Below are 54,905 nucleotides of genomic sequence, written 5' to 3' on the forward strand. Positions count from 1 at the left end.
GTTTAACGTGTAAGTTGAATCATAGCGCACGTTCTAGGACGGCGCAACAAAAAGCTTTTAAAATCAATCGCTTGTGCTTACCGGCTTAACGCCTACAATATGTATTGCCCGTCCTGTTGGCATCGACGTGCTGCCGGATTTCTTTGCGTTGTTGCACCGCGCGGGTCTTTCGGCCGGGCCATAGTCGGGGTGAGGCATCCTGATGCCAGCTAAGCTGGTCTAGTTTCCGTTTAGTCCGCTCTTCTATTTTTTTTTGAGACGAGCTTTCAAACTCAATCGCGAGCGCGTCCAAGGGCACGTGACGCTTTGGCGACCCTCCACGATTTAGGGTCTTACCCCATTGCTACTGATAATCCGAATTGATCGCAAGAGCGATCCTCGCCAGGATCGTGCCGTCATAGCCGCTTCGCGCGTGGTCGCTGTCCGTTCCCGTGAACGCTTCCTTCACCATGATCTTGCCCATGGCAGAGGCAACATGGGCGAACGTGGTTAAACGGATTCGCATAAGGTATGATCTGGTAGATTACGGACCCGCGGCAAGCCTCGTGCCAGCCTGTTTTCCGGGCAAATGCATAGCTCCTGCGAAGCGGCTCCAGCCATGTGCCGGACGCATTGGGGATTCGGTAACGCTCGCCCCGGTTGAGTTCGGTTGCGGCAAACCAGCGTTGTTCGCTTAAACGGAAGGAGTGGACACCTCTCGGTTTATCCGAAGTATCCTGGAATGTCGTTAAGGTTAATCGTAAAGGTTAACGACCCCAATTTCGACCTCCCGGGCGCCGAGTCAGAGATTTAGTCGGGACCTAGCGTCCAGAACGTCCAGTTTAGCCAAACCATACTGCGGCGAGCCCCAGGATTTTGATCAATCCCTGTCGCGCGTCTCGCGTGTCGCGTCTGTTTTCCTTATACCCGCTTCGCATATACGGACCTCACAGAACTCTCTGAGCCTCCTAAAGAGATCAGCTGAGACAGATGAGACACGCGACAAAGCTGGAATAAACCAAAACTATTTCGCTCCCGCGCTTGCGCTGTCGACCGCCCGGCTACCCCCAAGAGGCATGAAGCGAGCCATCCCTTTCAGCGGCGGTGCCAGGAGGCCGTAGCGAAAGAGCTGCCTCGCGCCGAAGCCATGCCGCGATCTACGCGGCGCGATCCGCTGAGCTGCGGAACCGGGGCGAGCGATTGAGCCGAGAGGCCGACGACTCCTATGCCAGAGCTGGAACGAGAAGATGTGGTCCAAGGGCGGGCCGGTCGATCCTAGCCCCTACATCACGCAGGCACTCAACGGCGGCTAGCCCATGCTGAGATCGAGCGTTCCAGATGCCGCCGCCGCGCACGATCGACCTCGCTGAGCTGAAGCGGCCGCCGGCGCCGGTATCACGCTCTGATCGGGTGGCCACACTCGTTGACCGATGTCCGGTGTTGACGGCTAAGCGGAAGTGTTCGCCTCAATGAGAGTATTTCTTGTTGTGACCCTCGACGGACATCGGTCCGGCATCCGCTCGGTTCAGGAAAGGTTTTAGGTTCCCAAATTGTTCGTATCCCCAGACCGGTACTGGCCTGTTTCCATCATCAGTGGCCTAGTTTGATTTTCGCAGTGACCAAATTTGCGAACTAAACCTATGAAATAGCAACTTAGGTGGCGTCATGACATTTTCGTCGCATGCCCGATTCCGTGCTCACCCGCGCCGAACTTGCCATCGAGGAAGCTCGCCAGCTCAGAGAGCAGAGGGAAGCCCTCGCGCGTGTTTCCGAGAATGTCCGAGTGGCTTGTCGGCTAGCCATCTTCGAAAGCGCCACTACGCGCGTGGAACTCCGAGCTTATCGGAGCGACAAGGAGTAGCCCGCTCGGTTGGCGGAATTGGAACGATCGCCGCAAGAGCAGCGTTGCAGCTTCATGCCGCGAGAGATTGCTATCACGCTATGGTCCTTAGCTGCCGCCTGCGTGGTGGCGTTTAGCTTTGCGGCTGTCCTCTCTCCTCACTAAGTGGATATGCAAAACAGCTAAGAGGCCGCCTGAGTTAGCGGCCTTTCGTTATGGCCACGCGCAAGGAAACGGCCCAAGCAACTCCGGGGCTGATTGCAGCCGCGATTTTCATTGCCGTCATGGTGGCGCTGGACGAGCATTATTCCCACGTGTTTACACCGATCGCACGCAAGCGATGCTGCGCGAAATCCAGCATCGTTCAGGCGGTAGTCTCGCTCGATGAAGCGGGAGGACTCGGCATGGGCAGCCCGTATTCCAGCGCTCTCTTCGCCGCCAACTTTCGGTAGGACTGAGCTTGCGCCAGCAACTGGTCTTTGAAGCGTGAATCAGGTTCATCTGCCGCCAGCGCTTCAAGCTGAACTGCACGCTCAAGATAGTCCGTCAACTGCTTCACTGGTCCCTACTTCCCGGGAAGGCCGTCCTTCTGTCACGCCACGCCGGGTTTGACAGCCTTCAAAAGGTTGCTCAACGGCGGCGGCGGGGCAGTGTTTGGCTTGGTCAACCAGTCGCTCATCTGGGCCGCCTTTTCCGCCTGATCCGCACGCTTCATTAGAAGCTCGCGTTCGGTGCCCGGAGCAAGCCGCTCTGCGGCTTCCCTAGACTTCGCCGCCTCTTCCATCAGGCGAGCCGTGAATGTCTTGGTATGCGTGACCTGACGGCGACGCTCGCTCATGTGTTACTCCCACCTTGCACCGCGAACTGGGCGCTAACGGACCTTGACATAAGAACGCAGAACGGGAACATAAGTTCCATCGCGGGAACACAGAAACGGGAAGGCAATCACGCTAGCGGATCGTGTCAGGTCCCTAGAAGTCGTAAGAGGTTTGCCGTGACTTCCGAACGGCGGTGACCACGACGTTCGGAAGATGGTCGCGGAGCGGCTTCTGAAAGCTGCGGAAGCGGGACAACATTCTCTTGGAGAGCTTCGGTCTATTGGCCTTCGGGCATTTGAAGAAGCATCCACATGGCCCAGGAGAAGCGCTCAGTAGTGAGACGGGCGTGCCGATGATACCCGCTTCCCGCCTAAGGGTGCGATGCAAGAGCCTCAAATCCGCTCCCTCTAGGATTGCCATCGCTGCGGTAGCAGGAAGGTTCGTGACCTCCATCCTTGATCCGACAACCGGCCGCACATTTCGAATCTCTGGTGGGGCGGTTGCAGGGGGCAGTCATGGTAATCAGAGGCATCTGAAGTAATGAAGTAGTTGGGTTACACTGCGCTCGGAGTGGCGGTATGGCGTCTGTGCTTCTGGTTGAGGATGAATCGCTGATCCGCATGATGATTGCGGATATGCTGGCGGAGCTAGGTCACAGCCTCGCTGGTGAGGCTAACGATTTGCAAAGCGGGCTTTTGCTTGCTTCTGCGCCCGGTGTTGATGCGGCCATTCTCGATATACAGCTTGGAAGAGATAGCTCTGAACCGATCGCAGTAGCGCTGCGAGGCAGGGGCATTCCTTTTGCCTTCGCGAGCGGATACGGCGCGGGCGGCGTACCCACGGGCTTCAAGGATCATCCGGTCCTTCAAAAACCCTTCCCAATGGACGAGCTCGAGCGCTGTTTAGCGACCCTGTTGCGCTAACAAATGCCGGTCGTTTGTTCCATGACGCGATGAAGGTCTTCTTCAGAGAACGGCTTCCTGAGCAAGGGGAAGCCATCACGCCTTCGTTCGCGGCCGGATAGCTGTAAAACTTTCAGCGTTGGGCGAACTCGCGTGGCACGTTCGGCCAGTTCATGGCCGTCCATACCCGGCATGTTGATGTCGGTGATCAAGATCGAAACGTCTTCGTTCGTGGCCAGTGTATCGAGAGCTTCGGGGCCGCTATGCGCGCAAACAACTTTGCAACCAAGCTCTTCGAGCATGGACGCGATCACGTCGAGCACGCCGGGATCGTCATCTACTACTAAAACTGTATGCGTCATGGCGGAACAACCTCGCCTGATTACCTATGCGAAGAGCTGAGGTTCCCCGCTGATGAGCCACAGGCAGCGCGGACAAGCCAACGTCCGGAAATTGAGATTAACCTGGATCAGCGAGTTTGCACGGGCAGCAGAAAAGCCGCAGCGGGCAGGAACGGCTCAGAATAGACCTCGTTGCCGGGCGTGGACGACGCATTGTCTTCCTCCCCTTTGACTAACCCGGTCAGCCACTGCTGACCGGGTTCTTCTTGCCCGGATGGCTGTACCCGACGGGAAACGTGGCAGCGACTGAAGGGCATTAGGGACCCGCTCACGATTTGTATGTTGGCGGCCTATGAAGACTGCATCACAATAGGTGCGCCTCTCGGCGGAATATGAGGAGGCAGCCGCGCAAGCCCCATTTTCCCGCCATCAGTTTGTCGTTCTGGCCAACAGCTATCTGACGCTTGCCCGCACTGCCGAATTTCTGAGCCGACATCAGCGCCTTACCAGCAGGCCAACACCGGCAAGAGAAATAAAAGGCCGTGGCGCGAACGCTGGCTTGCGTTCTGAGCGGAATGCCCATCGCAAGGCTTCATTGCAACTTTTTCCCGTCTTCCTTGTTGACGAGCTTGAGCGAGAGCGGACCGATGTCTCGGCCTCGTGTTCTCATCTTCTTGCAGGAGGCACTTTCATGAAGTGGGTTTGCTTGGCCGGCCTTGTGGCAGGCGCAATTGCTTTTAGTCCTGCTTCAGCGCTGCCCGTTGCCAAGCCGGACGCACTAGGCATGTCTCAGAATGCACCTATTGAGGTCAAGGGCGGCCACGGACATGGCGGTGGACACGGTTGGGGTCATCATCGCGGCGGCCGTGGTCATCATTACGGTTGGGGCAGAGGGCGAGGCCATCACTATGGCTGGCGACATCATCACCGCTGGTAAGCGCCACCTGTTTTCAATTTGTTAACCATAAGACGCCACCTTGCGACATGGACACCCTTGAGAATTCGCCCAGACCGAAGCCCGCTTGGACGAAGCATGAATTAGCTCGTCTAGTCCTGCTCGCCAGAGAAAGGGCCACCGCAGCCAAGGCGGCCAAGGTGCTAGGGCGCCGCGTTAGCTCGGTCCGTCGGCAAGCTCGAGAACAGGGCATACTACTTTACAAGAGCTAGGCCGGGTCAGCCCGAGTCGATGCAGCAATCCAGGGGTGCCCGATTAGGATCTTCCTGATGGAAAATGACACTGCTATTTTGGTAATCCAACGGAAGCTGGCGCACTGTCGCCAACTCACGAAAGAATTTCCCGATGGGCCAACCGCGAAGCACATCCGGGAGCTTGAGGAAGAACTGAAAGCCGAGCTGGCAGCCGAGCTACGCAGCCTCACGCGGCAGTAGGAGTTCTGGGTGCCGAGCGCCGCGCAGAAACTCGATGCACGTTCCTGCATTTGGCGCAACATGAAGAAATCGCAACACCGTTTGGTCTCGCGGCTCTCGTTGGGCCGCCTCAGTGGGCAGCATCTTTCTTCGCCCGTAAGTGACTTCCGCTTGTGGCCCGAAACAGAACCTAATCACTGTAGGTCTGACGTCGGCAGCTGGACCCATCAGGGACATCGCACTGGGCTACAGTCTTCAGCAGCAATCAAAGGTACGTAGCTTAAATTTCTGCACAATTGACCGCGTCATCGTCGCGTGACCAGCGTGGCGCCTACGCGGGTGAATATGAATCGATGGCGCACGTAGAGCGCGCGACCGCGCTATGTATAAAGCCCATGTTGAAGTCGATCACGGCCTGATAGGAATTGTGCGCCACCCTCTCGTATACGGGCCGCGTGTTACTATCGATGTACGTTCCGCTGTTACTCGAATGCTTGCACGTCACCACTATGTCTTTAACATCGACTGTACTGTAGTTCCGAATGACGAACGACGCCTTCATTATCGATCCGAACCCCTCCTTTTCCCAGGTCAGACTGTCGACTTTCAGCTTTGCCAGAACCTCTTTGTACGTAGGGGGTGCGGCCGGAGCGGGAGACTGGCTCGCGATCGCCTCAGCGGAACTCGCGGTGGCGCGAGCCGAATCCTTCGGGCCCTGGAACAGGGCGAAGCTAAAAACAAAGACGAACCCGACAAACCCATAAAATGCGAAGCTCTTTCCACGCGGCCGCTGGCTCTGGAACACGCACATGAGTAACCCAACGGCGATTCCGGCGAAACTCACGAGAGATAGCAGTCCTACAATCATATTCATGACGTGACGCTCGCCAATTCTAACTGCGCTTCCCGAACGACACTGCCCCGCCCGACGAGCGGCTTGGGTGCTCTGATCTGGTGGGAGTTTCTCCGAGTTTATTCTTGTACTGAGCAATCAACTCGTCAGCCTTCCCGAAATTTCCCTCGCCGAGGGTGCCCGCCGAACCAGCCGAAAACGCATGCCCAACAATCTGCTCGGTCACTACCTTTTGCCCTCGTGTGAAAAACACCAGGGCACCTAGAATGATGTCTCCAAACACCCAGAGGGTCAGCAGCGATGCGACACCAATCGCTGAACCAATCGCCCTGCCTGCTCGCTCTGCATTGGAGTGCACTTCGATGGTAGATACCGAATGGAGCCCGCCCACGATCCAAACCAGCATTACGACATTGAAGATGATGAACGCCCACTTAATGAGAGTCCCAAACGTCCCTCGCTGATACTTTTCCGTTTTCACGATGGTCGTCATCGCCTCGCTCCCTCGTTGCTACATCCTCTAGTAGCAAATGCGGCTTTCAGAAGCGTGAATTGATCGGCTCGACTCATTTGTAATTGGTTATCCGAGCTTTAGCTGAAGACGAAGCGCGCTTGCCGCGAGAGAGCGGCTCGATCGAGAGGCGCTCAAGAAAAGCTGCTAGATACTTTCGTCTCCGCACACTCCGTCCCGCCGGGCGCAATGCTCCGGCCGTCGTAAGTCTTGCGATGCGACTTCGTTTTCAGTGCGAACGCGCGGGTCAACTAGCAACTTACCCCGATGATTTTTGAACGGTAAACGCTAGTTGTTCTTTTCCGAAGTCGCTTTTATGATTCTGAGGTCATAACGCGAGCAGTACGAACACGGAAACAAAGCCATGCATTCCATTGCGAACAACGCCTCCGAACGTCTTGCCGTTTCACAAGCTGAGGCCGCTCGCATTCTTGGGGTGAACCGCAGAAAAATCGCAGCCGCGGTTCGCAGTGGCGCGCTCACGATCCGCAGGGTGCCTGACGGAATCGCGTCACGTATCGCTCTTGCTGACTTGCTCGATTGGTTTGGCAGCTGGGAGCGTAAACCAACCGGTCGTCCTAGGAAGAAGGAAAACACCAATGCCAGTTGAGTATGAGTATCGCGATGCCCACCTCGTCGCCGAAGAGCTGGGAGTGAAGGCCGGTTGCCAACCCTCCGCTGTCCGGGAAGGTATCGAGTTGTACGGTCCCCAATTCAAGAACATGGACGGAGAGCTGCTGTATCGCGGCTCCGATGCTCGATTTGAAGGGATGACGATAGAGGAGTTCTTCGCACCGGAACATCTAAAAGGAGTCAAACCACATTGGTTTTTCGCCGACAAGATCATCGATCTTGAAGAGGCCGCCTTCGGCGACAGTCCGACCCTTAAGGCACGCGGCGAATTGATGAAGGAGGTCGGCCCCGTGCTCTATGCCGAACTTCAAACGAGGTGGTCTGCTGACTTTTCATTGCGACCGGGTAAGCGTCCCTGTGCCGCGCCGAATGAAGACAAGGGATCGCGCTCGCCCGAAAGCAGAGCGACAAAGAGCAATCCATGGACCGCTTCCAACTGGAATATTACTCGTCAAGGCGAAGTGTTGAAAGCACTCGGCATCGAGAAGGCTCAAGGCATCGCAAAGGCGGCGGGCAGCTTCATCGGTGCAACGAAGCCCGCGCGATAAGCCTAGAGCGCGCCTGCCCTCCCATAAGGAAGTCACATGATGTTCAATATTTTTGATGCCAGCGGCCTGCGTGTCCGCCGCGATATCACCGCCGAGGAATTGGCGGCTCTTCCGGAAGCAGAGCAAGAGATCGCGCCCCGCTACATCGCAGCGGCGCTAGATGACGAAGAGGCCGCGGATGCGGTGCGTGAGGCCGAGCGCGTTCTGCGGCAGTGTCAGCGGGACGAAGACACGGCAATTCTCGCGGCCCAATCTGATCCTGTTCAGGATCGCATCGATGCCCTCAGGGCGGTCATCGCCGCGAACCAATAATCTGTGGCTCCCCATTGCTCCGGTCTTCAAGCAGCCGGTGCAAAACTTGAGGCGGTCGGGTTGAGTACTGCGTCTTGCATCCGGCCGCCTCATGTTCTCTCGAAGGAAATCTCATGTCCGTTCTCGATGTCTCCAAGCTCAACGATAAAAATCCGGCTCATTGGACCGATTCCGGCGAGCCCTCGCTCGCTGCGGTGAAGGCCATCGTCGGCAGAGCCGTGTCCCGTGACGAAGTCCGAGCCAGCGGTCGGATGCGCGGGCAAGGGGCCTCTGCCAAGCCTGTTGTCAATCATACGTTGGAGATCGCTAAGAAGGCGCTGGCAACTCAGGAAGCGATCAAGCGGCTCGCGGCTGCCAAGGCTTTGTCGAAAGAGACGAGTGCGGTGATGGCGGCCGTGCATGCCGAAATGATGCGCGCTTCGCCTCCTCCTTCAAGCGATGAAATCTATCGCGCGCACCTCGCCGCGCTCGCAAAGCACAAGCCGGCCGAGCCTGTTGAGGTGAAGGCCGCCAGCAAGCTCGACGCCATCATGCAAGCCGCGCCGCGTCGCGGTGCTCGGGATGTCACTGGCAACACGCGGCGGGTGTGGAGCATTCGGTGATGAAGCGCGAACCTGAATTGCTGCAAAAGCTTGTCGACGGAATTCAGGAGTACGGCACCATCAAGAATGCGTGCCGCGCGTGTGGCGTGAGCAAAGCTGCGTTCTTCAATTGGTGCAAGCAATCCGGGTCGGGCGGTGGCGAAGAGTTTATGGTGTCGGTCGGCGAGGAGCCGCTGTTATTCCACGAAGCCGTGAAGGTGGCTCAGCGACAAGTCTCATTCGAGATACTTGAGAATTTTCGTTATCGGCTGCTCCACGGAACGGACGAAGTAGCACGCTTCCAAGGCCGAACCGTTTGGCGCACAGACCCAAGGGTGGCCCACCTCTCGGATCAGGATTTGACCGATCTCGGCATCACGACACGATATCTCCGTGACGCCGATGGCGAGTTCATTCCGGAGACGATCCATCACGAGCCCAGCGTGCAAGGTGTACTCGCCTTTTTGGCCGCGGAGTTTCCTAAGCAGTGGGGTAACAAGAGCAGCGTGGAGATCAATCAGCGGTCGACCGGAGTCCAAGTGGTCTCGCACCGCTTCGCGTCGAAGCCATCTCTCCCGCCAGTGCAAGAGGTCGCGCGGGTTGCCGCGATCGATGCGCCAATCATCGATATCGAGCCGGATGACCTTGCTGACCTACTCGGCGAAGAGCCCGTTGGTGAGCAGGCACAGCCCGCGCTCGCGGCTAAGCCTATCGCTCCCGCGCCGAACGCCGAGCCTCAGCCGGTACAACCGGCGCAAGTCTCCGAACTAACCCGCGACCTCCTCGATCGGCTTGCGCGGCGCCCGGGTGCCGATCGCGCTGCGCCCGTCATGTCACCATCGGTTTTTCGCCCTGAGGCTGACGATCTCGATCCGCGACGGACGGGCGCCGGATCAGGTCCTCCGCCGGGCGCTATAAAGGTCGTGTGACGATGGACGTGTTCGAAGAACTAGCCGGCGGCGGCTCAGACGAAGCTCCGCTCGGTCAGGCTACGTCCGCGGCATCCGCCTCGGCGAGCGTCCTCGTGGTTCCGGAAAAGGCACCAAGCGGCCAAGCTTTGCACGTCGAGGAAATGGTTTTCTTGCGTACCGGTCGCATTCCTCAGGTGGTCTTCGAAAGCGTCGACCAGGACAGCAATGAAACCATCTTCGACAACGAGATGGAGTTCCGGCGCGCAATGGATTCGCTCTCGCCCGTGATCGTCGAGGCCGCGCTCGCCTGGAGCGGCGAAAGGGTTGGCCCCATCTATGCGGCGCACCGTGAGGAAATCGACGCGGCCAACGCGGGCCAGACGACACAATCACCCGGAGTGGGCGCCATAGCTCCTCGCGCGAAGATGCCCCACAGCACCGGCCGCGATCGGGGGCAGAAGAGATGAACGGAGCGCGACAATATTCCGAGGAGCAATCGGGTTTGCGATCCTACGGAGCCTCGCGCGGATTCTGGGGAGGATGAAGTTCTACGTAGGAGCCGCACGGTGCTACGGGAGAAACTCGTGGCAGCATGTCTCTTCATACCGGGGGCATTTGTCCCCCGCAGATGTCCTGAAAGTCGGCATCTTTCCTACTGGAGCGCGCTGGCGTTGCGCGCGTGCCGGCTGGATTCATCCGCGACGCATGCGGGGAACGTGAAGCCGCGCTACGTGAAAGCCTCTCCTCGACTCTGGAAACGCGTTTGAGGACCCATCCAGTATGAATAAGCTTTAATGTTAAATCCGCGGAGGCTCTGCCGCCCATAAAAACCGCTTACACTTCGCATTTTGGTATGCGAGGCAAGGGTTCTGGAAAACGAAAAGGCTGCCGGGCCTCGACAACCCGGCAGCCTTAGAAAGAGTGCGTAGCGACGTTACCAGCGTCCTCCGCGCGACACCGATAGGAGCAGTGTGCCGATGAAAAATCATATCCCAGACCCAGCGTCAATCACATCCCCAAAAGAAAGCGCGCTGCGCGAGATCATGCAGCGTGACCGTCGCGTATTGGACTGTCGCGCCCTGAAGGGGGACGAAGAACGACGCGCCAAAATCGCAGCCACTCTTAGAAGTCACACGTGCACGGAGCCCCCACGGCCGCAAGCCGGGAGCAACGCCCATGTATAGAGTATTACTCGACGACCGCAGTTGGGAACTACCTCGCGACTTCGATCCGCCTAAGCCGCTTCGTGCTGCCCAGATCGCGCGGCTCGGCGACGCTCTCGATGAACTTGAGGGCGCTCCGCCGTGGCGCCTGGCTCGAGGCGATGCAGAGATCGATTATCTCAATGCGGTTCGCGACCGCACGTGGGCCAAGATCAGGAAATTGGAGCGCTTGAAGCGTGTGTCGTCCTTTAAGGACGGCCAGCTCATGAAGGCAGAGGTTACGGATGCGCAATGCAGGCTCGACCGGGCGTGCACCGCCCGCGAAATCTGCGACGCACGAGCAGCGCTGGAACTGACCCGATGTAGATTTGAAATCTCGCAGCGGAAATATAGGCAGTCACGGCGACCGGCTTTCGCCGGCGAGCGCGCCGACAAGAACATCATCACGTTGCGCGGAATGGCTTTCCGTCGAGACAAATAGCGAGGCCCCTCATGAGTAAGCGTAACCAATCCCCACAGAAGCAAGCCGAAGTCGCGGCCATTGTCGGTACGGCCATTGTCACGGCGAGGGCGCCGGACCCCCACCTCGTCCTGATTGACCGGAAGGAAGTGAGCTGGCCGGAGGTCGTCAGGGGAGACACACCCCTGAAGGGCAGCATGATGAATGCGGTTAAAGCCATTGAGGAACTCGGCCTAGATTGCAAATTCGATATCTTCCATAACCGCAAGATCATCAATGGTTCAGTCCTGTCGGAATTTGCCGGCGATCTCTCCGACGAGGTTACGCGTAAGATTCGCGAGGTCTCTTGGATGAACTTTCGTTACGATCCCGGCATGGAAGCCACGTATCAAGCAGTCTTGCGCCACTGCGAGGAACACCGCTTCCACCCTATTCTCGACTATCTGACAAGCCTTCAATGGGACGGCAAGCCGCGCCTCGATACATGGCTGGTGCGGTATCTCGGCGCCAAAGATACCCCGCTCGCGCGAGCGCAAGGCGCTACTGTCCTGACTGCCGCTGTTGCCCGTATCAAGCAGCCCGGCTGCAAATTCGACCACGTCCTTGTGCTGGAGGGGCCGGAAGGAAAAGGCAAGTCAAGCGTTGTCCAGGTTCTCGCGAACGGTCGTCGTGGCTCAAACGAAAACTTTTCGGACTCCCCAATCCTCGCGGTCGATGAGCGGAAGCAGCAAGAATTAACGCGCGGCGTTTGGTTCTATGAGATGGCTGAACTTGCTGGCATGCGCAAAGCCGATCAATTCGCGATCAAGAATTTCATTACCAAGCAAGAGGATCGCGCTCGGCCTGCCTACGGCCGCTTCGAAGAAGTGCAGCCTCGATCATGCATCTTCATCGGCACGTTCAACACCGCCCCCGGCGGCGAGCTTATTGAGTATTTGAATGTCGGAGATCAACGCCGATGGTGGCCGGTTTCGATCGGCGACATCGACATCGAAGCACTTGAACGCGATCGGGATCAGTTGTTCGCTGAAGCCATGGCTTCCTATGATCTAGGGATGCCTCTCTATCTCGATCCCACGCTTGAAGCCGCTGCGCGGAATGAGGCCGCGCAGCGCGAGGTTGCTGACCCGCTTGCTGATGCGCTCTCTGACCTCGACGCCTCAGTGCTGAAGATGCTTCACACCAAGACTGCGCCGAATGGAGCCGGAGTTGCTGTTAGCGACCACAATGGAGGCAAGCTTTTGACGGTCGGCGATCATGCAACGCCATCCGCGCTCGTGACGGAGTCGGAGATTTGGATTTCAGCGAAGTTTGTGACTGCCTGCGTCCCGGCCAGCCGCCAGAACGATGCCAAGGGCATGGCTACGGCCCTGCGAAAGCAAGGTTGGTCCAAGGTGGAGGATCGCCGCGCCGGCTTCAAGAGCCGCGGTTACGTCCGCCGACGCGATGATCTTGAAGACCTCATCGGAGGATGATGGCAACGACGCTACGCTGGTCAGCGGCTGAGGCATCACGACCCCACCGCGGAACTTATGTTTTGCCGTTGCCGGCCTGCTCAACTTGTATTCCCAGTGTATTCCCAGGCAACTAAGGCGTTGGAGGCCCTTGGCCCTAGTTTCTGGGATTCGGCCGCTCAATCAATGAGATGAGTGGTGCCGCAAGAGGGATTCGAACCCCCGACCCCGTCATTACGAATGACGTGCTCTACCAACTGAGCTATTGCGGCGAACCCTGCCGGGGCCGCGCGAGGCCGGTCCCGTTACGCGCGCTCCTGATATCGGGCGGGGCCCGAATTGGCAAGGTGGAGCCGGCTTCGAAATGCCGCTCACCCGCCCCAGCGAGACCAGAATCCGCGCCAGCCGCCGGCCTGGGCCTTTGCATGGTCCCTGGGCGTGCCGATTTGTTCCGTAAATTCATCGCTCGGCCCCTCGTCGTCGATCCCGGGATCATCCGGGGCACGGACGATCGGGATGACGGCGGGGATAGGCGCTGGTGCAGGCTTGCCGAGGTCGGCGCGGGTCCTGAAGACCGGCGTTGCCGCCGCCGGCGATGATTCGGCGATCTCAGGGGCCGGCTTGACCGGCTCGGCTGGCGGGACCACCGGCTCTTCCTTGACGGTTTCCTTGGCGGCTTCCTCTAAGATCTCCTTGGCCTCGAGGGGCGGCGAATTATCCTGCGGGGCAGGCACCGGATTCGGCGCCGTTACGGCCGGTTCCGCCGGGCTTTCGCTCGGGACCGCCGTCACCCGCTTCGGCGGCGGGGCCGCCAGCATGGCTTCCTCGAAGGCTGAGGATTCGATCATGGCGCCCTTGTCGGAAGGAAGACTCGCGACCGGTGTTTGCCACTGGAACGCGTCGAGGCGGCCGGTGACCGGGGAGACCGGACGCCAGCGGTCGCTGACATAACCGTCCGCGGTCCAGGCCGGATCATGGCGGGCGCGCACCGCGCGCAAGGTCCAGGCGCGGGCCCGGCCGCCGTCACCATGCTCGGTACGTTCGATCTCGGCCATCAGCAGCGCCACGCGCTGGGTCGGATCGTTGACATAAGGCGACAGCACCGCGCGCGCACGGGCGAACTCGGATGCATCGATCGCGGCGCGCGCGATTGCCAGCTGGCCCTCGATATAACCAGCCTTGTCGGCAGGAATCTTGGCCACAAGCGTCTCGACCCGCTGCAAGCGCTGCCGCGCGGAATCCCCCAGCTTCACATGCGCATAGGCATCCGCGAGATCCGGATGCGGATTGGCGAGCCAGGCAGTTTCCACCAGCTTCATGGCGCGTCGCACCTGATGCGCCTCGCTCTCGAATTTTGCGGCGAGCACTGCGGCCGGAACCAGGGTCGGCGCGAGCTTGACCGCCTGCATCACGCTTTCGCGCGCGACGTCGCGGTCCATCGTTTCCAATTCCAGCGCGCGGGCGGCGAGCAGCACGCCGCGTTGGCGGCGATAGGCCTGCTTGTCGATCAGGCCCGCGGACAGATTCGAATCGAGGATCGCGAGCGCGCCGCTCCAGTCACCGCGCGCGCAGCGGAAGCCGAGCACCGCATGCGAAGCCCAGGTCGAGGACGGCGACAGCTTGATCGCTTCCTCGGCGATCATCACCGCACCGACCGCATCGTCGGCGCGCTGCGCCTCGATGAACAGGCCGCGCAGGCCGAGCAGGCGCGTGTCCTCGCGCTCGGCCATGACACGGAAGACGCGCTGGGCCTCGTCGCGATTGCCCTCGAGCTGCGCCGATTGCGCATGCAAGAGAAGCGCGAGCGGATCGTTTGCTGCCAGCCGCCGCGCGGTATCGGCGTGACGACGGGCAAGCGCGGTGTCGCCATGGCCGATCGCAAGCAGGCCGTGGGTGATGGCGTGGCGGCCGCGCGCGTGACGCTTGTCGTGACGGCGGCGGCGCAAACGCCCCGGAGCGCGCCAGGCCATCGTCAGCAGGCTCCAGACCAGCACGACCGCCGCGGCAAACAGGCCAAGCAAGAGCACGAATCTGGGAAGCGTCGTTGTGGCGCGGAAGGCGCCCGCGGTTAGGACCAGGTCGCCGGGCTGATCGGCAACCCAGGCCGCGCCGGCCGCCGCCAGCGCGATCAGGACGAGGAAGAGGACGATGCGAAGCATGACGATCCCTATACGCGCTGATTGTTGCGCGAACCTTTATTGACCAGGCTTGACGAGATCCGCCATGGCGCCGTCGGCGAATTTGCGTGAGGCGGCGAGCGCCGCATCACGGGCATCGGCCTTGTCGAGCCAGGCTTGTGCCGGTGCACGATCGGCCTCGGGCAGCGTCTTCAACTCGCGCCGTGCCTCGACGAAATCGTTGCGCAACGCAGCCGCCGTCACACGCGCGACGATGGCGCCGCGATCGTTGCCGACCCCGTCGGTACGCTCGATGCGGACGAGTTTTGACGCCCCCGCCTGAAGACGCTCGACGATTCCGGTGCCGCTGGCCGGGGCTTCCGCCGGCGGCGACAATTTTGGCACGATGTTGAGGAGCTCGCGACTCAACGCGACCGGCGTCGGAATGCCTGACGATGCAAAGGTGTCGAGCGGCTTCAGCATATCCGGCTTTGTTGCCAGCGACCGCGCTGCGGCGAGCTGAGATTCGTAAGCGTCGCCGTGGCGAACAGCGACGTCGAGCAGGGCCGCCGCCACCACGTGGCGCAGGGGCTTGTCGTCCATCGCCTTGGCGTCGGCGATCTTCTCGCTCTGCTGCGCAAGTTCGGCACGTTCGGTCTTGCTGGCGCGCTCGAGCTGCGCGAGGCGGTCGTTGAGAGCGGCAAGATCGGGCGCGGCGGCACTCGGCGCGGATTTCGCGTCGTTCATGGCACTCGCGGTCTTGTCGGACTGTGCGCGCAAATTGGCGATGTCGCCGCGCAGGCTCGTTGCGGATTTCTCCAGCGCGTCGATCCGCGCCACCATGGCCGGATCGGCGGCAGGCTTGCCCGCCTTGGCTTCGACTGCGGCCACGCGCCCGCTCAGCGCCTCGACGGTCGCGCCCGTCACTTGCGGAGCAGCCGGCGGCGCCTGCACCGCAGGCCAGCCCAGCATCCACCCGACGGCGATCACAATGGCGGCCGCGACGGCGCCGGAGAACGGAGCGATAACCCAGGGTGAAATTGACGGCGGCACCAGCGCGGACGCAACGGAAGACTCTTCCTCGGCAGGCTCGGGCTGTGGCTCGGCATCAGCTTCTTCGGACTTTGCCTCCTGAGACTTGCCCTCTTCAGATTTGGCCTGCTCATGCGCGGCCTGTTCGGTCGCTGCCTCAGCCTCCGGCCCGCCCGTCACCTCCTGCGGCAGGGTCGAGACTTCGGTTGCCTCGAGGTCGATGGTGGGCGGATTGCGCTTGGCACGGCCGGACTCGGGAGCCAATCCTGCGTCTTCAGGCTTGTCGTCGGCCATCGTGACGGTTCCTCACACTTACCTGCCCTGAACGAACGGATCCGATTGCGTCGGATTCGGCCCGACCTCTTACGCCAAACGGGTGCGCAAAGCACGCTCCAAGGTGTCGAATAAGGCATTTTCGTCCGGCGTCGCGGCCACCAGAACCTGCGCGGCACCGGCCTCGCGCAGAACGCCGGCGACGGTCTCGGACAGGCAGCATTGCGGGATCGCCAGGGCCGAGATTTCGACACCTTCGTCCTGCGCGGCTTCCAGGAAAGCCCGCGCGCTGCGCCGGGAGTAATGCAGCACCGCCTCGATCCCATGGGCGGCAAAGCCCTCACAGACATCACGCGGCAACAGCTTGACCGGCGCCATGCGATAGGTCGTCTGCGTGACGACGTTGAAGCCTTCGGCGCCCAGCTCACCGCCGAGGTCGCGCGACAGATCCGCGCCCGCGAGATAGAGCAACGTGCTCTTCTTGTTGAGCCGCTTGTCGCGCGCGCTCTGCATCACCTTGTCGCGCAAGGCCGCGGCATCGCCGCCGGCGACGACCACCTCGGCAAAGCCGGCATCGCGCGCGGCGGCGGCCGTGTGCTCGCCGACCGCGAACAGCGGCAGTTCCAGGAGACCAAGCTCCTGCAATTGCGGCGCGACACCACGAATCGCATTGGCCGACGTGACAATGACGGCGCTGTAGCTCGTTTCACTCTCGTCATGGAAGGCGACCGGCTCGCACTTGAGCACCGGCGCGAGCAGCACCACATGACCCCGTGCACGCAGATTTTCCGACGTCGCTTCATTGTCGGGATGCGGCCGTGTGACAAGAATGGACATCGCTTGTGTTCCCGAACCACGTGGCAGTGGCGCTTTGACGAGGGACGGCCGCGCGTGACGATTGCGTTGGCCGACCCCGGAATGCTACCGGACGTACCAGAACTCTGCTTTGCGGATGAGCGCAAGGGGGGCGAGAAGGGCGCAAATTGGATAACAATTCGCCAATGCTGGTACTGGGCATCGAAACCACCTGCGACGAGACCGCCGCGGCGGTGATCGAGCGCGCGCCTGACGGCAGCGGCAAGATTCTGTCCAATATCGTGTGGTCGCAGGTCGAGGAGCATGCCCGTTTCGGCGGCGTGGTACCTGAGATCGCGGCCCGCGCCCATGTCGACCTGCTCGACGGCATCATCAACCGCGCCATGACTGAGGCCGGCATCGACTTCGCCCAGCTCGACGGTGTCGCGGCCGCCGCGGGCCCGGGACTGATCGGCGGCGTCATCGTCGGGCTCACCACCGCGAAGGCGATCGCGATGGTGCACGACACGCCGCTGGTCGCGGTGAACCATCTGGAAGCGCATGCGCTGACGCCGCGCCTGACCGACGCACTCGAATTTCCCTATTGCCTGTTTCTCGCCTCGGGCGGCCATACCCAGATCGTCGCCGTCACCGGCGTTGGTCAATATGTGCGCCTCGGCACCACCGTCGACGATGCGATCGGCGAGGCCTTCGACAAGGTCGCGAAAATGCTGGGACTTCCCTATCCCGGCGGACCGCAGGTCGAGCGCGCAGCAGCCAGCGGCGATCCCGCGCGCTTTGCGTTTCCGCGGCCGCTGCAGGGACGCCCCGACGCCAACTTCTCACTATCGGGATTGAAGACGGCGGTGCGCAACGAAGCGAGCCGGTTGGCCGAGATCACACCGCAAGACGTCAGCGATCTCTGCGCGAGCTTTCAGGCGGCCGTGCTCGACTCCACCGCCGACCGGTTGAGCGTCGGCCTCAAACTCTTCCGCGAGCAGTTCGGTGCGCCGCGTGCGCTGGTGGCGGCCGGCGGCGTCGCCGCCAATCAGGCGATCCGCGGCGCGCTGCATGACGTTGCGAGAAAAGCCGGAACACAATTGATCATGCCGCCGCCGGCGCTCTGCACCGACAACGGTGCGATGATCGCTTGGGCCGGCGCCGAACGTCTCGCACTCGGCATGACCGACACGATGGAAGCACAGCCCCGTGCGCGCTGGCTGCTCGATGCGAACGCGACGGCACCGGCCGGATACGGCAAGACGCGCGCGGGATTCTAGCAATGACAGCATTCCGATCTGTCGCAGTGATCGGCGCGGGCGCCTGGGGCACGGCGCTGGCGATGGTGGCGGCGCGGGCCGGACGGAACGTGACGCTGTGGGCGCGCAATCCCGAGCACGCGACGCGGATCGCATCGAGCCGCGACAATCCGCGGCTGCCCGGCGTGCGGCTTGCGCCGGAGATCATCGTCACGAGCGACCTGGCCCTCGCCGCGCGCGCGGACATGCTGCTGATCGCAGTGCCCGCGCAGCATCTGCGCGGTGCTGTCAACATGCTCGCCTCGCACCTGGAAAAGCCGGTGCCGATCATTGCCTGCGCCAAAGGCATCGAGCACGGCACCCACAAGTTCATGACCGACGTGATTGCGGAGGCTGCGTCGCACGCGGTGCCGGCGATCCTGTCGGGTCCAAGCTTTGCCGACGATGTCGCGCGCGGCCTGCCGACGGCAGTGACGCTGGCGGCAAAGGACGACGCCTTGGCGAGCCACCTGGTGCAGGCGCTGGGCTCGCCGACGTTCCGGCCCTATCACTCCACCGATGTCCGCGGCGTCGAGATCGGTGGCGCCGCCAAGAACGTGCTGGCGATCGCGGTCGGCATCGCGGTCGGGCGCAAGCTCGGCGCTTCCGCCCAGGCCGCACTCACCACCCGCGCCTTTGCCGAACTGACACGCCTCGGCCGCGCGCTCGGCGCACGCAGCGAAACACTCACGGGCTTGTCTGGCCTCGGCGATCTGATCCTGACCTGCTCGAGCCCACAATCGCGCAATTTCGCGCTCGGCCTGGCGCTTGGCCGCAGCGAGCAGCCGCCCGCCGGCAAGCTTGCCGAAGGCGAATTCACCGCGCCGGTACTGATCGAGCTCGCGGCTTCGCAAAACATCGAAATGCCGGTATCGGAAGCCGTCGCATCGATCCTGACCGGCAGAAGCACGATCGACGCCGCGATCTCGGGGCTCATGACGCGACCTTTCAAGGCAGAGGAATGAACATGGCGTACTGGCTGGTGAAATCCGAACCATCGGTGTGGTCCTGGGACCAGCAGGTGGCGAAAGGCGCCAAGGGCGAATCCTGGACTGGCGTGCGCAATTACACCGCGCGCCAGAATCTCGTCGCCATGAAGAAGGGCGACAAGGCGTTCTTCTATCATTCCAACGAGGGCAAGGAGATCGTCGGCATCGCGGAGATCGTCAAGGAAGCCTACCCCGATCCAACCGACAAGACCGAAAAATTCGTCTGCGTCGATATCAAGGCCGACAAGCCGTTGAAGATTCCGGTAACGATGGCCGCGATAAAGGCCGAGAAGAAGCTCGCCGACATGGCGCTGGTGAAATATTCGCGCCTCTCGGTGCAGCCGGTGACGCCCGAGGAATGGAAGCTCGTCTGCAAGATGGGTGGGATGTAGGCTTAGGTGCTGTAGCCCGGATGGAGCGCAGCGCAATCCGGGAAAATCCCATGTGGCACGATCCCGGATTACGCTCCGCTCCATCCGGACTACGATATCCGAGCTTGCGTCTCCGGCAGCGCAAACACCTCGCATGGCACGGCGATGCCGCGCAGCGAATGCGATCCAAGCGCGATCAGAGGCATGTCGGTCTCGGCGGCGAGCGCGCCCGACACCAGCACGGTTCTGCCGAGCGGCTTGCACAATCCTTCGAGCCGGCTGGCGAGATTGACGGCGGGACCGATCGCCGTGAAATCGAGCCGGTTGGCGGCACCGATATTACCCCACAGCATCTCGCCGAGATGCAGCGCCGCGCCGAACGCGAGCGGCGGCAGACCTTGGGCACGGCGCTCCGCGTTGAGATACGCCATCCCCGCTTCAGCCGCGCTCGCGGCACGCAGAGCCGCATCGCACGCGTGGCGCGGCGATGCCCTAAGCACCGGAAAGATCGCGAGCACGCCGTCGCCGATGAATTTCAGCACCTCGCCGCCGAACGCGTGAACCGCGCCGGCGATGCGATCGAACCAGGCATCGAGCGCCGCGATGACGTCGGCAGGCGGATTGGTTTCCGACAGGAGCGTGAAATTGCGCAGATCGGCATAGAGCAGCGCGGCCTGAATGGTCTCGCCGAGATCGCGCCGCAGGGGTGCGGCCAGAACCCGCTCCGCGCTGCGCTTGCCGAGATAAGCATCCAAGGTCGCGCGCAACGTTGCACGCGCGGCAAGCACCGCAAGGGGTGTCGCGGCAAAGCGCGCGGCCTGGCGCAACTGCTCGGTCTCGTCCGCGGTGAACGGACGCGGCCCGATCCAGCCGAGCAACGGCCCGTCGGGGCGTCCCACCACGTCCTCGTGCACCTCACCGTCCGCGATGTCGCGCAGCCAGCGGCGGCCGGCATCGTTGGGCGGGTCGGGCGCGAGGCCGCCTGGTGCGAAGCCGAGCGCTTCGATCACCCGGCCGTTCTCCGCGCGCCATAACCATGTCCGCTTCGCGATCAGCGGATGCGGCACCTCGAGCGTCAGGCTGCCTGCCGCAAGCGGCACGCCATCGGCGACCAGATGAGCGCCGAGGTCCGCGAGCAGGCGGTCGGCCCGGGCGCTATCGGCGGCGGCATCGACAAGCCAGGCGAGCGTCGGAGAGAGGTGCATGGCCCGATCATGGCGAAGGCAGGACCTCTTTGTCACGGGCAATCCTTGACGGGCCGCCCGAGCGCCGCCATGTCCCACAGTCAGCCCAGGGATGATCGCCGATGACCGAACCGTTCATAGTGCGACGCGAGACCCAGATCGCCGCCCCACGCGCCACCGTTTTCGCTTACCTGACCGACCCCGAGAAGATTTTGGGCTGGATGGGCTCCGATGCGACCACGGAGCCGCATCCCGGCGGGGTATCTGCTCAAAGGCATCGGCCCCCGCGGCGGCGTCGCCCGCGGCGCGTTCCGCGAAGTCGTGCCGGTGCATCGTCTTGCCTACACGTTTGGATGGGAGGGCGGCCAGGAGGTGCCGCCCGGCTCGAGCTTGATCGAGATCGACCTGATCGAACGCGACGGCGGCACATTGCTGCGCATGACCCATAGCGGGCTGCCGACCGAGGAACAGGCTGCCGCGCACGCGACGGGATGGGCGCACTATCTGGGACGGCTCACGGCGGCAGCCGCGGGCGGCGATCCAGGTCCCGACAACGGCGTTTCCAACAAGGCGTAGCGACGGGAGAGGATCAGACCGCCGCGGTCGCCACCACCTGCTGCAAAAGCTGCTCGCGCCTGGCCTGCGAGCGCTGGCCCTTCATGGTCGCGGCGAAGCGTTCGAGGATGCCGTCCTCGAACGCGGTGACGATGGTGTCGTGAACATAGCTCTTGCGGCAGATCGCCGGCGTATTGGAGAGCTGATCGGCAGCGCCGCGGATCGCCTCCAGCACCTGCTTCTTGCGGCCACGCTGGCTGGTCGCCGGCGTGATCCGCGACAGCGATTCCACGACGACAGCAGAGGCCATCAGCGTGCGGAAATCCTTCAGCGAGATCTTGATGCCGGCGATCTCGCGCAGAAACGCGTTCACCTGCGTGGTGCTGACCGCGCGCACGATGCCATAGGGATCGCGATACTGGAACATGCGCTTGCCGGGAACGCCCTGCAAAATGCCGATGGCGCGCACGAGCTTGGCCGCGTCGCACTCCTTGCGCACGGCCTTGCCGCCCTTCGCCTTGAACGTCAGCACGAAGCTGTCGTCTTCCAGCGAGACGTTGGACTTCAGCAGCGTGGTGGCCCCGCGGGTGCCGTTTAGACGGGCATAGGATTCATTGCCGGGGCGGATCGCGGTGCGCGCAATTAATTCGATGACGGCCGAGAGCGCGAACTCGCGGGTCGGCTCGTCGCCCGACAGGAACGCCGAGACCTTGCGCCGGATCTTGGGCAGCGCGCCGACGAGCTTTTCCAGGCGATGCGCCTTGCGTTGCTCGCGGACCTTCTCCCAATCGGCGTGATAGCGATATTGCAGCCGGCCCGCGGCATCGCGTCCCACCGCCTGGAGATGCGTGCTCGGATCGGCCGAGTAGCGCACCTCGCGATAGGCCGGCGGCACCGCCATGGAATGCAGCCGCCGAATGGTGCGGGCATCGCGGATGTGGGCGCCGTTGGGCCGCACGAACGAATAGCCCTTGCCGCGCCTGATGCGGCGAATAGTCAGCTCGTTCTGGTCGCCGAGCCGCAGGCCCAGCTCCTTGGCGAGGGCCTCGACCGTCGCCGCAGGCGCCGCGTCGAACACTTTTTTCGGGCTGGGACGGCCGGAACCGGCTGGCTTCGGCCATTGTCCGAGGGCTTTGGCCAGCGCAATGGCTGCAGGATCGGCTGAAGCGGGCCGCAAAGTCCCGAGATTCTGCTGATCCATCATAGTCTTATGCCTTAGCCCTGTTTGTTATCGGTCAATGCCGCTGTTCTGATTTTTGTTCCAAGGGGTCTCGTGGACCCGGGTTGGCCATTTAGGGTGTTCCGAACCGCATTGCGAGTCCCGAATCAGTGAGAGGCGGTTTCTAAATACCTCTGTTGGGCGCATGGCGCTCTGCGCGGGCCCATTCCGAAGATCTGGGTAAAGCCCCGAAAGCCGCCCGTCGCCCTGTTTCAAAACTGCGACAGTCGCACGGAGCGGCTTGATCCTCCGCATGGCAGGCTGCTCGCCGAAGGTCCAGCTTGTGCACCTTGTCGGGTCCGGTTAGCCCGACGCATAATCGGTTCAACGATCAAGTCGGCTCGCCAGCGGTCTGTGCTCGGCTTGCCGTATGTGGAGGGAAGCATGTCCGAGAAGATCTACGACGTCCCCGCGGAATGGGCGAAGCGCGCCTGGGTCGATCAGGCCAAGTACAAGGACATGTACGCCCGCTCGATCTCGGACCCGAACGCCTTCTGGGCGGAGCAGGCCAAGCGCATCGACTGGATGCACGCTCCGACGAAGATCGAGAACGTCTCCTTCGCGCCCGGCAACATCTCCATCAAATGGTTCGAGGACGGAATCCTCAACGTCGCCCATAATTGCATCGACCGGCATCTCCACAGCCGCGCCAACCAGACAGCGATCATCTGGGAAGGCGACGATCCCTCGCAATCCCGGCACATCACCTACAAGGAGCTGCACGACGAGGTCTGCCGGATGGCCAACATCCTGCGCACCCGGAACGTCAAAAAGGGCGACCGCGTCACCATCTACCTGCCGATGATTCCGGAGGCGGCCTATGCGATGCTGGCCTGCGCGCGGATCGGCGCGATTCACTCCGTGGTGTTCGCCGGCTTCTCGCCCGACAGCCTCGCGCAGCGCATCAACGACTGCCAGTCCAAGGTGATCATCACCGCGGATGAGGGCCTGCGCGGCGGCAAGAAGGTGCCGCTGAAGGCCAATGTCGACGCGGCGCTCGCCAAGGCAGACGGCGTCGACTGGGTCGTCGTGGTCAAGCGCACCGGCGGCAAAATCGACATGAACCCGACGCGCGATCTCTGGTATCACGAGGCTGCCGCGATGGTGACGACGGAATGCCCGGTCGAGCACATGCACGCCGAGGATCCGCTGTTCATCCTCTACACTTCGGGCTCGACCGGCCAACCCAAGGGCGTGCTGCACACCTCCGCCGGCTATCTCGTGTTCGCCGCGATGACGCATCAATACGTCTTCGACTATCACGACGGCGACATCTATTGGTGCACCGCCGACGTCGGCTGGGTCACCGGCCACAGCTACATTCTGTACGGACCGCTCGCCAATGGCGCGACCACGCTGATGTTCGAAGGCGTGCCGAATTACCCGGATAATTCGCGATTCTGGAACGTCATCGACAAGCACAAGGTCAACATCTTCTACACCGCGCCGACCGCGATCCGCGCGCTGATGCAGAACGGCGACGCGCCCGTGAAGAAGACCTCGCGCGCCAGCCTGCGCCTGCTCGGCTCGGTCGGCGAGCCGATCAATCCGGAAGCCTGGGAGTGGTATCACCGCGTCGTCGGCGACGAACGCTGCCCTATCGTCGACACCTGGTGGCAGACCGAGACCGGCGGCATTTTGATCACGCCGCTGCCCGGCGCCACGAAGCTCAAGCCGGGCTCGGCGACTCAGCCGTTCTTCGGCGTGGTGCCTGAGATCGTCGACGCCGACGGCAAGGTGCTGGACGGCGAGACATCAGGCAATCTGTGCCTGACGCGGTCATGGCCGGGCCAGATGCGCACGGTCTATGGCGACCACGCCCGCTTCGAACAGACCTATTTCTCGACCTACAAGGGCAAGTATTTCACGGGCGACGGCTGCCGACGCGATGCCGACGGTTATTACTGGATCACCGGCCGCGTCGACGATGTCATCAACGTCTCCGGTCACCGCATGGGCACGGCGGAAGTCGAGAGTGCGCTGGTCGCACACGAGAAGGTCTCGGAAGCCGCCGTGGTCGGTTACCCGCACGACATCAAGGGCCAGGGCATTTACGCCTATGTGACCCTGATGGCCGGCGTCGAGCCGAGCGACGAACTGCGCAAGGAACTCGTCACCTGGGTGCGCAAGGAGATCGGCCCGATCGCCGCGCCCGACCAGATCCAGTTCTCGCCAGGCCTGCCCAAGACCCGCTCCGGCAAGATCATGCGCCGCATCCTGCGCAAGATCGCCGAGGACGAGCCGGGCAGCCTGGGCGACACCTCGACCTTGGCCGATCCCGGCGTGGTCGACGACCTCGTCAAGAACCGGCAGAACAAGAAGTCCGCGTAAGTCAGTCCCGTGCCCCGGACGCAGCGCAGCGCTCCTTCGCGGTGCGCTGCTGAGCCGGGGCCCATGCAACGGCAGACTCTGTGGCTTTCTATGCCCCGGCTCTGCGTCGCACCGCTTCGCGCTGCGCCGCGTCCGGGACACGAGATCCATCCCCGCGTTAGCGCTCCCCCAAACAACGGCCGTTCACATCCTCACGCACTTGTCGGGCCGCGCCCCGGCGCCCGGGCATCTTTCCGGGCAAGTGTTGTTTTCAGGTCATTTACTTTGTTTCGAACTTTTCCTTTGTTCCCCCTGCTGGCTGGCCCTTGGCGGCCGTGCGTGGAAACCATCCGGTTAACAGGCGCGGTTAAGAATGTCCCCTAACAAGGACTTGGTGAGCCGGCGATTGCCGGTTTTGCGTAATTTTGGACGGTCCGTTCGGGGCAAGGGGAAAATCGATGTCGATGAGGATTGCTGTGGCGCTGGCCGCCACCGTTGGGGCTGGGGTGATGATGTCGACGGCGGCGCAGGCGCGGCCGGAAATGGTGGGAACGCACCTGGCTGATTATTCGCCGGGCACCATCGTGGTCAAAACCAACGAGCGTCGGCTCTATCTCGTCCTCGATAATGGCCACGCCGTGCGCTACCCGGTCGGCGTCGGCAAGTCCGGCAAGCAGTGGGCCGGCACCACCCGCATCGACGGCAAGTACCGCAATCCGGCCTGGTCGCCGCCTGCCGAGGTGAAGCGCGACAAGCCGAGCATCCCGGACGTCATCCCGGGCGGCTCGCCGCGCAACCCGATGGGCGTCGCGGCGATGACGCTGTCCGGCGGTGAGTATGCCATCCACGGCACCAACGTGCCGGGCTCGATCGGCGGCTTCGTCTCGTATGGCTGCATCCGCATGCTCAACGACGACATCACGGATCTCTACAGCCGCGTCTCGGTCGGCACGACGGTGGTCGTGACGCGCTGATCGCCGGCATCAGGGCGAGACGGCAAGAGCCGCGTCTTTCGACGCGGCTTTTTTGTTACCAGAAGCGCCAGCTCCGCGCGCACCAGCCGTCGCGATGGCCGCCATTGTAGTTCCGCGCGTAGCCGCCGGCGAGCAACGCCGCCGAGACATTGGCCGTGCGTTTGGTCGCGACGTCGGCGAGAACGCGTCCGTATTTATCGGAGCCGAGATTGGTGATCACCACGCCACCCTGGCCGAGCAGATCGCGCAATGCGCGGGCCGCGGCTTCGGCCTTGTCCAGCTCCTCCTGGCAGGAGGCTTTCATCTCGGGTGCATCGATGCCGCGCAGGCGAACGCGCACCACGAGATCGCGGCCGTTGCGCTGACGAACGCGTGCGAGAAAGGTGTCGCCGTCAATGGTGCGAACGACGTCGACCGGCTCACGGACGTCAGGATTGGCCTGCTGTAAGATGATTTCGGCGTCCCGCGACTGACCGTCAGTCGCATGAGGGAAGGGCCAGTTCATCCCGTGCCGGAACGTGAACACCACGGCCACCACGATTCCGACCACGAACATCCACGGCAACAGGCCTGAGAAGCGGCGGCCAAACGGCGAGCCGCTGTATGAAGGCCGATACGGATGGCTTGGATCGAAACGCGACATCCGCGCACGCTAGGGCTGAGTCGGGCAGTACGGCAAGCGAGCCTCAAAAGGCAAGCTTCAGAAGTCGGAAGCGATGCCCTTGCGCTCCCAATCGCCATAGCGGGTCGGTTCGGGTCCTTTTGGGCCCTGCAACTCCTTTGGCGCCGCCTGGCCGTTGTTTTTGGCTCGGACTGCCGCAGCCTGCCGGCGCGCGTCGGCCTCGGCCAGCGCACGCTGGGCGGCCGGCGTAAGCTGCTTGCGGTCGGGAACAGGAGGCTGGTCACTCATCGTAGGCTTTCTAGCGCGGGACGGCGCACGGCGCGACGCCCAATAACGCATTCCTGAAATGGCGCCGAAAGGGCTGAAAAAACCCGGAAGCGATTCTTACATTTGGCATATTCGCGTGCCAGAGATCGCCTTCTCAAGGCATGCGCCCATTACGGCGAACTGCCGCTCGCTCAGAACCTTGTTTCCGCATGCCTTCTCAACGTTTCGCTCCTCCATCCGAAGTGCCCGGTCTCGCGGCGCGGCGGATTGCCGCCGACATCGTCGACGGCGTGCTGCAAAAGCACCGCACGCTTGACGAGCAGCTCGATGGCAGCGGCGCCCATCCCGGACTGAAGACGCTCCCCGACCGCGACCGCGCGCTGATGCGCCGCCTGGTCGCCACCGTGCTGCGCCGGCTCGGCACGCTCGGCCATGTGCTGTCTCGGTTGCTCGACAAGGGCATTCCCTCCGACGCGCCGCGCGCGCAGAGCGCGCTGTTGATCGGCGCCGCCCAGATCCTCTGGATGGACGTGCCCGATCACGCGGCCGTCGATCTTTCCGTTCGCCTCGTGCAATCCGACCGGCGCGCCGCGCGCTATGCCGGCCTCGTCAACGCCGTGCTGCGCCGCTGCGCCCGCGAGGGCAAGGCGCTGGTGGACGAGGTTGCGGCACAGTCGCTGGATCTGCCGCCCTGGATGGTCGCGCGCTGGCGCGCGCATTACGGAGAGACGGTCGCAAGAGACATGGCGCTCGCGCTCAGCCACGACCCTTCGCTGGATCTGACCGTGAAGTCGGACGCCGCGCAATGGGCGAGCCGCTTACATGGCGAGGTGCTGCCGACCGGATCGGTGCGTACGGTGCTGCATGGCGCGGTGACCATGCTTCCCGGCTTCGCCGAAGGACAATGGTGGGTGCAGGACGCCGCCGCTGCGCTGCCAGCTCGGCTGTTCGGCGACATCAAGGGCAAATCCATCGCCGATCTCTGCGCCGCTCCCGGCGGCAAGACCGCGCAACTGGCGCAGGCCGGCGCGCACGTCACGGCCATCGACCGCTCGCCCGCCCGGGTGGCGCGGCTGCGCGAGAATCTGATGCGGTTGTCGCTCCAGGCCGAGACCGTCGTCGCCGACGCCGTGGAATGGGCGGGTCCGGCCGATGGCTTCGACGGCATCCTGATCGATGCGCCCTGCACCTCGACCGGGACGATCCGCCGCCACCCCGATGTCTCCTGGCTCCGGCAGGAATCCGACATCGCCGCAATGACCGTGCTCCAGCGGCGGCTGCTGCAAAAATCGGTCTCCCTGCTCAAGCCCGGCGGGACGCTGGTCTACTGTACCTGCTCGCTGGAACCCGAAGAGGGCGAGCATGCGGTCGCCGCGCTGCTGGCCACAGAGCCTGGGCTTCGCCGGGTCCCGATCGATGCGTCCGAGGTGTCGGGGCTCAACGAGATCGTCACCGCCGAGGGCGATTTGCGCACTCTGCCCAGCCATCTGCCGAACGCCGATCCCAAGCTCGGCGGGCTCGACGGCTTTTTCGCGGCCCGGCTCGTTAAATCCTGATTTTGCACTGGATTTTGCAACCACGGCGCTGATTCGCGTCGTTCAAGGTGGTGTCGGCCGTCCGATTTTGGGATTAATAAGGATTCGTCGGAATCCTCTCCCCCATCAAGGCAAGGCGTGTCGGTCGCTCAACGCAGACGTATCTCGACGCTGGTGATGAACCGCTTCGCGCGGAACATGCTCGCGCGCGCGAGCGGCGGTTCCGTCGCCCTGTCGCGGGTCTGGCCCGGCCGCGCCGACCGCTTGATCATCGCGCCGCATGACCTTCGCACAGCGGATGCGACCCGCGCCGCCGAGATCTATGCCGGCCGCTTCGTCTTCGCCGGCAAGATCGTCAATTGCCACGGCCGTTCGATCTTCGATCTCGAGCCGCCGTCGGAGGATTGGGAGGTTGCGCTGCTCGGCTTCGGCTGGCTGCGCCATTTGCGCGCCGCGGACACCGCGCTGACGCGCGCGAATGCGCGCTCGCTGATCGAGGACTGGATCGGCAACCCTGCCAGCAAGCGCCGTCCCGTCGCGCGACGCGCCGACGTGCTGGCGCGACGCGTGATCTCCCTGCTGTCGCAGGCACCGCTGGTACTGAACGATACCGACAACAAATTCTACCGTCGCTATCTGCGCGCGCTGGCGCGCGAAATCCGCTTGCTGCGCTACACCATGGTCAACATTCCCGACGGAGTGCCGAAGCTCCAGGTGCTGATCGCGCTATGCTATGCGGCGCTGTGCCTCGCCAACCAGGCAAGTCACATCCGCAGCGCCTCAAAAAAGCTCTCTGATGAATTGCAGCGGCAGATCCTGCCCGACGGCGGACATGTCTCGCGCAACCCGGGCGCGCTGATCGAGCTGTTGATCGACCTGTTGCCGTTGCGGCAGACCTTTGCCGCACGCAACATCGCGCCGCCGCCCGCGCTGCTCAACGCGATCGACCGCATGATGCCGATGCTGCGCTTCTTCCGCCACGGCGACGGCAATTTCGCGCTGTTCAACGGCATGAGCGCGACGCCCTCAGACCTGCTTGCCACGCTGCTTGCCTATGACGACACCCACGGCGCGCCGATGTCGAACATGCCGCATACCGGTTTCCAGCGCCTCGATGCCGGCCAGACCACGCTGATCATCGATACCGGCCCGCCGCCGGCGGCCAGCGTCAGCCACGACGCCCATGCCGGCTGCCTGTCGTTCGAACTGTCCTCCGGCATCAGCCGCATCGTCACCAATTGCGGCATGCCGACTACGGGCCGCGACAATTGGCGGCCGTTCGCACGCGGCACGGCGGCGCATTCGACGCTGACCTATCACGACACCTCGTCATGCCAGTTCGTGGAGATGTCGGCGATGAAGCGGCTCTTGCACGGCGCTCCGGTCACCAGCGGTCCCGTCGAGGTCGAGAGCTATCGCGAAATCGTGCAGAACGGCACGCTGCTCACGACGTCGCATGACGGTTACCTGACAAAATTCGGCGCGATCCACCGTCGCGTGCTGATGATCGCCAATGACGGCGCGCGCATCGACGGCGAGGACACGCTGTCGCCGCCGCAAGGCGGACGCTTCAAGGGTGCGGATGCCGATTTCGCGCTGCGATTCCATCTGCACCCAGCGGTGAAGGCGAGCCGGCTGTCCGATGCCCGCGGCGTCATGCTGGTGCTGCCGAACCGCGACGTCTGGACCTTCGAGGCACTCGACGACAAGGTGGAGCTGGAGGACAGCGTGTCCCTGGCCGGCAATGACGGCCCGCGCCGCACCGCGCAGATCGTGATCCGCCAGGATGCGCGACAGGCGCCCTCGATCCGCTGGAGTTTTGTCCGCTCCACCGCCTCGCCGGCGATCACGAATGCCCGCAGAAATGCGCGGCGGGAGCCGGAACTTCCGCTGTAGACGCCTGCAATTCGGCCCCATCTGATCGTTGTGAAAGCGACCGAAAACTGCTATCGAGCCTTCGCTCGCGCGACTGGCGACCTTGGATGGAGCACCATCGGGAAGCGCGGGACATAGCTGCCGCGCGCCTGGGCATTACTCCTTCAGACAGAGGATCTTGCTCATGACTGACCATCCCCGCCGCGTCACCCGCGCCCTTCTCTCCGTTTCCGACAAGACCGGTCTGATCGAATTCGCGAAGGCGCTTGCCGCGCACGATGTCGAGCTGATCTCGACCGGCGGCACCGCAAAGGCGATCGCCGCGGCCGGCCTCGAGGTGAAGGACGTCTCCGAGCTGACCGGCTTCCCCGAGATGATGGATGGCCGCGTCAAGACGCTGCATCCGAAGGTGCATGGCGGCCTGCTCGCGATCCGCGACAACAAGGACCATGCGGAAGCGATGACCGCGCATGGCATCGCGCCGATCGATCTCCTCGTCGTCAATCTCTATCCGTTCGAAGCGACCGTCGACAAAGGCGCGGGCTTCGAGGATTGCATCGAGAACATCGACATCGGCGGCCCCGCGATGATCCGCGCCGCCGCGAAGAACCATGACGACGTCGCCGTCGTGGTCGAGGCGCAGGACTATCAGGCCGTGCTCGACGAGCTCGCCGCCAACAGCGGTGCAACCACGCTGAAGCTGCGCCGGCGCCTTGCCGCCAAGGCTTACGCGCGCACTGGCGCCTATGACGCCGCGATCTCGAACTGGTTCAATCGCCAGCTCGAGATCGACGCGCCCGATTTCCGTGCCTTCGGCGGCCGCCTGATCCAGTCGCTGCGCTATGGCGAGAATCCGCACCAGACCGCGGCGTTCTATGCGACGCCCGACAAGCGACCGGGCGTCTCGACCGCGCGGCAGCTCCAGGGCAAGGAGCTCTCCTACAACAACATCAACGACACCGATGCGGCCTATGAATGCATCGGCGAGTTCGACGCCAAGCGCACCGCAGCCTGCGTCATCGTCAAGCATGCCAATCCCTGCGGCGTCGCGGAGGGCTCCGACCTCGTCAGCGCGTATCGCAAGGCGCTGGCCTGCGATTCCACCTCGTCGTTCGGCGGCATCATTGCGATGAACCGCGCGCTCGATGCCGACACCGCGCGCGAGATCACGAAGATCTTCACCGAGGTGATCATCGCGCCCGACGCAAGCGAGGAAGCGATCGCCATCATCGGCGCGCGCAAGAACCTTCGGCTTCTGCTCGCCGGCAGCCTACCCGATCCGCGCGCGCCCGGCCTCACCGCCAAGACGGTGGCAGGCGGCCTCCTGGTGCAGAGCCGCGACAATGCGGTGGTCGACGACATGACCTTCAAGGTTGTGACCAGGCGGGCGCCGACGGACGCCGAGATGCGCGATCTGAAGTTCGCGTTTCGGGTGGCCAAGCACGTCAAGTCCAACACCATCATCTATGCCAAGGATCTCGCCACGGTCGGCATCGGTGCCGGCCAGATGAGCCGGGTCGATTCAGCGCGGATCGCGGCACGCAAGGCTCAGGATGCGGCCGCCGAGCTGAAGCTCGCCGAACCGCTCACCAAGGGCTCGGTGGTGGCGTCGGATGCGTTCTTCCCGTTCGCCGACGGCATGCTCGCCTGCATCGAGGCCGGCGCCACCGCCGTGGTGCAACCCGGCGGCTCCATGCGCGACGACGAGGTCATCAAGGCCGCCGACGAGCACGGCATCGCCATGGTGTTCACGGGCACGCGGCACTTCAGGCATTAGGTCTGTCGTGCACTAAACTCTCAACGGGTCGTCCCGGCGAAGGCCGGGACCCATAGCCCCAGGAAGTAGTTTGGTGTGCGGTACTAGCCGCGTCGCGGCAACGAGAAATCACGCGGTATGGGTCCCGGTCCCCGTGCGCAATTGCGCACTAGGCCGGGACGACACTAATTTTCCCGCACCCGCATCAACAGCGCCAGCCCCGCGACGAAGAACACCACCAGCACGGCCATGCCGGCCTTCTGGCTCGCCGTCACCGCGGTGATCACACCGATCAGGAGCGGGCCGATGAAGGACGTGACTTTTCCCGTCAGCGCGAACAGACCGAAATACTGCGCGATGCGGTCCTTCGGTGCGAGACGGATCAGGAGCGTGCGTGAGGCCGCTTGCAGCGGACCACCGGCCGCACCGATTAGGCAGCCCAGCACCAGATAAGCGCGCTCTGACGCAGCGGCGAACAAAGCACCGCCGGGCGCGGGCGGCGCAACCTTGATGAAGAAGATCGAATCCTTGTCGACCAGTAGGATCGCCGTCAGCGCCAGCAGCAGGACCAGCATGCTGCCGGCGATCACGCGCTTCGGCCCGAAGCGATCGTCCAGCTTGCCGCCGAGCCACGCACCGAACGCGCCGGCGATCGCGAGCATGATGCCAAACGTGCCGATCTGAATCGTGTGCCAGCCGAACGTGCCCGCCGCATAAATGCCGCCGAAGGCAAACAGCGACACCAGACCATCGGTGTAGATCATGTTCGCAAGCAGAAAGGCCGCAAGCGATTTCTGCTGCGGCAGCCCCTTGATCGATTGCTTCAGCTCCGACAGGCCTTCGTGCAGCGCCTCGCGCACCGGACGCTTCGCTGGATAGTCCGGCGTGAACAGGAACATCGGCGTCACGAAAATGATGAACCAAAGCCCGGTCAACGGTCCCGCGGCGCGGTCGCCTTGACGGCTGACGGGATCGAGCCCGAACAGCGGCGTAAAGCCGAGCAGCGTGCGGCCGGTCTCGGGATTCGCGGCGAGCAGGCCGAGCACGATGATCAGGCTGACGATGCCGCCGACATATCCCGTCGCCCAGCCGGTGCCGGAGAGCCGTCCGATACGATCCGGCGGCACCAGCGTGGGCATCATCGCATTGTTGAAGAGAGTGGCGAATTCCGCGCAGACGCTGGCGAGCGCGACCGCGGTCAGCAGCGGCGGAATGATCGAGGGATCGCCCGGCTTGCCGATCCACAGCGTGCAGGATGCCAGCACCAGCACGGCACCGAAGCCCGCGATCCACGGCTTCCTGCGACCCGAAGCATCGGCAATAGCCCCCAGCACCGGCGACATCAGCGCGATTGCGAGGCCCGCGGCAGCCATCGCAAAGCCCCACAGCGATTGCCCGGTGGCGGGATTCGGCGCAATGCCGGTGGCAAAATACGGCGCGAACACGAAGGTCGTGATCAGCGTGAAGTAAGGCTGCGCCGCCCAGTCGAAGAAGATCCAGCTGACGACGGCCCTGCGCTGCGGATAGGTCCGCTGCGCGCCGGCGATGCGCGCATCCGGGGCGATCGTCGTCACTCCACAATCCTCATCACGAACAGTTTTGCCTCTGTCGAAACAAACCGTATAGCATTGCAACGCTGCATGTGAACTGCCCATGGCCATTGCGGAAGTTTGATGATGTCGTCTTTTTCGACACGGCGGACATTTTTCGCCTTCCTTGCCACTCTGGCGTTTGGACTTCCGACCGCGACCGCGCAGGATGCGCGGCGGGCCTATGTGCCGCCGGCGCTCGACACGGTGCGTGCCGTTCCCGCCGAGCACGGCATGGTGGTCGCGCAGGAGAAAATCTCTGCGCAGGTCGGCGCCGACATCCTGCGACGGGGCGGCAATGCCGTCGACGCCGCGGTCGCGACCGGCTTTGCGATGGCCGTGACCTATCCGCGCGCCGGCAATATCGGCGGCGGCGGCTTCATGGTGATTCATTCCACTGAGCGCAACGAAGACATCACAATCGATTATCGCGAGACCGCGCCGGCTGCGACCACGCCACAGATTTTCCTCGGCGCCGACGGCAAGCCCGATGCGGCGAAGTCGCGGGATTCCGCGCTCGGCGTCGGCGTGCCCGGCACCGTCGCGGGTCTTGCGCTGGCCCTGGAAAAATATGGCTCGGGCCGGTTCACGCTGGCGCAACTGCTCGAGCCCGCGATCGCGCTCGCCCGCGACGGCTTCCTCGTCGGCGACGACATTGTCGACACTCTGCCGGGGTGGCACAAGCGGCTGGTGCGCTGGCCCTCGTCGGCCAGGATTTTCTCGCGGCCTGATGGTACACCGCTCGGCGAAGGCGACCGACTGGTGCAGAGCGATCTCGCCGAAACGCTGTCGGCTGTTGCCGCACAGGGCCCGCGCGGTTTCTATGAGGGGCCGGTCGCGGAAAAACTCGCCAAGGCCGTGACTGACGCGGGCGGCATCATGACGCCGGCCGATTTGAAATCCTATCAGGCGGTCATCCGTGCACCGGTGCGCGGCACCTATCGCGGCTATGACATCGTGTCGATGCCGTTGCCGTCGTCGGGCGGCGTGGTGCTAGTGGAGACGCTCAATATCCTCGAAGGTTTTCAGCTCGCTGATCTGAAGCAAGGATCGCCGGCCTCGCTGCATCTGCTGATCGAGGCCATGAAGCGCGCTTATGCGGACCGGGCGCGCTATCTCGGCGATCCCGCGTTCGTCAACGCACCGATCGGGACGCTCACCGCCAAGGACTACGCCGGCAAGCTGCGGGCAACCATCTCCGCCGATCGCGCCACTCCGTCGAAACAGCTCGTTTCCACCGCGGCCTCACCGCATGAGGGCAGCAACACCACGCATTTTTCCGTCGTTGACGGCAGCGGCAACGCCGTCAGCAACACCTATACGCTGAACTTCAGTTACGGCGTCGGCCTAGTCGCCGACGGCACCGGCGTGCTGCTCAACAACGAGCTCGACGATTTCAGCGCAGCGGTCGGCGCTTCCAATGCCTACGGCCTCGTCGGCTTCGAGGCCAATTTGCCCGGGCCGGGCAAGCGGCCGCTGTCCTCGATGTCGCCGACCATCGTGCTGAAGGACGGCAAGCCGGTACTGGTGACGGGCTCGCCGGGCGGCAGCCGCATCATCTCGACCGTGCTCCAGGTGATCGTCAACGTCCTCGATTACAAGATGGACGTCGCGGCAGCCGTGGCCGCACCGCGGCTGCATCACCAATGGCTGCCCGACGAGGTCCGGGTCGAGAGCGGCTTTCCCGACAATGTGCTGCTCGAGCTGAAGGCGATGGATCATCTCATCGTCACGCCGATGGGGCAGACATCCGCCAATTCGATCTCGGTGACCGCCAACGGTCCGCTCGGCGCGCCCGATCCGCGTACCCGGGGTGCGGAAGCAGCGGGGCAGTAACTCTGTCCTTGCATGGCGCGAAGGCCGGCGGCCGGCTTGCGCGGAACGCGGCGCGTACTACACCGCGAGGCCAGAGAAACTGTCAAAGACGCGCGGACGCGTATTGCATGCGAACTGGCGGGCACTGTCGCGCAGGGCGCAGTGAGGAAGTTAGCGCCCCACCTGATACGGACCGCCCTTCTCGAGCGCTCTCGCGTACGCCGGCCGTGCATGAATGCGCTCCAGGAACGCCATCGCCTTGGGATGGCCGAGCTCGAGCCCTCCGCGCGCCTGGGCTGCCTCGAGCGGAAAGCTCATCTGGATGTCGGCGGCGGTGAACTCGTTGCCGGCGAACCACTCGGTTTTCGCAAGCTCGCCTTCCCAGTAGTCCATGTGCTGCTTGAGCTGCGGATTGACCAGCGCAGTCAGCGCCTGGTTCGAGACCTTGCGCACCAGGGGGCGGAGCAACGCCGGCGCGCGCTTCGGCATCAGCGTGAACAGCAGCTTGAGCAGCAGCGGCTGCATCGCCGAGCCTTCCGCATAGTGCAGCCAATAGGTGAAGCGCAGCCGCTCGGGCGTGTTCGGCGGCGGGACCAGCTGGCCGTTGCCATACGTGGCGATGAGATATTCGATGATCGCGCCGGATTCGGCGATGGTGTTGCCGTTGTCGGTGATGACGGGCGACTTGCCGAGCGGATGGATGGCGCGGAGCTCCTTCGGCGCGCGCATGTCCGGCTGGCGCTGATAGCGCACGATCTCGTAGGGCACGCCCAACTCCTCGAGCAGCCACAGCACGCGCTGCGAGCGCGAATTGTTGAGGTGATGAACGGTCAGCATCGCGTGGTCCCCGGGGCTAGGCATGGCTCGATCAGCCGCGCGTTCGTGCCAGCCCGGGAACGCAATGTCGAGCCATCCGCTCGGATATTTTGACCCGGGTATATTGACCCCAGCAATTTACCCGGGTATTAAAGTCGCCATCTCGACGAATATGGCAATGATTCCAATGCAGAAGACTTTCACCGCTTTCCAAGGGCATCGCCGTCTGGTCTCCGGGCCGGCGGGAGAGGTCGCGCTGGTCATCAAGCGGATGGCGGAGCGGCCCGACGAACCCATCATCATCTTCGAGGACGCCACCGGCCGATCGATCGACTTCGATCTGCGCGGCGGAGACCGCGAGGTGCTGGCGCGGCTGGCGAAGCTTGTCCCGCCCCCGGTTGAGGACACCCCATCGCCGAGCGAGCCGCGCGGCCGCGGCCGGCCGAAGCTCGGCGTGGTCGCGCGCGAGGTGACGCTGCTGCCGCGGCACTGGGAGTGGCTCAGCGCGCAAGCAGGCGGCGCTTCGGTGGCGCTGCGGAAACTTGTCGAAGAAGCGCGGCGCGCAAGCGGCGACAAGGACCGCGAGCGGCAGGCGCGCGATGCGGCCTATCACTTCATGTCGACCATGGCCGGCAATCTGCCGCAGTTCGAGGAAGCATCGCGCGCGTTGTTTGCGGATGACCGGCGGCGTTTCACCGGACTGATCGCAGATTGGCCCGCCGACATCCGCGACCACATCGTCAAGCTCGCCTACAGCGACCGCGCTTAGGCGCGCGCCTTCTCACAACCCCATCGACGACCGCGCCGCGCGCACTTCGCGTGGCGACGGTTCCGCACGCCCTGACGAAAGGCCAATCCATGTCCGCCGCCAAGCCGCTCTGGAAAAGTTTTCTGCGCTTCCTCGCGCCGTTGATGCTGAGCAATGCGCTGCAATCGCTGTTCGGCACCCTCAGTAACGTCTATCTCGGCCAGATGGTCGGGGTCGACGCGCTCGCGTCGGTCTCGGTGTTTTTTCCGGTGTTCTTCTTCCTGTTCGCCTTCGTCATGGGGCTAAGCACCGGCGCCACGGTACTGATCGGCCAAGCCTATGGTGCGGGCGAGCAGGGCCGGATCAAGCTCATCGTGGGCACGACGCTCGCGATCGGCCTGCTGCTCTCGATTGCAATTGCACTGATCGGCGGGATCTTCAGCCGCCAATTGATGACGATGCTCGCAACGCCCACGGACATTCTCGACCAGGCCAGCGCCTATGCCGGCATCATGCTGCTCACCATGCCGCTCGGCTTCGTCTTCCTGCTGATGACGGCGATGATCCGCGGCGTCGGCGATGCGCTGACGCCGCTGCTGGCGCTGGCCTTGTCGACTGCGATCGGCTTGATCTTGACGCCGATTCTGATCCGAGGATCGTTCGGATTGCCGGCGGCCGGCATCACCAGCCCGGCCTGGGCCGCGGCGATCGCCAACACGCTGACGCTGGTCGCGCTGGCCGCCTATCTGCTGCGGAGGAAACATGCGTTGGCACCGGACGCTGCACTGCTGCGCCATCTGCGGCTCAATCGTGTGGTGCTGGGGCAAATTCTCGGCATTGGACTGCCGAGCGCGAATCGGCATGGTGGTGATGGCGATCGCCGAACTGGTGCTGCTCGGCCTCGTCAACGGGTTCGGCTCGAACGCAACCGCAGCCTATGGCGCGGTCAACCAGGTGATGGGCTACACGCAGTTCACGGCGATGTCGATTTCAATCGCGGTCTCGATCCTCGGCGCGCAGGCGGTTGGCCGCGGCGACAGAACGGGGCTCGACGACATCGTGCGCACCGGACTTGCGTTCAACATCGTCCTGACGGGCGGGCTGGTGGCGCTGATCTATCTGGCGCCGCGCGCCGTGCTCGGTATCTTCATCACTGAAGACACCGTGCTCGATTTGGCGAAGAACTTGCTCAACATCGCATTGTGGAGCTCGGTGCCGTTCGGCCTGGCGACGGTGTTTTCCGGGGCGATGCGCGCTGCCGGCGTGGCGCTGACGCCAATGCTGCTCGCGATCTTCGCCATTGGAGCAATCGAGCTGCCGTCCGCGGTGATCCTGAGCCGCACGATCGGCCTTGAGGGTGTGTGGGCCGCCTATCCGATCGTGTTCTGCTCCATGTTCCTTTTGCAGATGGGCTATTACCTTCTGGTGTGGCGCAAGCGAACGATCCCGCGTCTGATCTGACGACATCATCAAGAGATTATGACCGTCATTAAATGGTGGACCCGCGGCGCGCGCTGCGCCACAATGCGAAAAAGCAACGTCAGGGAGGATGATTTTGACCCGCACAGCCCCGCAATTCCTGTTCGATTTCGGCAGCCCGAACGCCTATCTCAGTCATCTCGCGATCCCCGCCATCGAGCAGCGCATCGGCGTCAAGTTCGAGTACGTGCCAATCCTGCTCGGCGGCATCTTCAAGTCGACCAACAACAAGTCGCCGGCCGAGACGTTCGCCGGTATCAAGAACAAGCGCGAATTCCACACGGTCGAGACCGAGCGCTTCGTCAAGCGCTTCGAGGTTCAGCCCTACGTCATGAATCCGTTCTTCCCGGTCAACACGCTGAACCTGATGCGCGCGGCGATCGCGGCGCAGCTCGAGGGCGTGTTCGAGACATATGTCGAGGCCGCCTTCCACCACATGTGGCGCGAGCCGAAGAAGATGGACGATCCGGAAATCGCGGCGAAGGCGCTGGCGTCCTCCGGCCTCGACGCGCAAAAACTGTTCACCCGCGCCGGGGAACCCGAGGTGAAGGGCAGACTGATCAAGAACACCGAAGAGGCAGTCGCGCGCGGCGCGTTCGGCTCGCCGACCTTCTTCGTCGGCAACGAGATGTTCTTCGGCAAGGAGCAGTTGCGCGAGGTCGAGGAGATGGTGTCGGGGAAGTGATTTTCGTATGATGGACAAATCGAGCCATCATCTCCGATGTCGTCCTGGCGAAGGCCAGGACCCAGCCACCGAAGGCTATGGCTGGGACGAGCTGGGGCTTCAACTTGCCCGACAACATGCAGTCGGGGTAATGGGTCCTGGCTTTCGCCAGGACGACGGCAAGAAACAAACGACGACGGCAAGAAGCAATCAAGAAACAACAAGGACAATCCCATGCGTATCCTCGTGGTCGGCGCTGGCGCCATCGGCGGCTATTTTGGTGGCAGGCTGTTGCAAGCCGGCCGCGACGTGACCTTCCTGGTCCGACCGCGGCGCGCCAGCGAGCTCGCGAGCGCCGGCCTCGTGATCGAGAGCCCGAACGGCGACGTGACCTTGAAGAATCCGCCGACGGTTCAAGCCGACGCGCTCAAGGACAAGTTCGACGTCGTGCTGCTCAGCTGCAAGGCCTTCGACCTCGACGACGCCATCAAGTCGTTCGCGGCAGCCGTCGGGCCCGACACGGCGATCATCCCGATGCTCAACGGCATGAAGCATCTCGACATCCTCGACGACAAGTTCGGCAAGGAGCGCGTGCTCGGTGGCCTCTGCGCCATCGCCGCGACGCTCAACGAGAAGCGTGAGGTGGTGCAGCTCCAGCCGATGCAGTCGATCAATTACGGCGAGCGCGACGGCAAGCTGTCGGATCGCGTTAAGGCGATCGACGAGGCCTTCAAGAGCGGCATCAATGGTGCCACCGCCAGCCAGAACATCATGCAGGACATGTGGGAGAAGTGGGTGTTCCTGTCCTCGCTGGCGGCGTCCACCAGCCTGATGCGCACCTCTGTCGGCAACATCCTCGCCGCTCCCGGCGGCAGGGATTTCCTGCTCGGCATGCTGGACGAGACCAGCGCAATCGCCGCAGCGTCGGGCTACGCGCCGGGCGGGCCGTTCTTCGAGCGCGTGAAGGGCAACCTCACCACCGAGGGTTCACCGATGACGGCCTCGATGTTCCGCGACGTCAAGGCAGGTCTGCCGGTCGAGGCCGATCACGTCATCGGCGATCTCATCGCCCGGGCCGATGCCGCCAAGGTGCCGGTGCCGAAGCTGCGCATCGCCTACACGCATTTGAAAGCGTATGAGAAGCAGCGGGCGGGGTAGGCCCCTCGCTCGATCGTCATCCCGGGGCGCGCGTTGCGCGAGCCCGGGATCCATAACCACAGCCCGTGGTTATGAACCGAGCTGGTCACGACGAGTCTTCGCCAAACCACTCCCTGTGGTTATGGGTCCCGGATCTGCGCTTCGCTTGTCCGGGACGACGGTAGAGTTTTGCAGCTACATCGCGCGCTATTTGAAATACGCGAGATAGTGCGAGACAGCGGTGATTTCCTCATCGCTCATGTGATAGGCGACATCGGCCATCGCCGCGCCTCCGCCGCCGACGCGCTGGCTGCTCTTGTAGTCGTGCAGCGCCTTGATCAGGTATTCCTCGCGCTGGCCCGCCAGCCGCGCGACGGCCTTGGTGCCGGCAAAGCTATCCGTATGGCATGATGCGCAACGGCGGCCGGCGGCAACCTGGGCGCCCTTTTTCGACAGGTCCGGATCGTTGTCCTCCGCCGCTGTCGGCGGCGTCAGCGCTGCGAAATAGGCGCCGAGATTGCGGACGTCCTCGTTGGTGATCTCCTCGGCGATCGGCTGCATCTGGTCGTTCTTGCGCGAGCCGGCGCGGAAAAACACCAGCTGCCATTGCAGGAATTGATCGGGCTGGCCAGCCAGCGAAGGAATGTTCTCGGTCTGCGAGATGCCGTTCTCGCCGTGACAGCCGGCGCAGACGGCGGCCTTCTCCTTGATCGCGGCATTGTCGGCGGCGCTTGTGGGGAGAGAACCGAGCGCTGCGAGCGCAACCGCGCTGATTGCGTGCGAGATGAACTGCCGGCGCATGATTGGAATTTCCGATCTATCGAACGCGTCACTCCGGGGCGAAGAAGCGCGAGCTATGATGCGCAATTGCGCATCTGAGAATTCCATAACCCGCGTTCGTGGCTATGGGTTCCGCACCTGTGCGCAAGCGGCGCCCAACTCCGGGCGACAACGTGCGAAAATGAAATGAGAAAGGCTGCGGTGCCCCTCGGCACCGCAGCCTCGTGTCGTCTTGCGCTACTTCTTGCTGTAGCTGATGCGGTAGATCGCGCCGGCCCAGTCGTCGGCGACGAGGATCGAGCCGTCCTTGGCGAGGATGATGTCGTCGGGGCGGCCGAGATAGCCCTGGTCGCCCTCGATCCAGCCGGAGGCGAACACTTCCTGCTTGGCGTTCTTGCCGTCGGGCCCGACGATCACGCGCATGATGCGACCGCCCTGGTACTTGTGACGATTCCAGGAGCCGTGCTCGGCGATCAGGATGTTGTTCTTGTACTCGGCCGGGAATTGGTCGCCGGTATAGAATTTCATGCCGAGCGGAGCGACGTGGGCACCGAGGTTCAGCACGGGCGGCGTGAACTCGGAGCACTTGTGGCCCATCGCGAACTTGGTATCCGGCAGGTCACCCTGGTGGCAGTAGGGATAGCCGAAGTGCTCGCCGATCCTGCTGATCATGTTCAGTTTGTCCGAGGGCAGATCGTCGCTGATCCAGTCGCGGGCGTTCTCGGTGAACCAGAACTTGCCGGTGCGCGGATCGACGTCGCCGCCGACCGAGTTGCGAACGCCCAGCGCATAGATTTCCGCATTGCCGGTCTTGGGATCGACACGGCGGATCTGCGATACACTGGTCGGCGGCACGCCGATGTTGAAGGGCGGTCCGAACGGAATGTAGAACCAGCCTTCCTTGTCGACCGCGATGTATTTCCAGCCATGCGCGGCATAGGACGGCATGTCGTCATACACGACCTTGCCCTCGCCGAGATTGTCGAGCTTGTTTTCGACGTCGTCGTAGCGGATCAGCTTGTCGACCGCGATGACGTAGAGCGCACCGTCCTTGACAGCCAGACCCGTGGGCATGTTCAGGCCCTTCAGGATGGTCTTGACCTCTTTCTTTCCGTTGTTGTCCTTGATGGCGTAGACGTTGCCGAGGCCGAAGGATCCGACGAACAGCGTGCCCTTGTCACCCCAGGCCATCTGCCGCGCGGCCAGCACACCGGACGCGTAGACCTCCATCTTGAAGCCTGGTGGCAGCTTGACCTTCTTGACGATGTTGGCGAGCTCGGCGTCGGACGCGCCGGTCGGCGGACCCGACGGCGGCGCCAGACCCTTCTGCGCCTCGGTCTCGTCGCCGAGGAACCAGTCGTCCGGCGGATGGGTCCAGAACTCCTTGGTGCCGGATTCGTATTTCTTCAGCGGCTTGTTCTTGTCCTGCTGCTGCGCGTGACCGGCGCTTGTCCCCGCGAGAAGGGCAACCGCTGCAAGCGCCAGGACGGATTGAAAGACGGATCGATGGAATTTCATCGCGTCACTCCCCTAAGGCAGCCATCAGGGCTGCACGTTATTTTGTTTTGCTAGTCGAGAGGCGAAGTTTGGACTCTGTCGAGAGGACAGACGAAAAAGGTTAGCACATCTGCCAGCGGAGAGAAGCGCGCCGCGTGCGCTGCGATAGCGCTCAATAAAAATTGAGACGGAAAGTCAACGATGGCGAATGCCGCGACGACAACGCTCTCGCTGCAGCGCGGAATCAAAATCGCGCGCGGCTAATTTGCGGGCAGCAGGAGCTCCGGAACAAAAAAACGCGAAAACAACCCCATGCACAGTAGAAATGCTCTGGCCATCTTGCTGCCGGTGACTCCGGCTAGACATCTGACGCGTCGAGCAAAGGTGGCGACTACGTGGCGACGGGGTAGGGACCATCGTCGAAAATCGTCTCATGATAGCCCTTCGACCCGATATCGCGCGCCAGCGTGCTGCGAAAATCGCGGCCCTCGCGAAGGCAGTTCAAGACATGCGCGAAGTGGAATTCGGGCCGCCAGCCCAGCTCGCGCCGTGCGCGCTCATTGACATAAACACGGTCGATCGCTGGGAACAGTCGCCAGCCGCGCGCCGCAAAGAGCTCCGCACAATCCGGATAGAGCTCACGCACCACAGCGGCCGCGTCACGTGCAAGTGCTGTCAAATGGCGCTGCTCGAACGGGCTCGTCGCTGACACAATGTAGCGGGCAAAACCGATGTTCGGCGCACGCTCGGCGGCGAGCAGATGGGCGCTCACCGCATCCGCGATATCCAGCCGGCGATAGAGCAGCTCGTTGGTCCGCGCATTCTCCGGAGCGTAAGCCGATCGCATCGCCGGATCGTCATCGTCTTCCGGGAAGAAGCGCGAGGTCCTCAAGACCACGACAGGCAGGCCGCGCTCGCGACAGAACAGCTCGCAGAGAGTCTCAGCCATCAGTTTGGTCGTGCCGTAGATGTTCTTCGGGATCGGCGGCAGGTCCTCGGTGACCCACACCGCGGCTTGGTCGGCGTCGGGCCGAAGCTGCGAGCCAAACGCGCTGGTGGTGCTTGTGAAGACAAAACTGCGCACGCCAGCGGCCACAGCCGCTTCGAGCAGGTTGAGCGTGCCGGTGACATTGGTGTCGATGAAATCTTGCTTGCTGTGGGTCGCCACATGCGGCTTGTGCAGCGTCGCGGTGTGGATCACGGCGGTGACGCCGTCCATCTGGCGCCGCACGAAATCGCGATCGACGATCGAGCCGACGGCATCGGTGAACGGCGATGGCTTCAGGTCGATGCCACGCGCAGGCGAACCGTGCCCGCGGAGCGTGCGGACAAGGGCTTCCCCGAGATGGCCTGCACTGCCGGTGACCAGAATTGTCATTCGTGACCCAATACAGCCGCCAGCGGCGTGGAAGAACACGTGCCCGTCCGGTTCGGCTGGATGCTTTGGGAGAAAATTGGAGCGGGCGAAGGGGCTCGAACCCTCGACCCCGACCTTGGCAAGGTCGTGCTCTACCACTGAGCTACACCCGCATCCTGTGTCGGTCGCATGACTGCGCCGGCAACGGCTGTCGTATGCCAAAAGCGGGAGGGGAATGCAACAGCTACCGGCGGCATAGATGCGCAATCGGAGGCCCAATATGAACCCGAACGCGGCCAAATGACCCAAAAATGCCCCGGAACCGTCGAATCGGCACGCACGGATTGAAATTCGGCCGTCCCGGCCCAATTTAGGGCCAACAGCGAAGCATATGAATTGGCGACGTGCTAAAGACCCGCCAATTCCAGACATCAGACGAGGGGATCCCGTGACGATCATCGACCAGGGTAACGGAGCAGCGGGCCCGGCTGCCGCCGATCTGATCAAGGACACGACCACCCAGACCTTCGTGAAGGACGTCATCGAGGAATCGAAGCGCCAGCCGGTGCTGATCGACTTCTGGGCGGAGTGGTGCGGCCCCTGCAAGCAGCTCACGCCCTTGCTGGAAAAAGCGGTCAAGGCCGCCAAGGGCAAGGTCAAGCTGGTCAAGATGAACATCGACCAGCACCCGGCGATCCCGGGCCAGATGGGCATCCAGTCGATCCCGGCAGTGATCGCCTTCGTCAACGGCCAGCCGGCCGACGGCTTCATGGGTGCGGTCCCAGAGAGTCAGCTCAACGCCTTCATCGAAAAGCTAACCAAGGGCGTGACCGCGCCGGGTGAGCCGAATATCGCGGAAATCCTCCAGGAAGCCGAGGCCGTGCTCGCCGAGGGCGATGCCGCCGCGGCCGCCCAGATCTACGCGGAAGTACTGCAGCTCGAATCGACCAACATCGCGGCCCTTGCCGGGCTCGCGAAATGCTACGCCGTCTCCGGCGCGATGGAGCAGGCCAAGCAGACGCTCGCCATGGTGCCGGAATCCAAGCGCAACGACCCCGCTGTGAAAGCCGTGCAGACCGCGATCGATCTCGCCGAGCAGGCGGAGCAGCTCGGGCCCGTCGCCGAGCTGGAACAGAAAGTCGCCGCAAACCCGCTCGATCATCAGGCCCGATTCGACCTCGCGATCGCGCTGAACGCGCAAGGCAACCGGGCAGCGGCCACAGAGCAGCTGCTCGCGATCATCAAGCGCGACCGCAAATGGAACGACGACGGCGCCCGCAAGCAGCTGGTGCAGTTCTTCGAGGCCTGGGGCGGCACGGACGATGCAACCGTCGAGGGACGCAAGCGCTTGTCGATCATCCTGTTTTCCTGACGCGCGCTGGCAAGGCTAGGGAACCCTGCAGATGCCGATCAACATCGAATATCGCGGGCCCGCCGACCTTCCGGAGATCCTTCCGGTGTTTCCGCTGCCGGGCGCGCTGCTGCTGCCGCGCGGGCAGATGCCGCTCAACATCTTCGAGCCGCGCTACCTCGCGATGATCGACGATGCCTTCCGCGATGGCCATCGCCTGATCGGCATGATCCAGCCCGACATCGCGCACTCGCCCAAGAATTCCGACAAGCCGGCGCTGTTCCGTGTCGGCTGTGTCGGCCGCATCACCCAGCTCGCCGAATCCGGCGACGGCCGCTACATCCTCGAGCTCACCGGCGTCTCGCGCTTTAGGGTGCTCGAGGAGCTCGAGGTGCTCACCGCCTACCGGCAGTGCAAGGTGGATTTCTTTGCCTTCGTCGACGACTTCACGCCGCGCATGGGCGAGGAGGAGGTCGATCGCGAAGCACTGCTGACGGTGCTGGCGGACTTTCTGAAGGCCAACAACCTCAAGGTCGACTGGGAGGGCGTCGAGACCGCCCCGAACGAAGCGCTCGTCAACGCATTGGCGATGATGTCGCCCTATGGCGTGGCCGAGAAGCAAGCGATGCTGGAAGCGCCCGACCTGAAGACCCGCGCTGAAATCCTGGTCGCGGTCACCGAGATGGATCTCGCCAAGAAGCGCACCAGCGGCGATCCGCCGCTGCAGTGATCGGTGCGTGCGCGCTCAGGAATGACCGCGGATGCGCTTGCGTCCGGTGATCATCGCGCTGATCAGGTTCTCGCGTTGAAGACGCCCCATCATCAGCACGCCCAAGACGTGCAGCACGACCAGGACGATGACCGCGTCGGATGAATAGTGGTGGGTGTCCTCGACCCACCAGACGCCGAAAAAGGTTACGGTCACCGACATCGCGCCTGATATCGTCGAGACCGCGAGCGAGACCAGCAGCGCCACCAGCATCAACGTGCCGGCTGGATTGAGACCGATATAGCGGCCGGTGATGCCGCGGCGCAGATTCCAGAGATAACCCGGTGCGGCCCGAAGCCTGACGCCGACCATGCGGAAGCGCGAATAGCGGCTTCCCCAAAGACCCCAGACCAAACGGAACGCAACGAGCCCGAGTACGGTATAACCGACGATGCGGTGAAGTCCGTCATAGACGGTCGGCGTGAACCACGCAGCCAGAACGCAAGCCGCGAGCGCCCAGTGCCAGAGCCGCAGCGGGAGGTCCCAGACCGCGACTGTCCGCGCAACGGCTCGATCCGCGGGGGTCCGGTTGGACTCCCCGCGTGCGTGCGGCACCGATTCTTCGATCAAGCGAGGACCACCCTCAGGCATAACTTTGCGCAGACATTTGCGCGCAGACCGTCTCGCGCGGTCTACTTCGCAATCGTGTGCTTCAGGCTGAGATCTTCGGGGCTGTAGAACAGCTCGTAAAGCTTGCCTTCCTTGACGCCGTAGACCTCGTAGCACGACCCTTCGATCTTGGAGCGCCGCACCTCGTAGCCGAGCGCCTTGGCCTTGGCTTCGGCTTCGCTCGCCGGCTTCCACGACGCCTTGTCGAGCTTGGTGCAGTCCTTGAAACCATCGGCCAAGGCGGCCGATCCCATGCCAATCCCGATCGTCAATGCAACGGCAACAACACGAATAACCTTCACGAACGTCTCCTCTTTTGTCGTGGGCGCTACGCCCTGAGGCGAAGCGGGACCGAAGGAAGCAAAGCACATGATGAAGTCAATCCGCAGCTACGGCGGAAGCCTTTAGAGATATTCTAACGATCCGAAAAAGCTCAGCGCCCTCCGCGCGCAACGTGCATTTGGTGCGTCGATGCGGCCTTTCGCCTCACAACAGGCATGACTGCGATATACCGCGCCTAGTAGCCGGCAGCCGCCATCGCGACGACCGCACTGAGCGCCATCCAGCCGAAGTGCCGACCGCGCGTTGCCCATGCGTTGGCGAGAGCGGCGAAGCCGAACACGCCGGCCATGGTGACGACGATCCAGTGTCGCGCCGGCTCCGATTGCATCCAGGGCGCCGCGATCAGGAGGACGCCCCCGCCGATCCAGGCGACGGTCGAAGCCTGCCAGACCAGGCGGATCAGGGTGCGGAGCCGCTCCGGCTCGATGCGGGCGCGGGCAAAGACCTTGGTCTCGCCGAGAATGCCATGAATGAGGGCCACGGCAATGGTCACGACCCCGGCGCACTGGAGCAAGAGATCACGCATCGTCAAAGCTCCCTGCAAATCTCATCCATACAGTTATGTATGGTGAGATAGGCGCTGGCCTGCCCGCTGTCAATACACTAGTGTATGGTTTGCATCCGGAACCCGACATGGCCGAACAGCTGACCGCCGATGACTGGATCAAACAGGGCCTGAAGGCGCTCGCGAGAGACGGCTTCACCGCGCTGAAGGCCGATCCGCTGGCGAAAGCCATGGGGGTGTCGCGCGGCAGCTTCTATTGGCATTTCGCCGATCTCGGCGCGTTCCATGCTGCTCTCTTGAAGCGCTGGCGCGAGATCGCGGCCGAGCAGATCATCGCCGATGTCGAGGCGGACAGCGACGAGCCGCTGAAAGCGCTACTGCGCAGGACTTTTAGCGCGCGGCTCGACCTCGAGCGCGCGGTGCGGAATTGGGCGGCCTTCGATGCGGCGGCACAAACGGCGGTGCGTGCCATCGACCGGCGCAGGCTCGACTATATCGAAGAGCTGCTGGGGAAGCGCGGGTTGGAGGTGGCGACGGCACGAGCCCGCGCGCAAATCCTGTACTGGACGTTTCTCGGCTTCGCCTTATCGGGCCCGCCATTGCCGGCCGCGCGGCTCGAGGGCCTGCTCGACGAGATCCTGCGGATGGTTTCCGCTTGAGGCGACGCGATGGGCTGCTACGATTTTTCATGCTAGAGGGCAACCGACCGCCGGAGACCCCCATGAACGCGCCCACCGAACGCCCCGAAGCCAGCGTCGATCCCAAATTGCTGGAGATTTTGGTCTGCCCGCTGACCAAGGGTCCGCTGGAGTTCGATTCCGCAAAGCAGGAGCTGATCTCGCGCAGCGCCAAGCTCGCCTATCCGATCCGCGACGGCATCCCGATCATGCTGCCGGAAGAGGCCCGTAAGATCGATTGAGAGACTTGTGGCCCGGTGGTCGTTTGGCGCGATGACCGCGCCACACCCTCGCTGTCGCCCCGGCGAAGGCCGGGGCCCATAACCACAGGACGTGGTTGTTGCGCGAGCTGGTCACTCCGAGTCTTCGCAAAACTATTGCTGCGGCGTATGGGTCCCGGATCTGCGCGCGCTTGAGGCGCGCTTGTCCGGGACGACAGGAAAGAATTACAGCGCCTCGCCCTTCAGCAGCCGCGGTATCTCACCGGTCAAACCCGCGGCTTGGCGGATGAACAGGTTCTTCAGCGGCGGGGCGCGGTCGACGAGGCCGAGGCCGATGTCGCGCACGGTACGCAGCAAGGTCGACTGATTGGAGAACAGGAAGTTCAGCGAGTTGGTGGCAACGCCCATGGCCATGGTGTCGAAGCGGCGCCAGCGCTGGTAACCTTCGAGCACGTCGGCGGCGCCGATATCCATGCCGAGCCGGGCGGCATCGACCACGACCTCGGCCAGCGCGGCGACGTCCTTCAGCCCCATGTTGAGACCCTGGCCCGCAATCGGATGGATGACGTGGGCGGAATCGCCGACCAGCGCGAGGCGCTCGGCGATGAAAGAGCGTGCGACGAAATAGGACAGCGGAAACGCGCGCGGCTTGTCGAGCGCCTTCACCTCGCCGAGATGCAGGCCGAAGCGTTGCTCGAGCTCGCCGTGGAATTCCTCGTCGCTCAACCCAACGATACGCGCGGCTTCGCTGCGGCGCTCGGTCCAAACCAGCGAGGAGCGCTTGCCTGAAAGCGGCAGGATCGCGAACGGACCCGCCGGCAGAAAATGCTCTTCGGCGCGGCCCTCGTGATCGCGCTCATGGCCGACAGTGACGACGATGCCGGACTGATCGTATTCCCAGCCATGGGTGGCTATGCCGGCGCGCTCGCGCAGTTTCGATTTCGCACCGTCGGCCGCGACCAGGAGGCTCGCGGCAATCACGCTGCCGTCACCGAGCGTCACGTCGATGCCTTCGGCCCGCGCGTCGTAAGACGACACGGTGGTTGCGCGGAGATCGATGCCCTCGGCCTCGGCGCGCACCACCAGCGCATCGATGAGGCGGCGGTTCTCGACCATATGCGCGAAGGGCTCGCCCGGCGCGACATCGCCGGCAAAGTTGAGGAACGCCGGACGGGTGGCGTCTTCCAGCTTGGAATCGGTGACGATCATGTCGAGGATGGGCTGCGCCTCGCCCCTGACGTCGTCCCAGGCGCCGATCGCCTCGAACAGGCGGCGGCAGGCTGCCACGATCGCGGTGGCGCGCGGGTCCCGGCTCGGCCGGGTGCCGAGCGCGGGGTCGGCGACGATGACGGGGATCTCGGGGCCGAGCCCCTGGCGCAGCGCCAGAGCCAGCGCCAGGCCCGCAAACGCGCCGCCACCGATGACAATGCTACCCTGTACCGACATACCCAATTCCCGGCTAAGTCTTCGCGTTTTCTTGGTCTTGCTACCAGACTTGAGGTGGGCGAAACAGTGCGGTGAAACAAGGGCGGAACGGCCTCATTCCGTCGTTCCGGGGCTCGCGCGAGCGCGAACCCGGAATCCAGAGGTCGTCAGCTCAAGATTTCAGGTTCGCACTCCGTGCGCCCGGAATGACGAGGCATTTTGAAAGCACCAGCATGTCCAAGAGCCTGATCGACCTCATCTCGATCCTCGACCTCGAACAGCTCGAGGTGAATCTGTTTCGCGGCAACAGTCCGAAGACCAGCTGGCAACGGGTGTTCGGCGGCCAGGTGATCGGGCAGGCGATGGTTGCAGCGTGCCGCACCGTCGAGGGCCGGCTGCCGCATTCGCTGCATTGCTATTTCATCTTGCCGGGCGATCCGCAGATCCCCATCATCTACCAGGTCGAGCGCCTGCGCGACGGCAAGAGCTACTCGACGCGCCGCGTCACCGCGATTCAGCACGGCAACGCGATCTTCTCGATCATGGTGTCGTTCCATGCCGAGGAGGAGAGCGCGTTCGATCACCAGGACAAGATGCCCGACGTGCCGCCGCCGGAAAAGCTCACGGCGGAGGAAGTGGCGAAGCAGCCGATGTTCAAGGAGATGCCGGAGTTCATCCGCCGCTACTATGAATCCGACCGTCCGATCGAGCTGCGCCCGGTCGAGCTCGGCCGCTATTTCGGCCAAAAGATCGAGGACGGCCGCATCCATGTCTGGATCAAGACCGCAGCGACGCTGCCGGACGATCCGGCGCTGCACATGTGCGCGCTGGCTTATGCGTCCGACTTCTCGCTGCTCGATGCCATCATGGCGCGCTACGGCCGCACGCTGTTCGACAAGCGCATGATGCCGGCGAGCCTCGACCACGCGATGTGGTTTCACCGGCCGTTCCGCGCCGACGAATGGCTGCTCTACGCACAGGATTCGCCGAGCGCCCGAAGCGGCCGTGGCTTGACCCGCGGCTCGATCTTCAAGCCTGACGGCACGCTGGTGGCCTCCGTCGCGCAGGAAGGCTCGGTGCGCGAACGGAAAGCCTAGGACGCATAAGCACGATCGATCGCGCTTATGCCTCTCGAGGTCATGCCCGGAGCGATCCTCGCGGAGCCAGGACGGTCTCCGACGCGAACCAGTTCATGATCCAGCGATACACCCACGGGATCGGGATGATGAAGCCGCACAGGAATGCGGCCACGATGCCCCTCCAGAGAATCCCGAGACCGCTGCCGTTGAAGACAATCTCGCGCCGCGTGCCTTCGATGCTGCGGCAGAACCAGCGCATCTGAGCCGCGGCGACCCAGGCCCAGCCGATGATGGTAATGATGGAGATCGCAAACAGCAGGCTCCAGCCCACATAGGCCCAGACCGTGCCGGTGAAGCTCAGGCCGAGCGGCTGCCCGTTGGAGGCGAGGTTCGCGACCATCCATTTGATCAGGAGCCAGTACAGAACGATCTGGGCGATGAACAGCAAATTGCTCAGCAACGGGGCGCCGATCAACCCGATCACGATCGCCAGCACGATGAACCCGAAATACCAGGGCACCAGCGCCATCGCATTGCCGGTGAAGCTGAGATTGGGCCGTCCGGGGACCTTCACGCAGGACACGATCCATTTCGTGTACCAGACAAACACCCACGGCACCGGGATGATGAAGCACATGCCGATCAGCATCACGATGCTGCGCCAGGTGAACTCGAGGATGCCGAAATCGACCGCCAGCGATCCTCCGCCGCCACCGCCGCCGTAACCGCCGGAGCCCATCATCGGCGGGCCGCCAGCCGGCATCATCGGGGGCGCACCGCCGCCGCCGATCAGGCCGGGGATTTCGGCGGCCTTCTGCCAGCCGGCCATCCCCTCCGACCACACCAGCGTATCCGGGCGCACGACTCCCTGGGCGACGAGGTCGCGGAATTGCCCTTCCTGATAGGGCCCCTGCTGCTTGCCCTCGGATGCGTAGAACCAACTCGCCATGTAGCGTCCCCCCTCAAACATAGTTTTGTACCGGCCGCGACGCTTGGGTTCATCGCATCCATGCCAAAAACGCATTGTGGAGGATGAACGGCTGCCCTGTACAGAGGCGGCCGTTCACATGGTCCAACGATTTTCCGCTTCAATCTGCAACATTTTTATGCCATTTGGCTGGAAAGATGCCAGATTGACGCTGCGCCGGGGACATACGGCGCAGCGCATCCCCGGGGAATAGGCCTGACCATGAAACTCGTCGTCGCGATCATCAAACCCTTCAAGCTCGATGAAGTCCGCCAGGCGCTGACGGCGATCGGCGTCCACGGCATGACCGTGACCGAAGTGAAGGGCTATGGCCGCCAGAAGGGCCACACCGAGATTTATCGCGGCGCCGAGTATGTCGTGAATTTCCTGCCGAAGCTGCGGATCGAGATCGCGGTTGCCTCCGATATCGCCGAGAAGGCCGTCGCCGTCATCACCGCGACCGCGCGCACCGGCCAGATCGGCGACGGCAAGATCTTCGTCACGCCGATCGATCACGCGACCCGCATTCGCACCGGCGAGACCGACAGCGACGCGCTCTAGATTTTTGCTTTGACGCGTTTTCTTTTCGCGAACCGGTATCCGGTCCGCTCGAAAACGCTCTTCTTCGATCGCACCGGGCAACGGCGCCACGGCGTGCGACGCAATCAATAGCTGGGGGAAACGACATGGCGGGATTGTTGCGCCGCGCGGCTGCTATCGCCGCGCCGATCGGGCTTGTGTCGATCATGGCTTCGCCGGCGCGTGCCGCGGCGTCCGAGATCAACACCGCCGACACCGCCTGGATGATCGTCGCCACCGCGCTCGTGCTGATGATGACGATCCCGGGGCTCGCGCTGTTCTATTCCGGCATGGTGCGCAAGAAGAACGTGCTCGCCACCATGGCGCAGAGCCTCGCCGCGGTGACGATCATCTCCATTCTCTGGGTCGCGTTCGGCTATTCGCTGTGCTTCGTCGGCGACGGCCCGTGGATCGGCACGCTCGACCGCTGGTTTCTCGCCGGCATGACCATGGACAGCGTCAACCCGGCGGCGAAGACGATCCCGGAAGCGCTGTTCATGCTGTACCAGATGACGTTTGCGATCATCACGGTGGCGCTGGTCGCGGGCGCGGTGGCCGACCGGATGCGGTTCTCCGCCTATCTGCTGTTCTCCGTCGCGTGGTTCATCTTCGTCTACATTCCACTGGCGCATTGGGTGTGGGGCGGCGGCTTCCTCGCCGGCATGGGCGTGCTGGATTTCGCCGGCGGCCTCGTGGTGCATCTGTCGGCCGGCACCGCCGGGCTCGTCGCCGCGAAGGTGATGGGACGCCGTCATGGCTACGGCACCGAAAATCTCTCGCCGTTCGATCTGTCGCTTGCGGTGATGGGCACCGGGCTGTTGTGGGTCGGCTGGTTCGGCTTCAACGGCGGCTCGGCGGGCGCAGCCAATTCGCGCGCGGTGCTGGCGATCATCGCGACTCATCTCGCAGCCTGCTCCGGCGCGCTGACCTGGGGTGCGATCGAATGGTCGACGCGGCGCAAGCCATCCGTGCTCGGCATGATCTCCGGCGCGGTCGCCGGCCTCGGCACCATCACGCCGGCCTCGGGATTCGTGGCGCCCTGGCACGGTATCGTCATCGGCGTGATCGCAGGCCTCGTCTGCTACTGGGCCTGCACCTGGCTGAAGCACCGCTTCGACTATGACGATTCGCTCGACGTGTTCGGCGTCCACGGCATCGGCGGGCTGACCGGCACCCTGCTGGCCGGCGTGTTCGCAACCAGCGCGATCGGCGGCACCGCCGGCCTGCTCGAAGGCCATCCGCAGCAGCTTCTGATCCAGCTGTATGGGGTCGCCGTCACCTTCGTCTGGTCGGCCGGCGTGAGTTTCGTCCTGCTCAAGCTGGTCGGGCTGTTCGTGCCGTTGCGCGTCTCCCGCGAGCACGAGCTTGAAGGACTGGATATTTCGCAGCACGGCGAGGCGCTGCAGTAATCGGGGGCTTGCGTAACACATAAGCGTATGCTTATGTGTTACCATGATCGAGGCCGATATCTTCAAGGCGCTGGCCGACCCGACCCGCCGCAAGGTCTTTGAGAAGCTGGCCGGCGGAAGCCTGAATGCCAGCGCTTTGCGCGACGGATTGGAGATCAGCCAACCGGCGATGTCGCAGCATCTCGCGGTTCTGCGCGGGGCAGGCCTGGTGCGCGAACAGCGGCAGGGCCGCTTTGTGAATTACGAAGTCGATCCCGAAGGAATCGTTGCCATCGGGACGTGGCTTGCGCGCTACCGCGCCTATTGGCCGAAACGTATGGATGCCCTCGCCGATCTCTTGAAGGAGATGGATCAATGAGCGACGCCGTGAAGCCTGATCCCTCCGACGCAGCGCTCGTGCTCGAATATGAATTCGATGCGCCGCCGGCCAAGGTCTGGCGCGCGGTGACCATTCCGGCTTTACGCGAACGCTGGCTGCCGGATTGCGATCTTGTGGGCGCCGAGCCTGAGACATCGATCCCGGGCCAAGAGGTACGCTACCGGCTTCGCGATTCCGAACCGCCGTTGCGCGAAAGCCATGTCATCTTCCGGATCGAGCCGAACGAGGACGGCGGCACCCGCTTCCGCATCATCCAGCAAGCCTGCGATATCGGCATGAAGCTGCCGCAGCCGGCCAACAGCAATGGCTGCCTGATGCGCGCGGCCGCCTAACACCAACACCAGTTCATCACCCGCAGACATGGAGGTCGCCGATGCGCGACATGCTTCAGCTCGTCCCTATGGTCGTCGAACAATCCGCCCGCGGCGAACGATCCTTCGACATCTATTCGCGCCTGCTGCGCGAGCGCATCATCTTCCTCAACGGCGAGGTCAATGACGCGATGTCCGGACTGGTCTGCGCGCAGCTCTTGTTTCTGGAGGCGGAGAATCCGAACAAGCCGATCAATCTCTACATCAATTCCTATGGCGGCGTGGTCACCAGCGGCCTCGCGATGTACGACACCATGCAATTCATCAAGGCGCCGGTGCATACGCTGTGCATGGGCACCGCGCGCTCGATGGGCTCGTTCCTGCTGATGGCGGGCGAGCCCGGTCACCGCGCCGCCCTGCCCAATGCGAGCCTTCACGTTCATCAGCCGCTCGGCGGCTTTCAGGGCCAGGCGTCGGACATCCTGATCCACGCCACCGAGATGCAGGAAACCAAGCGGCGCCTCATCCGGCTCTATGCACAACATTGCCGGCGC

General features: G+C 63.3%; 56 protein-coding genes, 2 tRNA genes, 2 pseudogenes and 1 riboswitch (1 of these 61 cut by a window edge). Of the genes and pseudogenes, 36 read left to right on the forward strand and 24 right to left on the reverse strand.

What is annotated here, in order from left to right:
* Window positions 1-343: 343 nt before the first annotated feature.
* Window positions 344-505: a hypothetical protein gene (locus ABIC03_RS34710; RefSeq protein ID WP_354064844.1), complete on the reverse strand. Its 162-nt coding sequence runs from the start codon at window positions 503-505 to the stop codon at window positions 344-346.
* Between the two features lie 1,529 nt (window positions 506-2,034).
* Here ABIC03_RS34710 and ABIC03_RS34715 point away from each other — a divergent pair.
* A complete protein-coding gene (locus tag ABIC03_RS34715; protein ID WP_354064846.1) occupies window positions 2,035-2,271 on the forward strand; it encodes a hypothetical protein in 237 nt (78 codons plus the stop codon).
* A gap of 140 nt (window positions 2,272-2,411) precedes the next feature.
* On the opposite strand, the gene ABIC03_RS34720 is transcribed toward ABIC03_RS34715, so the two are convergent.
* Window positions 2,412-2,657 carry a hypothetical protein gene (locus ABIC03_RS34720; RefSeq protein WP_354064848.1) on the reverse strand — a complete coding sequence of 82 codons (246 nt, stop codon included), beginning with the start codon at window positions 2,655-2,657 and terminating at the stop codon, window positions 2,412-2,414.
* A gap of 558 nt (window positions 2,658-3,215) precedes the next feature.
* On the opposite strand from ABIC03_RS34720, the gene ABIC03_RS34725 reads away from it, so the two are divergent.
* Complete coding sequence (locus ABIC03_RS34725; RefSeq protein WP_354064850.1) at window positions 3,216-3,560, forward strand: response regulator; 345 nt, start codon at window positions 3,216-3,218, stop codon at window positions 3,558-3,560.
* Here the strand turns inward: ABIC03_RS34725 and ABIC03_RS34730 are convergent.
* Complete coding sequence (locus ABIC03_RS34730; RefSeq protein WP_354064852.1) at window positions 3,557-3,901, reverse strand: response regulator; 345 nt, start codon at window positions 3,899-3,901, stop codon at window positions 3,557-3,559. The genes ABIC03_RS34725 and ABIC03_RS34730 overlap by 4 nt on opposite strands.
* A gap of 806 nt (window positions 3,902-4,707) precedes the next feature.
* On the opposite strand from ABIC03_RS34730, the gene ABIC03_RS34735 reads away from it, so the two are divergent.
* Both ABIC03_RS34735 and ABIC03_RS34740 read left to right on the forward strand, forming a co-directional pair.
* Complete coding sequence (locus tag ABIC03_RS34735; RefSeq protein ID WP_354064854.1) at window positions 4,708-4,842, forward strand: hypothetical protein; 135 nt, start codon at window positions 4,708-4,710, stop codon at window positions 4,840-4,842.
* 262 nt (window positions 4,843-5,104) lie between these two features.
* Window positions 5,105-5,269 (forward strand): hypothetical protein, encoded by a 165-nt coding sequence (locus ABIC03_RS34740; protein WP_354064856.1) that lies wholly within the window; start codon window positions 5,105-5,107, stop codon window positions 5,267-5,269.
* Window positions 5,270-5,579: 310 nt separating this feature from the next.
* Here the strand turns inward: ABIC03_RS34740 and ABIC03_RS34745 are convergent, their stop codons facing one another.
* Window positions 5,580-6,122 (reverse strand): hypothetical protein, encoded by a 543-nt coding sequence (locus ABIC03_RS34745; protein WP_354064858.1) that lies wholly within the window; start codon window positions 6,120-6,122, stop codon window positions 5,580-5,582.
* A 19-nt stretch (window positions 6,123-6,141) separates the two neighbouring features.
* Window positions 6,142-6,594, reverse strand: coding sequence for a hypothetical protein (locus ABIC03_RS34750; protein WP_354064860.1), 453 nt, complete (start codon window positions 6,592-6,594; stop codon window positions 6,142-6,144).
* A gap of 382 nt (window positions 6,595-6,976) precedes the next feature.
* Between ABIC03_RS34750 and ABIC03_RS34755 the strand changes: the two genes are divergently transcribed.
* The 8 genes from ABIC03_RS34755 to ABIC03_RS34790 all read left to right on the forward strand — a co-directional run bounded on the left by ABIC03_RS34755 (window position 6,977) and on the right by ABIC03_RS34790 (window position 12,695).
* A complete protein-coding gene (locus tag ABIC03_RS34755) occupies window positions 6,977-7,222 on the forward strand; it encodes a helix-turn-helix domain-containing protein (RefSeq protein ID WP_354064862.1) in 246 nt (81 codons plus the stop codon).
* Window positions 7,212-7,793, forward strand: coding sequence for a hypothetical protein (locus ABIC03_RS34760; RefSeq protein ID WP_247454053.1), 582 nt, complete (start codon window positions 7,212-7,214; stop codon window positions 7,791-7,793). The genes ABIC03_RS34755 and ABIC03_RS34760 overlap by 11 nt, the downstream gene beginning before the upstream one ends.
* Before the next feature lie 36 nt (window positions 7,794-7,829).
* Entirely contained in the window at window positions 7,830-8,105 is a 276-nt protein-coding gene (locus ABIC03_RS34765) for a hypothetical protein (protein ID WP_247454052.1), read from the forward strand.
* Between the two features lie 74 nt (window positions 8,106-8,179).
* A complete protein-coding gene (locus ABIC03_RS34770) occupies window positions 8,180-8,707 on the forward strand; it encodes a hypothetical protein (protein WP_354064864.1) in 528 nt (175 codons plus the stop codon).
* Window positions 8,707-9,615 (forward strand): hypothetical protein, encoded by a 909-nt coding sequence (locus tag ABIC03_RS34775; RefSeq protein WP_354064866.1) that lies wholly within the window; start codon window positions 8,707-8,709, stop codon window positions 9,613-9,615. The genes ABIC03_RS34770 and ABIC03_RS34775 overlap by 1 nt, the downstream gene beginning before the upstream one ends.
* A 2-nt stretch (window positions 9,616-9,617) precedes the next feature.
* Window positions 9,618-10,064, forward strand: a complete 447-nt coding sequence (locus ABIC03_RS34780) for a hypothetical protein (RefSeq protein WP_354064868.1) — start codon at window positions 9,618-9,620, stop codon at window positions 10,062-10,064.
* Window positions 10,065-10,773: 709 nt separating this feature from the next.
* Window positions 10,774-11,241: a hypothetical protein gene (locus ABIC03_RS34785; protein ID WP_354064870.1), complete on the forward strand. Its 468-nt coding sequence runs from the start codon at window positions 10,774-10,776 to the stop codon at window positions 11,239-11,241.
* Between the two features lie 11 nt (window positions 11,242-11,252).
* Window positions 11,253-12,695: a virulence-associated E family protein gene (locus ABIC03_RS34790; protein WP_354064872.1), complete on the forward strand. Its 1,443-nt coding sequence runs from the start codon at window positions 11,253-11,255 to the stop codon at window positions 12,693-12,695.
* Between the two features lie 175 nt (window positions 12,696-12,870).
* Here the strand turns inward: ABIC03_RS34790 and ABIC03_RS34795 are convergent.
* The 4 genes from ABIC03_RS34795 to ABIC03_RS34810 all read right to left on the reverse strand — a co-directional run bounded on the left by ABIC03_RS34795 (window position 12,871) and on the right by ABIC03_RS34810 (window position 16,933).
* A tRNA-Thr gene (locus ABIC03_RS34795) sits at window positions 12,871-12,946 on the reverse strand.
* Between the two features lie 99 nt (window positions 12,947-13,045).
* Window positions 13,046-14,833: a heme biosynthesis HemY N-terminal domain-containing protein gene (locus ABIC03_RS34800; protein ID WP_354064874.1), complete on the reverse strand. Its 1,788-nt coding sequence runs from the start codon at window positions 14,831-14,833 to the stop codon at window positions 13,046-13,048.
* 36 nt (window positions 14,834-14,869) lie between these two features.
* Window positions 14,870-16,117 carry a COG4223 family protein gene (locus ABIC03_RS34805; RefSeq protein ID WP_354064876.1) on the reverse strand — a complete coding sequence of 416 codons (1,248 nt, stop codon included), beginning with the start codon at window positions 16,115-16,117 and terminating at the stop codon, window positions 14,870-14,872.
* Between the two features lie 69 nt (window positions 16,118-16,186).
* On the reverse strand, window positions 16,187-16,933 hold the full coding sequence (locus ABIC03_RS34810) for a uroporphyrinogen-III synthase (protein ID WP_354064878.1): 747 nt from the start codon (window positions 16,931-16,933) through the stop codon (window positions 16,187-16,189).
* Window positions 16,934-17,097: 164 nt separating this feature from the next.
* Between ABIC03_RS34810 and tsaD the strand changes: the two genes are divergently transcribed.
* From tsaD to ABIC03_RS34825, 3 genes are read left to right on the forward strand one after another with little or no spacing between them, the layout of a single operon-like run.
* A complete protein-coding gene (tsaD, locus tag ABIC03_RS34815) occupies window positions 17,098-18,171 on the forward strand; it encodes a tRNA (adenosine(37)-N6)-threonylcarbamoyltransferase complex transferase subunit TsaD (RefSeq protein WP_354064880.1) in 1,074 nt (357 codons plus the stop codon).
* A 2-nt stretch (window positions 18,172-18,173) separates the two neighbouring features.
* Window positions 18,174-19,154 (forward strand): NAD(P)H-dependent glycerol-3-phosphate dehydrogenase, encoded by a 981-nt coding sequence (locus ABIC03_RS34820; RefSeq protein WP_354064882.1) that lies wholly within the window; start codon window positions 18,174-18,176, stop codon window positions 19,152-19,154.
* A gap of 2 nt (window positions 19,155-19,156) precedes the next feature.
* Window positions 19,157-19,570 carry an EVE domain-containing protein gene (locus ABIC03_RS34825; protein ID WP_354064884.1) on the forward strand — a complete coding sequence of 138 codons (414 nt, stop codon included), beginning with the start codon at window positions 19,157-19,159 and terminating at the stop codon, window positions 19,568-19,570.
* An 89-nt stretch (window positions 19,571-19,659) separates the two neighbouring features.
* Here ABIC03_RS34825 and ABIC03_RS34830 read toward each other — a convergent pair whose 3' ends face one another.
* Window positions 19,660-20,754, reverse strand: a complete 1,095-nt coding sequence (locus tag ABIC03_RS34830) for an adenylate/guanylate cyclase domain-containing protein (protein ID WP_354064886.1) — start codon at window positions 20,752-20,754, stop codon at window positions 19,660-19,662.
* Window positions 20,755-20,855: 101 nt separating this feature from the next.
* Between ABIC03_RS34830 and ABIC03_RS34835 the strand changes: the two are divergent.
* Window positions 20,856-21,309: pseudogene (locus ABIC03_RS34835) on the forward strand (SRPBCC family protein).
* Between the two features lie 13 nt (window positions 21,310-21,322).
* Here ABIC03_RS34835 and ABIC03_RS34840 read toward each other — a convergent pair.
* A complete protein-coding gene (locus tag ABIC03_RS34840; RefSeq protein WP_275169065.1) occupies window positions 21,323-22,492 on the reverse strand; it encodes a DNA topoisomerase IB in 1,170 nt (389 codons plus the stop codon).
* Window positions 22,493-22,891: 399 nt separating this feature from the next.
* Here ABIC03_RS34840 and acs point away from each other — a divergent pair, with 399 nt between their 5' ends.
* Window positions 22,892-24,838, forward strand: coding sequence for an acetate--CoA ligase (gene acs / locus ABIC03_RS34845; RefSeq protein ID WP_354064888.1), 1,947 nt, complete (start codon window positions 22,892-22,894; stop codon window positions 24,836-24,838).
* A 437-nt stretch (window positions 24,839-25,275) separates the two neighbouring features.
* The gene (locus ABIC03_RS34850; RefSeq protein WP_354064890.1) at window positions 25,276-25,791 is read left to right on the forward strand and encodes a L,D-transpeptidase; all 516 of its coding nucleotides are present in this window, start codon (window positions 25,276-25,278) and stop codon (window positions 25,789-25,791) included.
* 55 nt (window positions 25,792-25,846) lie between these two features.
* Here ABIC03_RS34850 and ABIC03_RS34855 read toward each other — a convergent pair whose 3' ends face one another.
* A complete protein-coding gene (locus ABIC03_RS34855; RefSeq protein ID WP_275169060.1) occupies window positions 25,847-26,434 on the reverse strand; it encodes a thermonuclease family protein in 588 nt (195 codons plus the stop codon).
* Window positions 26,435-26,491: 57 nt separating this feature from the next.
* Entirely contained in the window at window positions 26,492-26,701 is a 210-nt protein-coding gene (locus ABIC03_RS34860) for a DUF1674 domain-containing protein (protein ID WP_275169058.1), read from the reverse strand.
* Window positions 26,702-26,889: 188 nt separating this feature from the next.
* Here ABIC03_RS34860 and ABIC03_RS34865 point away from each other — a divergent pair, with 188 nt between their 5' ends.
* The 3 genes from ABIC03_RS34865 to purH all read left to right on the forward strand — a co-directional run bounded on the left by ABIC03_RS34865 (window position 26,890) and on the right by purH (window position 31,867).
* The gene (locus tag ABIC03_RS34865) at window positions 26,890-28,236 is read left to right on the forward strand and encodes an RsmB/NOP family class I SAM-dependent RNA methyltransferase (protein ID WP_354064893.1); all 1,347 of its coding nucleotides are present in this window, start codon (window positions 26,890-26,892) and stop codon (window positions 28,234-28,236) included.
* Between the two features lie 156 nt (window positions 28,237-28,392).
* Entirely contained in the window at window positions 28,393-30,111 is a 1,719-nt protein-coding gene (locus ABIC03_RS34870) for a heparinase II/III family protein (protein ID WP_275169155.1), read from the forward strand.
* Between the two features lie 59 nt (window positions 30,112-30,170).
* A riboswitch (ZMP/ZTP riboswitch) is annotated at window positions 30,171-30,252 on the forward strand.
* Window positions 30,253-30,274: 22 nt separating this feature from the next.
* The gene (gene purH, locus ABIC03_RS34875; RefSeq protein ID WP_354064895.1) at window positions 30,275-31,867 is read left to right on the forward strand and encodes a bifunctional phosphoribosylaminoimidazolecarboxamide formyltransferase/IMP cyclohydrolase; all 1,593 of its coding nucleotides are present in this window, start codon (window positions 30,275-30,277) and stop codon (window positions 31,865-31,867) included.
* A 164-nt stretch (window positions 31,868-32,031) separates the two neighbouring features.
* Here the strand turns inward: purH and ABIC03_RS34880 are convergent, their stop codons facing one another.
* The gene (locus ABIC03_RS34880; RefSeq protein WP_354064897.1) at window positions 32,032-33,420 is read right to left on the reverse strand and encodes an MFS transporter; all 1,389 of its coding nucleotides are present in this window, start codon (window positions 33,418-33,420) and stop codon (window positions 32,032-32,034) included.
* A gap of 99 nt (window positions 33,421-33,519) precedes the next feature.
* Between ABIC03_RS34880 and ggt the strand changes: the two genes are divergently transcribed.
* Window positions 33,520-35,271: a gamma-glutamyltransferase gene (gene ggt, locus ABIC03_RS34885; RefSeq protein WP_354064899.1), complete on the forward strand. Its 1,752-nt coding sequence runs from the start codon at window positions 33,520-33,522 to the stop codon at window positions 35,269-35,271.
* 150 nt (window positions 35,272-35,421) lie between these two features.
* On the opposite strand, the gene ABIC03_RS34890 is transcribed toward ggt, so the two are convergent.
* Window positions 35,422-36,087, reverse strand: coding sequence for a glutathione S-transferase family protein (locus ABIC03_RS34890; RefSeq protein WP_354064901.1), 666 nt, complete (start codon window positions 36,085-36,087; stop codon window positions 35,422-35,424).
* Between the two features lie 151 nt (window positions 36,088-36,238).
* On the opposite strand from ABIC03_RS34890, the gene ABIC03_RS34895 reads away from it, so the two are divergent.
* The 4 genes and pseudogenes from ABIC03_RS34895 (at window position 36,239) to panE (ending at window position 40,115) form a co-directional block, all read left to right on the forward strand.
* A complete protein-coding gene (locus ABIC03_RS34895; RefSeq protein WP_354064903.1) occupies window positions 36,239-36,835 on the forward strand; it encodes a DUF2239 family protein in 597 nt (198 codons plus the stop codon).
* An 89-nt stretch (window positions 36,836-36,924) separates the two neighbouring features.
* Window positions 36,925-38,275 (forward strand): annotated as a pseudogene (locus tag ABIC03_RS34900) (MATE family efflux transporter).
* 88 nt (window positions 38,276-38,363) lie between these two features.
* The gene (locus ABIC03_RS34905) at window positions 38,364-38,978 is read left to right on the forward strand and encodes a 2-hydroxychromene-2-carboxylate isomerase (RefSeq protein WP_502916953.1); all 615 of its coding nucleotides are present in this window, start codon (window positions 38,364-38,366) and stop codon (window positions 38,976-38,978) included.
* A gap of 213 nt (window positions 38,979-39,191) precedes the next feature.
* Window positions 39,192-40,115, forward strand: a complete 924-nt coding sequence (panE, locus tag ABIC03_RS34910) for a 2-dehydropantoate 2-reductase (protein ID WP_354064906.1) — start codon at window positions 39,192-39,194, stop codon at window positions 40,113-40,115.
* A 186-nt stretch (window positions 40,116-40,301) separates the two neighbouring features.
* Here the strand turns inward: panE and ABIC03_RS34915 are convergent, their stop codons facing one another.
* The 4 genes from ABIC03_RS34915 to ABIC03_RS34930 form a co-directional block, all read right to left on the reverse strand.
* Window positions 40,302-40,895, reverse strand: coding sequence for a c-type cytochrome (locus ABIC03_RS34915; protein WP_354064908.1), 594 nt, complete (start codon window positions 40,893-40,895; stop codon window positions 40,302-40,304).
* Between the two features lie 216 nt (window positions 40,896-41,111).
* Complete coding sequence (locus ABIC03_RS34920; RefSeq protein ID WP_354064910.1) at window positions 41,112-42,392, reverse strand: PQQ-dependent sugar dehydrogenase; 1,281 nt, start codon at window positions 42,390-42,392, stop codon at window positions 41,112-41,114.
* Between the two features lie 370 nt (window positions 42,393-42,762).
* A complete protein-coding gene (locus ABIC03_RS34925) occupies window positions 42,763-43,749 on the reverse strand; it encodes an NAD-dependent epimerase/dehydratase family protein (RefSeq protein WP_354064912.1) in 987 nt (328 codons plus the stop codon).
* Between the two features lie 77 nt (window positions 43,750-43,826).
* Window positions 43,827-43,901: transfer RNA gene (locus ABIC03_RS34930), tRNA-Gly, on the reverse strand.
* A 275-nt stretch (window positions 43,902-44,176) separates the two neighbouring features.
* Between ABIC03_RS34930 and trxA the strand changes: the two genes are divergently transcribed.
* Both trxA and ABIC03_RS34940 read left to right on the forward strand, forming a co-directional pair.
* On the forward strand, window positions 44,177-45,100 hold the full coding sequence (trxA, locus tag ABIC03_RS34935; protein WP_354064914.1) for a thioredoxin: 924 nt from the start codon (window positions 44,177-44,179) through the stop codon (window positions 45,098-45,100).
* Between the two features lie 31 nt (window positions 45,101-45,131).
* Entirely contained in the window at window positions 45,132-45,809 is a 678-nt protein-coding gene (locus ABIC03_RS34940) for an LON peptidase substrate-binding domain-containing protein (protein ID WP_275169038.1), read from the forward strand.
* 15 nt (window positions 45,810-45,824) lie between these two features.
* Here the strand turns inward: ABIC03_RS34940 and ABIC03_RS34945 are convergent, their stop codons facing one another.
* The 3 genes from ABIC03_RS34945 to ABIC03_RS34955 all read right to left on the reverse strand — a co-directional run bounded on the left by ABIC03_RS34945 (window position 45,825) and on the right by ABIC03_RS34955 (window position 47,325).
* On the reverse strand, window positions 45,825-46,418 hold the full coding sequence (locus ABIC03_RS34945; protein ID WP_354064916.1) for a cytochrome b/b6 domain-containing protein: 594 nt from the start codon (window positions 46,416-46,418) through the stop codon (window positions 45,825-45,827).
* Window positions 46,419-46,480: 62 nt separating this feature from the next.
* A complete protein-coding gene (locus ABIC03_RS34950; protein WP_247357338.1) occupies window positions 46,481-46,759 on the reverse strand; it encodes a PepSY domain-containing protein in 279 nt (92 codons plus the stop codon).
* Between the two features lie 215 nt (window positions 46,760-46,974).
* Window positions 46,975-47,325, reverse strand: a complete 351-nt coding sequence (locus ABIC03_RS34955) for a hypothetical protein (RefSeq protein ID WP_354064919.1) — start codon at window positions 47,323-47,325, stop codon at window positions 46,975-46,977.
* 107 nt (window positions 47,326-47,432) lie between these two features.
* Between ABIC03_RS34955 and ABIC03_RS34960 the strand changes: the two genes are divergently transcribed.
* Window positions 47,433-47,963: a TetR/AcrR family transcriptional regulator gene (locus ABIC03_RS34960; RefSeq protein WP_354064921.1), complete on the forward strand. Its 531-nt coding sequence runs from the start codon at window positions 47,433-47,435 to the stop codon at window positions 47,961-47,963.
* Between the two features lie 62 nt (window positions 47,964-48,025).
* Window positions 48,026-48,223: a Trm112 family protein gene (locus tag ABIC03_RS34965; RefSeq protein WP_007598651.1), complete on the forward strand. Its 198-nt coding sequence runs from the start codon at window positions 48,026-48,028 to the stop codon at window positions 48,221-48,223.
* Window positions 48,224-48,427: 204 nt separating this feature from the next.
* Here ABIC03_RS34965 and ABIC03_RS34970 read toward each other — a convergent pair whose 3' ends face one another.
* Complete coding sequence (locus ABIC03_RS34970; RefSeq protein WP_354064924.1) at window positions 48,428-49,648, reverse strand: ubiquinone biosynthesis hydroxylase; 1,221 nt, start codon at window positions 49,646-49,648, stop codon at window positions 48,428-48,430.
* 212 nt (window positions 49,649-49,860) lie between these two features.
* Here ABIC03_RS34970 and tesB point away from each other — a divergent pair, with 212 nt between their 5' ends.
* Window positions 49,861-50,724 carry an acyl-CoA thioesterase II gene (gene tesB / locus ABIC03_RS34975; protein ID WP_211394983.1) on the forward strand — a complete coding sequence of 288 codons (864 nt, stop codon included), beginning with the start codon at window positions 49,861-49,863 and terminating at the stop codon, window positions 50,722-50,724.
* 40 nt (window positions 50,725-50,764) lie between these two features.
* On the opposite strand, the gene ABIC03_RS34980 is transcribed toward tesB, so the two are convergent.
* Window positions 50,765-51,655 carry a DUF4339 domain-containing protein gene (locus ABIC03_RS34980; protein WP_027514848.1) on the reverse strand — a complete coding sequence of 297 codons (891 nt, stop codon included), beginning with the start codon at window positions 51,653-51,655 and terminating at the stop codon, window positions 50,765-50,767.
* A gap of 240 nt (window positions 51,656-51,895) precedes the next feature.
* Between ABIC03_RS34980 and ABIC03_RS34985 the strand changes: the two genes are divergently transcribed.
* The 5 genes from ABIC03_RS34985 to ABIC03_RS35005 all read left to right on the forward strand — a co-directional run.
* Window positions 51,896-52,234: a P-II family nitrogen regulator gene (locus ABIC03_RS34985; protein ID WP_007598647.1), complete on the forward strand. Its 339-nt coding sequence runs from the start codon at window positions 51,896-51,898 to the stop codon at window positions 52,232-52,234.
* Window positions 52,235-52,359: 125 nt separating this feature from the next.
* Window positions 52,360-53,661: an ammonium transporter gene (locus ABIC03_RS34990; protein ID WP_354064927.1), complete on the forward strand. Its 1,302-nt coding sequence runs from the start codon at window positions 52,360-52,362 to the stop codon at window positions 53,659-53,661.
* A gap of 43 nt (window positions 53,662-53,704) precedes the next feature.
* Entirely contained in the window at window positions 53,705-54,019 is a 315-nt protein-coding gene (locus tag ABIC03_RS34995; RefSeq protein WP_275169024.1) for an ArsR/SmtB family transcription factor, read from the forward strand.
* Complete coding sequence (locus tag ABIC03_RS35000) at window positions 54,016-54,372, forward strand: SRPBCC family protein (RefSeq protein WP_354064929.1); 357 nt, start codon at window positions 54,016-54,018, stop codon at window positions 54,370-54,372. The genes ABIC03_RS34995 and ABIC03_RS35000 overlap by 4 nt, the downstream gene beginning before the upstream one ends.
* A gap of 41 nt (window positions 54,373-54,413) precedes the next feature.
* Window positions 54,414-54,905 carry the 5' portion of an ATP-dependent Clp protease proteolytic subunit gene (locus tag ABIC03_RS35005; RefSeq protein WP_354064931.1) on the forward strand. 111 nt of this gene lie beyond the right edge of the window, so the window shows 492 of its 603 coding nt (coding positions 1-492); the start codon lies at window positions 54,414-54,416; its stop codon lies beyond the right edge, outside the window.

Source organism: Bradyrhizobium sp. RT6a (assembly GCF_040547675.1).
GTDB lineage: Bacteria > Pseudomonadota > Alphaproteobacteria > Rhizobiales > Xanthobacteraceae > Bradyrhizobium.

Bases quoted from the DNA above. Each gene is read 5' to 3' on its own strand.
- ABIC03_RS34710 (WP_354064844.1), bottom strand. From the start codon at position 505: ATGCGAATCCGTTTAACCACGTTCGCCCATGTTGCCTCTGCCATGGGC.
- ABIC03_RS34715 (WP_354064846.1), top strand. From the start codon at position 2,035: ATGGCCACGCGCAAGGAAACGGCCCAAGCAACTCCGGGGCTGATTGCA.
- ABIC03_RS34720 (WP_354064848.1), bottom strand. From the start codon at position 2,657: ATGAGCGAGCGTCGCCGTCAGGTCACGCATACCAAGACATTCACGGCT.
- ABIC03_RS34725 (WP_354064850.1), top strand. From the start codon at position 3,216: ATGGCGTCTGTGCTTCTGGTTGAGGATGAATCGCTGATCCGCATGATG.
- ABIC03_RS34730 (WP_354064852.1), bottom strand. From the start codon at position 3,901: ATGACGCATACAGTTTTAGTAGTAGATGACGATCCCGGCGTGCTCGAC.
- ABIC03_RS34735 (WP_354064854.1), top strand. From the start codon at position 4,708: ATGGCGGTGGACACGGTTGGGGTCATCATCGCGGCGGCCGTGGTCATC.
- ABIC03_RS34740 (WP_354064856.1), top strand. From the start codon at position 5,105: ATGGAAAATGACACTGCTATTTTGGTAATCCAACGGAAGCTGGCGCAC.
- ABIC03_RS34745 (WP_354064858.1), bottom strand. From the start codon at position 6,122: ATGAATATGATTGTAGGACTGCTATCTCTCGTGAGTTTCGCCGGAATC.
- ABIC03_RS34750 (WP_354064860.1), bottom strand. From the start codon at position 6,594: ATGACGACCATCGTGAAAACGGAAAAGTATCAGCGAGGGACGTTTGGG.
- ABIC03_RS34755 (WP_354064862.1), top strand. From the start codon at position 6,977: ATGCATTCCATTGCGAACAACGCCTCCGAACGTCTTGCCGTTTCACAA.
- ABIC03_RS34760 (WP_247454053.1), top strand. From the start codon at position 7,212: ATGCCAGTTGAGTATGAGTATCGCGATGCCCACCTCGTCGCCGAAGAG.
- ABIC03_RS34765 (WP_247454052.1), top strand. From the start codon at position 7,830: ATGATGTTCAATATTTTTGATGCCAGCGGCCTGCGTGTCCGCCGCGAT.
- ABIC03_RS34775 (WP_354064866.1), top strand. From the start codon at position 8,707: ATGAAGCGCGAACCTGAATTGCTGCAAAAGCTTGTCGACGGAATTCAG.
- ABIC03_RS34780 (WP_354064868.1), top strand. From the start codon at position 9,618: ATGGACGTGTTCGAAGAACTAGCCGGCGGCGGCTCAGACGAAGCTCCG.
- ABIC03_RS34785 (WP_354064870.1), top strand. From the start codon at position 10,774: ATGTATAGAGTATTACTCGACGACCGCAGTTGGGAACTACCTCGCGAC.
- ABIC03_RS34790 (WP_354064872.1), top strand. From the start codon at position 11,253: ATGAGTAAGCGTAACCAATCCCCACAGAAGCAAGCCGAAGTCGCGGCC.
- ABIC03_RS34800 (WP_354064874.1), bottom strand. From the start codon at position 14,833: ATGCTTCGCATCGTCCTCTTCCTCGTCCTGATCGCGCTGGCGGCGGCC.
- ABIC03_RS34805 (WP_354064876.1), bottom strand. From the start codon at position 16,117: ATGGCCGACGACAAGCCTGAAGACGCAGGATTGGCTCCCGAGTCCGGC.
- ABIC03_RS34810 (WP_354064878.1), bottom strand. From the start codon at position 16,933: ATGTCCATTCTTGTCACACGGCCGCATCCCGACAATGAAGCGACGTCG.
- tsaD (WP_354064880.1), top strand. From the start codon at position 17,098: ATGCTGGTACTGGGCATCGAAACCACCTGCGACGAGACCGCCGCGGCG.
- ABIC03_RS34820 (WP_354064882.1), top strand. From the start codon at position 18,174: ATGACAGCATTCCGATCTGTCGCAGTGATCGGCGCGGGCGCCTGGGGC.
- ABIC03_RS34825 (WP_354064884.1), top strand. From the start codon at position 19,157: ATGGCGTACTGGCTGGTGAAATCCGAACCATCGGTGTGGTCCTGGGAC.
- ABIC03_RS34830 (WP_354064886.1), bottom strand. From the start codon at position 20,754: ATGCACCTCTCTCCGACGCTCGCCTGGCTTGTCGATGCCGCCGCCGAT.
- ABIC03_RS34840 (WP_275169065.1), bottom strand. From the start codon at position 22,492: ATGATGGATCAGCAGAATCTCGGGACTTTGCGGCCCGCTTCAGCCGAT.
- acs (WP_354064888.1), top strand. From the start codon at position 22,892: ATGTCCGAGAAGATCTACGACGTCCCCGCGGAATGGGCGAAGCGCGCC.
- ABIC03_RS34850 (WP_354064890.1), top strand. From the start codon at position 25,276: ATGTCGATGAGGATTGCTGTGGCGCTGGCCGCCACCGTTGGGGCTGGG.
- ABIC03_RS34855 (WP_275169060.1), bottom strand. From the start codon at position 26,434: ATGTCGCGTTTCGATCCAAGCCATCCGTATCGGCCTTCATACAGCGGC.
- ABIC03_RS34860 (WP_275169058.1), bottom strand. From the start codon at position 26,701: ATGAGTGACCAGCCTCCTGTTCCCGACCGCAAGCAGCTTACGCCGGCC.
- ABIC03_RS34865 (WP_354064893.1), top strand. From the start codon at position 26,890: ATGCCTTCTCAACGTTTCGCTCCTCCATCCGAAGTGCCCGGTCTCGCG.
- ABIC03_RS34870 (WP_275169155.1), top strand. From the start codon at position 28,393: ATGAACCGCTTCGCGCGGAACATGCTCGCGCGCGCGAGCGGCGGTTCC.
- purH (WP_354064895.1), top strand. From the start codon at position 30,275: ATGACTGACCATCCCCGCCGCGTCACCCGCGCCCTTCTCTCCGTTTCC.
- ggt (WP_354064899.1), top strand. From the start codon at position 33,520: ATGATGTCGTCTTTTTCGACACGGCGGACATTTTTCGCCTTCCTTGCC.
- ABIC03_RS34890 (WP_354064901.1), bottom strand. From the start codon at position 36,087: ATGCTGACCGTTCATCACCTCAACAATTCGCGCTCGCAGCGCGTGCTG.
- ABIC03_RS34895 (WP_354064903.1), top strand. From the start codon at position 36,239: ATGGCAATGATTCCAATGCAGAAGACTTTCACCGCTTTCCAAGGGCAT.
- ABIC03_RS34905 (WP_502916953.1), top strand. From the start codon at position 38,364: ATGATTTTGACCCGCACAGCCCCGCAATTCCTGTTCGATTTCGGCAGC.
- panE (WP_354064906.1), top strand. From the start codon at position 39,192: ATGCGTATCCTCGTGGTCGGCGCTGGCGCCATCGGCGGCTATTTTGGT.
- ABIC03_RS34915 (WP_354064908.1), bottom strand. From the start codon at position 40,895: ATGCGCCGGCAGTTCATCTCGCACGCAATCAGCGCGGTTGCGCTCGCA.
- ABIC03_RS34920 (WP_354064910.1), bottom strand. From the start codon at position 42,392: ATGAAATTCCATCGATCCGTCTTTCAATCCGTCCTGGCGCTTGCAGCG.
- ABIC03_RS34925 (WP_354064912.1), bottom strand. From the start codon at position 43,749: ATGACAATTCTGGTCACCGGCAGTGCAGGCCATCTCGGGGAAGCCCTT.
- ABIC03_RS34940 (WP_275169038.1), top strand. From the start codon at position 45,132: ATGCCGATCAACATCGAATATCGCGGGCCCGCCGACCTTCCGGAGATC.
- ABIC03_RS34955 (WP_354064919.1), bottom strand. From the start codon at position 47,325: ATGCGTGATCTCTTGCTCCAGTGCGCCGGGGTCGTGACCATTGCCGTG.
- ABIC03_RS34960 (WP_354064921.1), top strand. From the start codon at position 47,433: ATGGCCGAACAGCTGACCGCCGATGACTGGATCAAACAGGGCCTGAAG.
- ABIC03_RS34965 (WP_007598651.1), top strand. From the start codon at position 48,026: ATGAACGCGCCCACCGAACGCCCCGAAGCCAGCGTCGATCCCAAATTG.
- ABIC03_RS34970 (WP_354064924.1), bottom strand. From the start codon at position 49,648: ATGTCGGTACAGGGTAGCATTGTCATCGGTGGCGGCGCGTTTGCGGGC.
- tesB (WP_211394983.1), top strand. From the start codon at position 49,861: ATGTCCAAGAGCCTGATCGACCTCATCTCGATCCTCGACCTCGAACAG.
- ABIC03_RS34980 (WP_027514848.1), bottom strand. From the start codon at position 51,655: ATGGCGAGTTGGTTCTACGCATCCGAGGGCAAGCAGCAGGGGCCCTAT.
- ABIC03_RS34985 (WP_007598647.1), top strand. From the start codon at position 51,896: ATGAAACTCGTCGTCGCGATCATCAAACCCTTCAAGCTCGATGAAGTC.
- ABIC03_RS34990 (WP_354064927.1), top strand. From the start codon at position 52,360: ATGGCGGGATTGTTGCGCCGCGCGGCTGCTATCGCCGCGCCGATCGGG.
- ABIC03_RS34995 (WP_275169024.1), top strand. From the start codon at position 53,705: ATGATCGAGGCCGATATCTTCAAGGCGCTGGCCGACCCGACCCGCCGC.
- ABIC03_RS35000 (WP_354064929.1), top strand. From the start codon at position 54,016: ATGAGCGACGCCGTGAAGCCTGATCCCTCCGACGCAGCGCTCGTGCTC.